This window comes from Amycolatopsis acidicola (genome assembly GCF_007713735.2).
In the GTDB taxonomy this organism is placed as follows: domain Bacteria; phylum Actinomycetota; class Actinomycetes; order Mycobacteriales; family Pseudonocardiaceae; genus Amycolatopsis_E; species Amycolatopsis_E acidicola.
The window spans coordinates 1-57671 of sequence record NZ_VMNW02000014.1; the positions used below are offsets into that span (position 1 = coordinate 1).

The following is a 57671-nucleotide window of genomic DNA, read 5'->3' on the forward strand; positions in this document are numbered from 1 at the left end:
CAGGCCCACATCACTTTGCCCTGGGCCCGCAACCCCTCTACACGACGCGCGCCCGACTGCACAAAGCTTGCGGGTCCAGGGGAAAGTGATAGCGCTTTCGCAGGCGACGGGATGAGCACCCACCTCTAGGGCGGATCGCCGGCGCGATCCGCCCTGAGGGAAAGGCCCGCCGGTGCCAGTGATCCGGTCCGCCTCTACTCACCCAACTGCACCAGGGCGAAGGACTCTCCACCCAGGTGCACGCCGTTCTCCCTCACCTTCGCGTCGCCCCAGGTCAGGACGGGCCTTTCTGACTTCATCGGGAGCGTCACGGGGTCAGTGCCGAGGTTGCACGCCAGGCGCAGAGAGCCCCGGTGGAGCACCAGCCACGAACCTTCCGCGTCGACCTCGAAGTGGTCACGGACCGGGTCCGCGAGCGCGGGGTGTGTCCGGCGCAGGGCGATCAGCGACCGGTACAAACCCAGCATCTCCCGATGCCCCGGGCGCTCCACCTCCGCCCAGTCCAGCCGCGAACGCTCCACCGTCGCCGGGTCGATCGGGTCCGGGACGTCGGCTTCACCCCACCCGTGCCGGGCGAACTCGCGCCGGCGGCCGGTGCGGACGGCGTCGGCGAGGTCGGGATCGGGGAACGAAGCGAAGAACTGCCAGGGAGTACGCGCCGCCCATTCTTCCCCCATGAAGATCATCGGAGTATAGGGCGAGCAGAACACAATCGCGGCCCCACACCCCAGTAGACCAGGGGAGACACTCGCGGAGAGCCTGTCGCCCGTGGCGCGGTTGCCGATCTGGTCGTGATTTTGCAGGTACGCCAGGAACCGGTGCGCGGGGATCTTCCCCGGCACCGGCCGCCCGTGCGTGCGGCCCCGGAAAGACGACCATGTCCCCGCGTGAAAGAACACGTCGCGCAGGGTGCGGGGGAGGGCGCCGGGCGCGGCGAAGTCCGTGTAGTAGCCGCTGGTCTCCCCGGTCAGCGCCACGTGCAGCGCATGGTGCAAGTCGTCCGACCACTGCGCGTGCAGGCCGTAGCCGTCCGCCTCCCGCGCGGTGACCAGGCGCGGATCGTTCAGGTCGGACTCGGCGATCAGCGTCAACGGCCGCCGGACCGCGGCGGAAAGCGCTTCCACCTCGACGGCCAGCTCCTCCAGCAGGTGCGTGGCACGCCTGTCGACGAGAGCGTGCACGGCGTCGAGGCGTAGCGCGTCCACGTGGAAATCGCGTAGCCAGCCCAGTGCGTTGTCGATGACATAACGACGCACTTCGTCCGAGCCCTCGCCGTCGAGGTTCAGCCCGGGACCCCAGTCGTTGCTGCCCGCGAAGTACGGGCCGAACCTGTCGAGGTACGCGCCGGAGGGGCCGAGGTGGTTGTAGACGACGTCCAGCACGACCGCGAGCCCGCGCCGGTGGCACGCGTCGACAAATCGCTTGAAGCCGTCGGGGCCGCCGTAGGGTTCGTGCACCGCGCCCCACAGCACGCCGTCGTAACCCCAGCCCGCCGTGCCGTCGAACGAGTTCACCGGCAGCACTTCGACGAACGTGACCCCCAGATCCGCCAGGTAGTCCAGTTTTTCGATCGCCGCGTCGAACGTGCCGCCCGCCGTGAACGTGCCGATGTGCAGTTCGTAGAGCACGCCGCCCGGCAGCGCCCGCCCCGTCCAGGACTGGTCGGTCCAGGCGAAAGCGCCGTGGTCGTACACCCGCGAGGGCCGGTGCACGCCATCGGGTTGCCAGAGCGAGCGCGGGTCCGGCAGCAGATCTTCCTTGTCCCCCACCAGAAAGCCGTAGTCGGACCCGGAAACGTCCGAAGACCACCACTCGCCTTCGCGCGCCATCTCGTGGTCCGTGCCGTCGACCCGCACCCGTACCCGTCCGGCGTGCGGGGCCCATACGCGGAAGCTCATCGATCTCCTCGTACCAGCAAAGCGACCGGATAACGACCGAGCATTGTGGACAGTGTGCCGTCCGTGACCTGACCGGTGAGCACATCGGTCCACTCGCCCGGCGGCAGCGGCAGCACCGTCTCCTGCCAGCCACCCGCCGCGGCGAGTCTCATCGGCAGCCGGGTGGCCACGGTGATCAACCCGTTGCGGGCAAACGAAACCACGTGCGAGGCGGCAGTGCCCTCCGCGTGCAGGGCGCGGTAGCCGTGGAAGAGGTCCGGCCGTTCCCGCCGCAGCGCCAGCGCCTTGTGCACCACGAGCAGCTTCGCCGCGCCGCTCTCGTCCACGGGAGGCAACTCGCCGCCCTCGATCCGGTCGAGGATCGCGCGCCGCACGCCGTAGTCCACCGGGCGCCGGTTGTCCGGATCCACCAGCGAGAGGTCCCACAGCTCGGTGCCCTGGTACACGTCCGGCACCCCGGGTGCGGTGAGCTGGATCAGCTTCTGCGACAAGGAGTTCGACCAGCCGGCGCCCTCGATCTTCGCGACGAAGGCCGCCACGTCCGGGTCCTCGACCACCTTGGCCGGCCACGCCGCGACCTCGGCCTCGAACTCCTCGTCGTGGTCGGTCCAGGTGGTGCGGATCTTCGCTTCCTTGGCGGCCTTGTCCAGATACCGCGCGAGCCGTTCGGCGCTGATCGGCCAAGCGCCGACCAGCGTCTGCCACGCGAGCAGGTTCAGCGTCGGCTCGCTGATCCCGTTGCGCGCGCTCCACTTCCGCACGCCCTCCGTGAACTCCTCCGGCACCTCGGACAACACGGCCAGCCGCGCCCGCACGTCCTCGGAACGCTTGGTGTCGTGCGTGGTCAGCGTGGTCATCGCCGCCGGGTACGCCGCTTCGCGCTTCGCCGCCAGCTCGTGGAATTCGTCCACAGTGGACCCGAACCGGGCAGGTGAACCGCCGACCTCGTTCAGCGCGGCGAAGCGCGTGTAGCGGTAGAACGTGGTGTCCTCGGTGCCCTTCGCGACGACCATGCCCGAAGTCTGCTGGATCCGCGTGGCCAGTTCGCCGTGCGGATCCGCGCGCACCTGACCGTCGATCGCGTGCGCCCCGGAACGGGAAACGGCGGTGGCCCAATGGTCTGAGCCCTCGGGCAGGTACGAGCGGTACACCGGGAAGTCGATCATCAGCCGGGCGACGTCGGCGGCCTCGGAACCCTTGGCCAGCGCGGCGATCCGGTGCATCTCCGCGACCAGGATACTGTCCGTGACGAGCTGCCGCGCCTCCCGCTCGATGGCGTGGTAGCCGGGATTCCCGGCCAGCTCGGTGAAAACGGCCTCGGCGGACGGGTCCACGAAGATCCCGCTGATCTCGCGCAGCGCGTCGTACCCCGTCGTGCCGTCGACCGGCCAGCTCTGCGGCAGATCCTCGCCGGGGTGCAGGATCTTCTCCACGACCAGCCACGCTTCCGGCGCCGCGGCCCGCAGGGCTCGCAGGTAGCCGCCCGGGTCGGCCAGCCCGTCGGGGTGGTCCACGCGCAGTCCGGTGACGCTGCCCTCGGCCACCCAGCGCAGCACTTCTCCGTGCGTGGCCTGGAAAACCTCGGGCAACTCCACGCGCACGGCGGCGAGCGTCGTGATGTCGAAGAAGCGCCGGTAGTTCAGTTCCGTGTTGCCACGCCGCCAGTGCACCAGCTCGTAGTGCTGCCGCGCGTGCACCTCGTCGGCGCTGCCCCCACCGGTGCCCGGCGCGATGGGGAACCGGTGGTCGTAGTAGGCGAGTTCGTCGCCGTCGACCTCCAGTTCGCCCTCGTCGCCCAGGATGGGCACCAGGATCCGGCCGCGGCCCCAGTCGATGTCGAAGTACTCCGCGTACTTCGATTCCCGTCCGTGGCGCAGCACGTCCCACCACCACGGGTTCGCCTTCGGCACCTCCACCGACATGTGGTTCGGCACGATGTCCACCACGAAACCGAGCCCCGCGTCGGAAAGCGCGTCCGCCAGCAGGCGCCGCGCCGGCTCGCCGCCCAGCTCCGGGCGCGCCTTCGTCGGGTCCACGACGTCGTAGCCGTGCGTGGAACCAGGCGTGGCATCGAGCACCGGCGACGCGTACAGCGCCCCCACGCCGAGCCGTCGCAGGTACTCCACCTGCTCGGTCGCGGCGTCGAAACCGAACTCCGGGCGGAGCTGCACGCGGTACGTCGAGCCCGGCGGGGTCACTGCGGCTCCACCCGCTGCAGCACCACGAGCGAGCGCGCGGGCATGGTGAACTTCCCGCCCGCCTTGATGTGCGGCTCGCCCGGCTCCTCGGCGATCTCACCGGTGGCGGTGTCGATCACGATCGTCCACTCCGGACCGTATTCCTCGCCCGGCGTGGTCGCGGCGATGTCCTCGTAGTGGGCGTTGAAGGCGATCAGGAACGAGTCGTCCAGCACCGGCATCCCGCGCTGGTCGAGATCCGGGATTCCCTTGCCGTTGAGGAAAACGACGATGGACTTGCCGAACCCGTCGTCCCAGTTCTGCTCCTTCATCTCCTCCGCGGACGGGGTGAACCAGGCGATGTCGTCGATCCCGTCGCTCTTGCGGATCGGCTTGCCCTGGAAGAACCGCCGCCGCCGGAACACCGGATGCTTGCGCCGGAACTCCGCGAGCCTGCCGACGAAGTCCACCAGGTCCGAGTTTTCGTCGGCCAGTGACCAGTCCACCCAGGACAGTTCGTTGTCCTGGCAGTAGGCGTTGTTGTTGCCCTGCTGGGTGCGCCCCATCTCGTCCCCGTGCAGCAGCATCGGCACGCCCTGGGACAACAGTGTGGTGGCGAGCAGGTTCCGGCGCTGCCGGGCCCGCAGCGCGAGCACCTCCTCGTCCTCGGTCGGGCCCTCGACGCCGCAGTTCCACGAGCGGTTGTCGTCCGCGCCGTCCCGGCCGTTCTCCCCGTTGGCGTCGTTGTGCTTTTCGTTGTAGGACACCAGGTCGTTGAGGGTGAACCCGTCGTGCGCGGTGACGAAGTTGATCGAGGCGAACGGGCGGCGGCCGTCGTCCTGGTACAGGTCCGAGGAACCCGTGATGCGCGAGGCGAACTCGCCCAGCGTCGCCGACTCGCCGCGCCAGAAGTCCCGCACGGTGTCACGGAACTGCCCGTTCCACTCCGTCCACAGTGGAGGGAAGTTGCCCACCTGGTATCCGCCGGGCCCGACGTCCCAAGGCTCGGCGATCAGCTTCACCCTGCTCACCGTCGGGTCCTGCTGCACGAGGTCGAAGAACGTGGACAGCCTGTCCACGTCGTAGAACTCGCGGGCCAGCGTGGCGGCGAGATCGAAGCGGAACCCGTCCACGTGCATCTCGGTGATCCAGTACCGCAGCGAGTCCATGATCAGCTGCAGCGTGTGCGGGTTGCGCACGTTGAGCGAGTTCCCGGTGCCCGTGTAATCCATGTAGTACTGGGGTTTGTCGTCCACCAGCCGGTAGTAGGCCTGGTTGTCGATCCCGCGCATGGACAGTGTCGGCCCGAGGTGGTTGCCCTCGGCGGTGTGGTTGTAGACCACGTCGAGGATCACCTCGATGTCCGCCTCGTGCAGGGCGCGCACCATGCCCTTGAACTCCTGCACCTGACCCGCCTGCTCGGGCAGCGCGGCGTAACCCTCGTGCGGCGCGAAGAAGCCGATCGTGTTGTAGCCCCAGTAGTTGCGCAGCCCCTTGTCGACGAGACCGTGGTCGGTGATGAACTGGTGCACCGGCATCAGCTCGATCGCGGTGACCCCGAGCTGCTTGAAATGCTCGATCACCGCGGGGTGCGCGAGCCCGGCGTACGTGCCGCGAAGCCGCGGCGGCACGGCGGGGTGGTTCATCGTGAGGCCGCGGACGTGCGCCTCGTAGATGACCGACTCGTTGTACGGCGTGCGCGGCGGGCGGTCGTCGGCCCAGTCGAAGAACGGGCTCACCACCAGGCTGTGCGGGACGTGCCCGGCGGAGTCGGTGTCGTTGCGCTTGTCCGGCGCGCCGAAGGGGTAGCCGAACAGCGACTCGTCCCAGTCGACGTTGCCCGCGATCGCCTTGGCGTACGGGTCGATCAGCAGCTTGTTCGGGTTGCAGCGCAGGCCTTTTTCCGGTTCGTACGGGCCGTGCACGCGGTAGCCGTAGCGCTGGCCGGCACCGACGCCGAGCAGGTAGCCGTGGTGCACGAACCCGTCGACCTCGGGCAGCCGGTAGCGCTCCTCGCCGCCGTCCTCGTCGATCAGGCACAGCTCGACGTACTCCGCCACTTCGGAGAAGAGCGCGAAATTGGTGCCGACGCCGTCGTAGCTGGCGCCCAGTGGATACGGGGTTCCTGGCCAGGTGGGCACTGGGTCTCCTAGCGGTTCAGCGGGCGGGCGGCCCGCAGGGTGGCGATCAGGCTGTGCACGCCAGTGGCGGCGAAGAACTCGTCCACGGTGACGGGCAAGGGTATCCGCCAGTTCGGGTACTGCTCGACGGTGCCCGGCAGGTTCGGCTGGCGCCGCTGGCCGGTGACGTCCGCGGGTGCCGTGAGCAGCAGCCGTGACGACGCCGAGGCCAGCAGCGCGTGCAGCGCGGCCACCGGGTCTTCACCGGGAATTCCTTGCTCGGCAAGGAAATCGATCAGCGCGGCGCGCTCCTCCCGTGCCGCTTCGTACTCTCGCCCTGGCTCGGTCAGCAGCCCCAGTTCCTCCCTGATCCGCACGTGTTCTTCGGTCAGCCAGCCCGTCACCGTGGGCAGGTCGTGCGTGGTGATACTGGCCATCGCCTCGGTGTCCCAGTCCCGCGGTGGCACGAACGGGTGGCCGGGGGAGTCGTAGTCGCGCTGGAACCACAGCACGGCGGAGGAGAGAACACCCCGTTCGTGCAAGGTTTCGGTGACTTCCTCCTCGACCGTGCCGAGATCCTCGCCGACGACGATGGCGCCCGCGCGGTGCGCTTCGAGCGCGAGGATGCCCATCATCGCCTCGGCGTCGTAATGCACGTACGTGCCGCGCGAAGGCGGCTCGCCCGGCGGGATCCACCACAGGCGCCACAAGCCCGCGACGTGGTCCACGCGGACGCCGTCTGCGAAGCGCAGAACTCCGCGAAGCACGTCTCGGAATGGCGCGTACCCGAGTTCGGCGAGTTTGTCCGGGCGCCAGGGCGGCAGGTTCCAATCCTGGCCCTGCTGGCTGAACGCGTCGGGCGGCGCGCCGACTGTGACACGTGCGGCGAAAGCGTCGCCCAGCGCCCAAGTGTCGGCCCCGCCCGGATGAACGCCGACTGGGAGGTCGTGCACGATCCCGACGGACATGCCCGCTTCACGCGCTTCGCGGCGGGCGTGGTCGAGCTGTTCGCGACACAGCTCTTGCAGCCAGGCGTGGAACGCGATCCGGTCGGCGAGCTCCTTGCGTGCCTGCTTCACCTCGGGGCTGTGCGGATCGCGCAACGCACTGGGCCATTCGCGCCAATCCGCACCGTGGATTTCCGCGAGCGCACAGAACGTGGCGAAATCACGGAGATCTTCGTCCGGTGGGGTGGTTTCCCGCGGCCACAACAGCTCCAGCGCCGCGACCTTCGACGTCCACACCGCGTCGTAGTCGATGAGCTCGGTGTGCGAGTCCGGGCGAAGGGCGAGAATCCGCTCGCGCGTCCCGGAATCCGCTTCGGCAAACGCTTTCGTGTCCGTGACGCGCAGGTAGAGCGGGTTCGCGTACCGACGGCTGGACGGCGAGTACGGCGAACGTTCCACCGGCACCGTCGGGCTGATCGCCTGCACCGGGTTCACCAGGACCACACCCGCGCCCAGTTCCGCCGCGGACCGGCGCGCGAACTCGGCGAGGTCGCCGTAGTCCCCCGCGCCCCAGGAATCCGCCGAACGGAGCGCGTACAGCTGCAGCATCCAGCCCCACGCCGGTGGCACTTCGGGCAGCTTCGCCGGGACCACCGCCAGCACGACCTCCCGCTCGCCGGTCACGATCTTGTGCCAGCCCAGCGGGAGATCACCGGGAACCGTCCGGCCGATCTCGCGGCGCGTGCCGTCCTCGAGGTGGACCACGGCGGGACTTCCGGCATCGTGCTCGGTACCCTCGCGCAGCACTAGGGTCGGTGGCAGCGTGGTTCGGTCGCGGACACGGCGGACCTCGGCGAGCTCACGTTCGACCGACCCCGGAGTCGACGCGTCGACGCCGAACTGCGCGAGCACCGCGATCACGACCTCGGTGTCGACGACGACTTCGCGCTGCTCGGCGTTTTCGTACCGGGTGGCGACACCGTAGGCGTCCGCGAGGGCACTGAGGTCCGGATCCACCCGTTCAGCATCGCCGCCCCCGCCGGACGGCGCTACCCAGGCCGATGAGATGAGGAGCACCCCCGATGACTCCGTGGGCCGAACACGCGATCTGGTGGCACGTCTACCCGCTCGGGTTCACCGGCGCGCCCGCGGCCGCGACGGCCGAACCGGCGCGGCACCGCTTGCGACAGCTGGAGAACTGGCTCGACTACGCGGTGGAACTGGGCTGTTCCGGGCTGATGCTCGGCCCGGTGTTCGCCGCCGAGACGCACGGCTACGACACGGTCGACCACTTCCGGATCGACCCGCGGCTCGGCGACGACTCGGACTTCGACCGGCTGGTCGCCGCGGCCCGCGGGCGCGGGCTGCGGATCGTGCTCGACGGCGTCTTCAACCACGTGGGCCGCGGATTCAAGCCGCTCGTCGAAGGACGCCGTTGGTTCCGCCGCCAGGGCACCGATTTCGAGGTCTTCGAAGGCCACCGGCACTTGGTGAAGCTGGACCACGAGGAGCCGGAGGTCGCGCAGTACGTGGGCGAGGTGCTCCACCACTGGCTCGAGCGCGGCGTGTCGGGCTGGCGTTTCGACGCGACGTACGCGATCCCGCCGGAGTTCTGGAGCCGCGTATTGCCTGCGGTACGGGAAAAACATCCCGAAGCGTGGTTCGTGGGCGAAGTACTCCATGGTGACTACGCCGCGTATGTCGAGCGAAGCGGGCTGGACACCGTCACGCAGTACGAGCTGTGGAAAGCGATCTGGAGTTCCCTCAACGACGCCAACTTCTTCGAGCTCTCCTGGGCCTTGAAGCGGCACGACGCGTTGCTGGAAACGTTTCCCCCGCAGACGTTCATCGGCAACCACGACGTCACCCGCCTGGCTTCCCGGCTCGATGACGAACGCCATTTCGGGCACGCGCTCGCGCTGCTGCTCACGGTCGGCGGCGTGCCGAGTGTGTATTACGGCGACGAACAGGCTTTCCGTGGTGTGAAGGAGGAACGCGAGGGCGGGGACGACGCCGTCCGGCCGGCCTTCCCTGGCACGCCGGGCGAGCTGGCGCCGTACGGCTGGCCGACGTACCGGCTCCACCAGCGGCTGATCGGGATGCGCAGGCGGCACCCGTGGCTGGTCCGCGCGCGTACCGAAGTCCTGCACCTGACCAACCGCGCGGTGGCCGTGCGCTCGTACGCGGGGGAGGACGAGGTGCTGACCCTGCTCAACGTGGGCGACGAGCCGTACCGCTTCCCCGTCGCCACCGGCGGGCTCACCGTGATCGGCGCGCCGGTGCATGCCGACGGCGGGGACCCGGCCGTGGTGCCGGGGCACAGCTGGGTGGTGCTCAGCCCGCGGTGACGGCGTTCTTGTGCGCGCGGCGCAGCATCATGCTGAACCAGATGGTGCCGATGCCGCGGAAGAGCAGCGTGATGCCGAGCCAGATGGCCAGGGTCAGGATGGTGATGCCCGGCCAGACCAGCGCGAGCAGCCCGATGATCACCGTGATGATGCCCAGCGCCAGGTACAGCCCCCACATCGGCAGCCCGCGGCGGCCGGTCACGGCGGCGGCGATCTGCATGACGCCGCCGATGATCAGGCCGATACCCACCAGGGTGGCCAGCGCCAGCAGGGTGATCCCGGGCCAGGCCAGCGCGACGACGCCGAAGACGATCCACACGACGCCGATCAGGTAGGCGGGCCAGCTCGGCGTCTGCCTGCCCGCGGTGAGCAGTTCGGTGAAGCCGTCGGCGAGCAGCGCGATGGCGACCAGCACGGCCAGCACCCCGACCGCGGTGGCCAGGTCCACCAGCAGGAGCAGGCCGAGCACGGCGGTGACCACGCCCAGGATCGCGGCGACCCACCAGCGTCCGGTCACCCGCTGGAGTTCCTCGGCGACCGGCATGGTGAACGGCGGGTACGACTCGTTGGCAGTCATGACCTGCTCCTTTCCCTCCCGAGAAGGTTAAGAGCCCGGGGGCGAACCCGCCACGCGTGTCACTCGCCTGGCCCCTCCAGGCGCTGGCGGAGGTGGCCGGGCACGAGTTCGAGGAGCTGGTCCGGGCGCAGCGGCAGATCGAGCAGGCTGAGTTTCACGCGGCTGCGGCTGGCGTGCGCGCCCGCGGCGAGGCGTACGACCTTGGCGGCGTCCTGGCGCAGGCGCGCGGTCAATACGCCGTCGTGCGCCAGCGTCTCCGACTCCACGCCGTCCACCTCGACGCCCACGGCCGCGCTGTCCCCGGCGACGTGGAGCCGGACTTCGTCGTTCGGGCCGAGCACCACCGAACGGCTGACCCCGGCCATCGGCGCCACCGGGGTCACCACCATCGCCGCTGCGGACGGGGAGATCACCGGCCCGCCGGCGGCGTAGTTGTACGCGGTCGAGCCCGTGGGCGTGGCCACCACCAGCGCGTCGCATTTGTAGTAGCCGAACTGCTGCCCGTTGACCGTCAGATCGACCGACACCGCGCCGCGGCCCAGCCGGGTGAGCACGAGGTCGTTGAACCCCGCGACGGCGCCCGGCACGTCGGTGCCCGCCACGAGGCAGCTGTGCGGCTCGATGGTGAACTCGTTGTGCACCAGCGCTTCCAGCGCCGCTTCGAGCTGGGTGGGAAAGACCTCGACGAGGAAGCCGAGGTTGCCGTGGTTCACCCCCAGCACCGGCACCGGGCGCTCCATCACCAGCCGCAGCGCGCCGAGCATCGTGCCGTCGCCGCCGAGGCTGATGACCCAGTCGACGGCGTCCGCGAACTCCGCGTCCGGCAGCGCCTCGAAGCCGGGCACCCGCGGCGCGTCGGCGGCGCGGACCACTATCCGCACCCCGTGCGTCCGCGCGTAGGCGGAGATGGTGCGGACAGAGGAGTCGACGGGTTTGCTCGGATGGACCACCAGGCCCAGCGTTTCGCCCACGATCACGAGCCTAGGGGCTGGCCGGTGGGGTGCGCAGGGCGGAAGCGCCGGCGGAAATACGCACATTGCTCCGCGGCGCGCGGAGAGCGAAACTGCGAATGATGACAATTCCGGCGGCCGCGTCTGGGATTTCGCGACCGCGGATGCGACAGTGCGTGGGGTGGGAGTGTCGCGCGGCGAGCACGATACGCCGATCATGCCAAGCCGTTCGCCCGGATGGAGGAGAGGCATGTCGCGAGGGCTGAGGGCGAAGCAAGGGGCCTTCCTCGTCGTCGCCGCGCTGCTCGCCCCGTTCTTCCCGACGTCCACAGTGGACACCGTCGTGGTGGGCGTGGACGGCGAGGTGGCGGCGCAACCCGAGCTGAGCCCCCAGGTACTCGCCGACGCCGCGAACCCGCCGGCGCTGAGCGCGGGGCTGCCCTCGTTCGCCGACGTCCCGATGGGCTCGATGCCCGCCACGCTGGCGGCGTCCGCGCTGGACGCCTACCACAAGGCCGCGGCGACGATGGCCCGGCTGGCGCCGGGGTGCCACCTCGACTGGTCGTTGCTGGCCGCGATCGGGCATGTGGAATCCGGTGGCAGTACGGCGTTCCCGATCCTCGGCCCGGTGCTCGACGGCAACGGCTACGCGGCCGTGCCCGACACCGACGGTGGGGCGCTGGACGGGAATGCCGTGTGGGACCGCGCGGTCGGTCCGATGCAGTTCATCCCGTCCTCGTGGGCGAAATGGGCGTCCGACGGCAACGGCGACGGCATCGAAAGCCCCCACGACCTCTACGACGCCGCGCTCGCCGCGGGCAGGTACCTGTGCGCGGGCGGCGGCGACCTACGTGACCCGAGGCAGGCCGCGCAGGCCGTTTTCCGTTACAACCACTCGGATTCCTACGTGCGCACCGTCCTGTTGTGGGCCGACGCCTACGCGCGCGGGACGGTGACGTTGCCGGACTCGGCCTTCCAGGACACGAGCTACGGTGCGGCGCCTCTGGCCGGTTCGGCGGGATTGCCTGCGCCGGCGGTGGTTCCGGCCGCGCCTCCGGTGGCCCCGGCGGTGGTGGTGCCGCCGGTGGTGGTCGCCACGCCTCCGGCCACCACTCCGCCGTCGAGTGCGCCGCCGTCTTCGAGTGCCACGCCGCCGCCTTCGACCACGACGACCACGCCGCCGCCGACGACGGAGCCACCGACCACGACTCTCGAGCCGCCACTGACTACCACGACGACGACAACCACCACCACCACGCCCGCGACGACGGCCGGTCCGTCCACAACGGACACGACCGCCAGCTGAGCGGCGTCAGGCGACGATGCGCAGCGGGTTCTCCAGTAGCGCGGTCAGTTGCTGCAGGAACACGGCACCGGTGGCGCCGTCGATCGCGCGGTGGTCGGCGGACAGCGTGAGCCGCAGGATTTTGCGTTCCGTCACCTCACCGTCGACGAGTTTCAGTTCCGGCGTGGCGGCACCGACGGCCAGGATCGCGGCCTCCGGCGGGTTGATGACGGCGGAGAACTGCTCGATGCCGAACATGCCGAGGTTCGACACGGTGAACGTGCCGCCGCTCATCTCGTCGGCGCGGAGTTTGCCGTCGCGGGCGCGTTCGGCCTTGTCCCGGGACTCCGCGGCGATCTCCGAGACCGCCTTGCGGTCGGTGTCACGGATGACGGGGACGACGAGGCCCGCGGGCACGGCCACCGCGACGCCGACGTGGACACCGTTGTGCCGCAACAGTTTGTCCCCGGCGAAGGAGACGTTCACGGCCGGGTTGGCGCGCAACGTGATCGCCACGGCGCGCAGCAGCAGGTCGTTCACGCTGACCTTCGCGCCGCCCGCCGACTGCACCGCGTTGTTGACAGTGCCGCGGAACGCGAGCAGTTCCGTCACGTCGACGGCTGAGGTCAGGTAGAAGTGGGGCGCGTCGCGCTTGCTCTCGGTCAGCCGCTTTGCCGCCACTCGCTGGATCGAGGTGAGCGGAACCTCCTCGTAGTCCCCGGAAACCTGGACCGGGGCGGACGCGGCCGGCGCGGGCGACGGCACGGCGGCCGCTTCGATGTCCTTGCGGATGATCCGGCCGCCGGGCCCCGTGCCGGTGACCTCGGCGAGATCCAAGCCCGCTTCCCGCGCGAGCTTGCGGGCCAGCGGGGAAGCCTTGGGGCGCGAGGACTTCTCCGCCACCACAGGCGCGGCGGCAGGCGCGGACCCGGCAGCAGGAGCCGGAGCGGCGGCAGGGGCAGGCGCGGCAGCGGGGGCAGCCGAAGCGGCGGCCCCACTCCCGTCACCCACGATGGCGATCGGGGCGCCGATCGCGACCCGCTCGCCTTCCTTCGCCAGGACGCGTTCCAGCACGCCCTCGTCGTAGGCCTCCAGCTCCATGATGGCCTTGTCGGTCTCGATCTCGGCGAGCACTTCGCCGTTTGCCACCTTGTCGCCCACCTGTTTGCGCCAGGCGACGATGACGCCCTCCTCCATGGTGTCGGAGAGCCGGGGCATGGTGATTTCGGGCATGTTCGGTCCTGGGTTTCTCTAGCGCCTGCCGACGGCGGCCAGTGTTTCGGTCACCGCGGTGTGCAGCGAATCGGCGGAGGGGAGTGCTGCCTGCTCGAGCGGTTTGGCGTACGGCAGCGGAACTTCGGCGGCCGCGACCCGGCGCACGGGCGCGTCGAGGTGGTCGAACGCACCGTCCGAAATGGACGCCGCGATCTCGGCGCCGATCCCGTAGGTGAGCCAGTCGTCCTCGGCCACGACGACGCAGCCGGTCTTGCGCGCCGACGCCACCAGCGTTTCGCGGTCCAGCGGGCGCAGGCTGCGCAGGTCGATCACCTCGGCCGACACGCCTTCACCGGCCAGCCGCTCGGCGACCTGCGTGGCCACCGCGGCCATCCGGGAGTAGCCGATGATCGTGATGTCGGTGCCCTCGCGGGTGACCGCCGCCTTGCCGATCTCGGCGGGCGGCAGGTCGTCGGGCACCTCGCCCTTGGTGTTGTACAGCGCGAGGTTTTCCAGGAACAGCACCGGGTCGTCGTCGTGGATGGCGGCCTTCAGCAGCGCCTTCGCGTCGGCCGGGGTGCTGGGGGCGACCACCTTGAGGCCGGGCACGAACGCGTAGTACAGCTCGATGTTCTGCGAGTGCGTGGCGCCCAGCTGCTGCCCGCCGCCGCCGGGCGTGCGGATCACCATCGGCACGCTGGTCTGGCCGCCGAACATGCCGTAGATCTTCGCCGCGTGGTTGACGATCTGGTCGAGCGCCACCAGCGAGAAGTTGATGGTCATGAGCTCCACGACCGGGCGCAGGCCCAGCATCGCCGCGCCGATCGCGGCGCCGACGAAACCCTCCTCGGCGATCGGGGTGTCGCGGACACGCTTCTCCCCGAATTCGGCGAGCAGCCCCGCGGTGATCTTGTAGGAGCCCTCGAAGACGCCGATCTCCTCCCCGATCAGGAAGACTTCGTCGTCGGCCAGCATTTCCTCGCGCAGGGTGCTGCGCAGTGCTTCGCGATAACTGATGACGGGCACAATTGTCCTTTGTGGTCAGAACACCGGGTCGGCCGGCAGCCTGCGGGAGTCGCCGGGCACCGGGGTGGCGTAGGTGTAGTCGAACAGCGTCGAGGGCTCGGGGTGCGGGCTGGCGTCGGCGAACGCGACCGCCTCGTCGGCGTCCGCCTTGGCGGCGCGTTCGAGCTCGGCCGCCGAGTCCTCGTCGAGCACGCCACTGTCCAGGAGCGTGTTCTTGAAGCGTGTCAACGGATCCGCGGCCTGCGCGGCGGCCACCTCGTCGGCGGTGCGGTACTTGGCCGGGTCGACGACGGAGTGGCCCTTGAGCCGCGGGCTCGTCGTCTCCAGCAGCGCGGGCTTGCCCTCGTGCCGGGCGCCTTCGATCAACCGCGCGGCGGTGTCGCGCACCGCGAGCAGGTCCGTGCCGTCCACGCGCTCGCCGATCATCCGGTACGCCGAGGCGCGTTTGAACAGCTCGGGTTCCGCGGACGAGCGCTCGACCGTGGTGCCCATGCCGAGGTTGTTGTTGATGACCACGAACAGCACCGGCAGCCGCCAGAGCGCGGCGATGTTGAGCGATTCGTGGAAGGCGCCGATGTTCGTGGTCCCGTCGCCCATCTGGCAGACCACCACGTCGTCCCCGCCGCGGTAGTCGATCGCCAGCGCGGCGCCGACCGCCAGCGGCAGCTGCCCGCCGACGATCCCGTACCCGCCGAGCAGCCGCGAACCGGTGTCGAACATGTGCATCGAACCGCCCCAGCCCTTGGAGGTGCCGGTGGTGCGGCCGTACAGCTCGGCCATCACGCGGCCGGGCTCGATGCCCTTCGCGATCGCGTAACCGTGCTCGCGGTAGTTGGTGAACAGGTAGTCGGTGGGGCGCATCGCCGAGAGCAGGCCGACGGCGGTGGCCTCCTCGCCGAGGTTCAGATGGCAGTAGCCGCCGATCTTCGCCTGCGTGTAGCCCTGCGCGGCGCGCTCCTCGAACCGGCGGATCAGGACCATCTGGCGGTAGTAGCCGCGCAGGGTTTCGACGTCCTCGCCCGCCGGAGTGGTTACTCGTTCGGCTGTAGCGGTCACGGTTTCTCCTTCAGCGCTTCGGCGGGACGTGCACGGGAAGGCCCAGCGCGGTCAGCGCGGCCTCCATGCCGGACTCGCCAAGGGTGGGGTGGGCGTGGATGGTGTCGGCGAGCTCGTCGAGCGTGGCTTCGAGCGAGATCGCCAGCGCGCCTTCGGTGATCAGGTCGCTGGCGGACGGGCCGAAGATGTGCACGCCCAGCACCTCGCCGTGGCGCTCGCCCGCGACGATCTTCACGAATCCTTCGGTGTCCCCGAAAGTGCGTGCGCGGCCGAGCGCGGAGAACGGGAACTTGGCCGCGACGATGTCGTGCCCGGCGTCGCGGGCGGCGGCTTCGCTGAGCCCGACGCTGGCGATCTCGGGGTGTGTGAAGGTGGCCGCGGGAACGACGGTGTAGTCGATGCGCGCGTCGTGCCCGGCGATCACGTCCGCTGCCGTGATTCCCTGGTGCGACGCCACATGGGCGAGCAGCGCCTTGCCGGTCACGTCGCCGATCGCGTGCACGCCCGCGACGTTCGTGCGCAGCTGGTCGTCCACGACGATGAACCCGCGCTCGTCGGTGGCCACCCCGGCCGCGTCGAGGCCGAGCGCCGCGGTGTTGGGCCTGCGGCCGACCCCGACCAGCACGACGTCGGCGTCCAGTTTCCGGTCGCCGACGTGTACCCGCAGGCCCTCGGTGATCTCGGTGACCGAAGCACCGGTGAGCACCGTGATCCCGCGCTGGGTGAAGGAACGGCCGAGCGCCTTGCCGATCTCCGCGTCCTCCGCGGGCACCAGCCGGTCCTGCATCTCGACGATCGTGACCTCGCTGCCGAACGCGTGGAACAGGCTCGCCCATTCCGCGCCGACCGCGCTGCCGCCGATGATCACGATCCGCTCCGGCACCTCGGTGAGCCCGAACGCGCCGTCGGAGGTGATCACTCCGGGCAGGTCACCGCCGGGCACGGGCAGCCGCGCCGGGGTGGAACCGGTGGCGATGACGAAGTTCCGCGCCGTCGCCTGGTCGATGCGGGCCGCGGGCTCCGCGGCGTACCGCGGCCCGTCCGGCGCGATGGGCGACGGCCCGGCCTCGTGAATGTCCACTGTGGCCGGTCCGGTGAAGGTGGCGTGGCCCTCGACGACGGTGACCCCGTTCGCCTTGAGCAGCCCGGCCACGCCGTCGGTCAGCGTCTTGACGATGCCGTCCTTGCGCTGTCTGATCGCGGGGTAGTCGAAGCCGACATTCTCCGCGTGCACGCCGTATTCGGCGGCCGCCTTGACGGTCTGGAACACCTCGGCGGAGCGCAGCATCGCCTTGGTGGGTATGCACCCCCAGTTCAGGCACACCCCGCCAGGGCGCTCTTTCTCCACGAGGCCCACCGAGAGCCCGCGTTGGGCAGCGCGGAGGGCCGCCACATAGCCCCCGGGCCCGCCGCCGAGCACCAGAAGATCGAATTCGCGCACGACGACGTGCTCCTCACCTTGGCCGGACTTGGTGGGCGCACAGGGTTTTCCCATGCGCCGACAGGTCGAGTCTGGTACCCGGCGCAGGTGTGGACCATGCCCAGCGGGCCCAACGTTGGACGAGACGGATTGGGCGCCGCGCCCAATCAGGGGAGGTCGAGCGCCGCCAGCGCGAGGGAGAGCTCGACGTGCGCGCGGTGCCCGTCGAGCGAGTGGCCGAGCAGCGTGGTGATGCGCTGGAGGCGGTTCAGCACCGTGTTCCGGTGGCAGTGCAGGCGGGTCGCGGCGTGCGCGGCGGAGCGGTTCTCCTCCAGCCACACGGCGAGCGTCCGCAGCAGGGTTTCGCGCTCGCGTTCGGGCAGCGCGAGCACCCCGCCCAGCGCGTGGTCGACGAGGTGGCGGGTCAGCTCGGGGGAGCGCACGAGGAGCGCCTCGGGATAGCGCTCGTCCAAGGACACCAACGCTTTCGCGTCCTCGGGCACGGTGCCCAGCGCGATCAGCGCGAACGCGTGGCCCTTGCCCGCCTCGGCGAGCCCGGACACGGCGGGGGAGGCGGCGGCCGCGCCGCGGACCAGCGTGCGCAGCCTGTCGAGCACCTCGGCCGGCGCGCGGTGCTCCAGCGCCACGAGGCCCACGACGTTGTCGATCCGGGTGTGCCACAGCGAGCGGATGCCGAACGCGTCGAGCGCCGTCTGCGGCCCGGCCAGCGCGGAAACGCCCTCGGCGGTCACCCGCGCGACGACGATCAGGTAGCTCCCTGACGAGGGCAGGTTCAGCTCGCGCGCGGCCCGCTCCGCGAAGCCCGCATCGCCCGCGCGGCTGCCCAGCAGGTCCTCCACCAGCGCCAGCCGCCGCTGCTCGTCACGGCGGACGCGGTCCAGTTCGCTGTTGCGATACGAGGTGGAGAGCGCGGAGGACAGCCCGTCGATCACCGTCCACATCGCCGTGCCCGCTTCGAGGACGGCGTCCGGCGGGATGCCCGTGGCCTGGGCCTGTTCGAGCAGCGCCTCCCAGACGATCCGGCCGCCGAGGCGGAAGGTGCGCAACATGACCTCGAGCGGCACGCCCTGCACCGCCCGGTGCCGCGCGATCGCCGCGACCACCTCGTCGTCCGGCGCCGGCCCCGCGACCTTGCCGCTGAGGACTTCGAGCACGCGGGTGAGGTAGGTGAGGCAGCCTTCGTGCAGATCGTCGCGCGGGACGCTCGCGTAGTCCGTCCACTCGGGATTGTCCGTGAAGATGGCCGCGAGCAGGCGCTGCGTCAAGACTTCGACGTCACTGAGCCACGCCTGGGCCAGCCGCCGCGTACTCGGCGACGACAACACGGGTACATCCACAGCACCCCAGGCTACCGCCGCCGATCCCCGGCTTCCTCGACCTCCAGCAGTCTGGTCAGCAGCTCGTCGCCCGCGCCGAACAGCCGCCGCTGGACCTCGATGGCCACCGGAAGTGCTTCGCGGAGCACGGCGACGCCGGTGGTGGTGACCCGGATTTCCTTGCTGCGCACGTCTTTCTCGCTCCGCGGCCGGGTGACCATGGCCTTGCCTTCGAGTGCCTTCAGCATGTGCGAGACCTGCATGGTGCTGATGTCGCCGTGCCGCGCGAGTGCGGCCTGCGTCACCGGCTCGCCGGAGCGGGCGAGCCACGCCGCCATCGTCAGCGTCGTGAACTGCAGGTGGGTCAGGTCGAGCGGGGCGAGCGCGTGGTCGATCTCGCGCACGTACCGGTGCAGCACCCGCCACAGCACGAAACCGACGGCCTTCTCCGGCGCACCCAGCGACGAGGTGGCGAACAGGTCGGTGAGCTCACGGGCTTCGGCGTTCATGAGGCGGAGTCTAGCGGAGAATCGTAAACGCGTTTATGGTAAGTCCATGCGAATCGGTTGTTACCCCTACGCCGTCGTCCGGCCGCTGTTCGACGGCACAGTGGGGATCGAAGGAACGGAAGCGGAGTTCTCCGGCACTGGCGGGCTGGTTTCGGACATCTTCGAAAAGATGGTGCGTGAGCAGGCGTTCGACGTCGCCGAGCTGGGGCTGTCGTTCTACCTGCGCACGCTGGACCTGGAGGACCCGCCGTTCGTGGCGATCCCGGTGTTCCCGGCGAGGCAGTTCCGGCAGTCGGCGATCTTCGTGCACACCGGCAGCGGGATCCGCGAGCCCGCCGACCTGGCAGGGAAGGTCATCGGCGAGTTCGCCATGTACGGCCACGACGCCGGCGTGGCCGCCAAGGGCGTGCTGTCCGACGAGTACGGCCTGCGGCCCGAAGAGAGTCGCTGGGTGATCGGCGGGTTCGACTGGCCGATGGGGCCGTTCGACTTCGTCCCGCAGATCCATCCCGAAGGTGTGGACGTTTCCCGCGCGCCGGAGGGGAAGGCGCTGGGCCCCATGCTCGACGCGGGTGAGATCGACGCGATGATCTCGGCCGACGTGCCGCGGTGTGTGCTGGAGGGGTCACCCCGCGTGGCGCGGCTGTTCCCGGACTACGGCGCTGTCGAGCGGGAGTACTACGGCCGCACCGGGATCTTCCCGATCATGCACACCATCGTGGTCCGCCGCGACCTCGCGCCGGACCTGGTCGCCGCCGTGTACCGGGCTTTTTGCGAGGCACGGGATGTCGCGATGGACCACTACCGGCGTCGGCGCGTCTTCACCAACCTGGAACTGAACGTGCCCTGGTTCGGCGAACTGCTCGACCGCGATCTCGAGCTGTTCCCCGAGGGGCTCTACCCCTACGGCGTGGCGGCGAACCGCGTGTCCATCGACGCCTTCCTGCGCTGGCATTTCGAGCAGGGCCTGTCCCGGCGCCGGCTCACCCCGGAGGACATCTTCGTGCCCGAGTTGCTGGGCACCTGAGAGGGCAGCTAGAGACTGTTTTCAATGTGGTTTGCGTGGCGGTGCGGGTAGGGGAACCTGAGGCGGCCGCTGACTGTGGGATCGCCTCCTCATGAATGCCCATTCACCACAGTCGGCGCTGTCCTCGCCAGCGACCACCTCAGAACCCCCGGCGGTGCAAGGTGACGGCCCACCGCAAGCGGCTCCGCCGCTTCCAAAACACTTCCTAGATCAGGGCTCCGGCCAAGTGCTCGTCGGCCACCGCGGCTACGGCCTCGCGCCAGTTGCCGACCATCGCCCGCACGACCGTCCGCGCCTGGCCCGTGTCCGGGTAGCGCACGCGGACCGACAAACCGGAAAACGTCCGGGCGACCCAGATCTGGACCCCGTCCGCCTCGGCCGCCGCGGACACGTGCTGCGGGCGCAGCCCGTCGATTCCAGCAGCGCCGGGCAACCGGCGATAGTCGACATAGGACACCATGAACACGTCGCGCCGATCCCAGCGCAGCGGACGGGAGAGCGACGACAACGCCTGGTCGAGCGGCAACGCCGCCAGCTGCCTCGCCCGCCGGAGGCTCGCGGCGGTCTCGGCGAGACTCGTGTCCGCCGTGACGGGAGCCGTTGTCGTGAACCAGCCGAGCGCGTGCTCGTCGCCCGGCCGGCGGGTCTGTACGGGCATCAACGCCGAGGTTGCGGCCGGGCCGCCGATCGCCTGCAGCGCCCGCGCGAGTGTGGTGAGCAACGCGCCGTTCGTGGTGCTCCCGGAGAGACGCGCGGCTTCGGCCAGCCGCAGGGTGGTGCCGGCGTCCGCGAGCCGGCCGAGTTCCGTGCCCGGTTCCGCCGTCGCGCCCGGTGCCAGTCCGAGCGGCAGCGGGAACTGCGGCAACCGGTAGCCGACCGACTCGAAGTGCGCCCGCCACAGCGCCGGGTGCGGGTCGCCGGCCGGCGGCGGCTCGCACCACTCCGCGACACGGGAGACGAAGCACCCGGCGGGCGGGAGTTCCTGGCCCCGGTACAGCCGCGACATGTCCCGCACGGCCAAGGCGATCGAATGCGCGTCGACGTGCAGATGGTCGAAGCCCAGCACGATGGTGGACACGTCGGGACGCGAGACCGCGGCCAGCGCGAAGGCCGGGTAGCCGAACGGCGCGCATTCGGTGTCGAGTAACGCGCGCACGAGTTCCGTGGTCTCCGTGGGCGACGACGTTTCCCTTGGCCAGCGCGGCAGGCACACCACCTGCGCGGGGTCGTAGCGGTCCGCGCGCGGCTCACCGTCCTCGTTCGTCACCTCGCACTGCAGGGTGCTGTGTCGCGAGATCAGCGCGTGGTAGGCGGCGGTCAGCTCGGTCGCCGAGATCGGGCCGGGCACCTCGAACGTGGCGGCCAGCCAGACGGTCCGCTCACCGGCGACCGCCGCGCGCAGGTGGTTGCGCTGGTTGACCGACAGCGGCACCGGCTCAGGGCGGACGGAGCGATCCAGCAACACGCGCCACGACAGGACCTGTCCCGGCGCGAGCTGCCACCGGTCGGCGGCGGTGATGCGCATTACGCGACCGGGACGGGCGAAACGGCTTGCCGGAACACCTGTCTGAGCTGCTCGTGATACTGCCGGACCGGCTCCGCGGCCGCGGCCGTGTCGGGTGTCTGCGCCAGCAGGTAGAGGTGGTCGGCGTCGCGGTTGATCCATAGCGAGGCGTTCGCCGTGCGGCCGCGGCTGGTGAAATGCACCCCGCGCTCGTCGGCGGGCCGCCCGGCGCCCGGCAGCCGCCGAAGGTCCAAATAGGACAGCAGCTGCGGGCTGCCGAGCTGCTCCGGGGTGCACACGCCCGAGGTGACCAAAGTTTCGAGTACGACGTTCACCGGCGCGGCCGCCAGGTCTTTCGCTCGCCTCAGCGCGTCCTGCGCCCGGGCGGTCAGCTCACCGAAGTCCGCGGCGCCGCCGACCTCGAACGCGATCGGGGCGAACGTGCAGAACCAGCCCTGCGACCGGGCGAATGGGCCCCGATGCCGGGTGCTCAGCACCGTCACGCCGAAGTAGTTTTCCTTGCCTGCCAGCAGGCGTTCGGTCTCGGCCACCGCAGCGAACACGCCGGCGGTGACCCCGGCGCCCGCTTCCCGGCAGACCCGTTCGAAGCGCTCGACCTCGTCGCCGTCGAGGAAGGTCAGCTCGCGGATGACCACCGGCGCCCGCTCTCCGTCGGCGAGACCCAGCGGCAGCGGGAAACGGGGCAGCCTGCCGCCGTTCTCCCGCACGATGCGGACCCATTCCCGCACTTCCGGCGAGTCCGGCCCGTGTTCTTCGGCGTCGCGGCGTTCGAGCGCGACGTACGAGCGGAAGTCACCGCGCTCCTCCGGCGTCGGCAGTGCACCGGGGACGAGTTCGGGCCCGCCGGGTTCGGCAAGCTCGGCGGCGTAGAGATCGGCGAGTTCGGAGCACAGGAGCAGCTGCGAAAGCCCGTCGGTGAAAGCGTGGTCGCAACCCCAGAACAGGCCGAACCGGTCCTGGTTTTCCACCACGCCCAGCGCGAAACCCGGCCAGCTGCCGGGGGTGCACTCGGCGTCGAACCGTGCCTCCAGGTGGTGCTGCAGCGCCGTGTCCCAAGCGCCGTCCAAGGCCGGTTCTTCGACGACCTCGAACTCGATCGCGTCCGCGGGCACCAGGTGCCGCACGGGTTCCCGGCCCGAGAGGTCGAACCAGGTGCGGAACCCGCCGTGTGCGCGGACGAGCCGCGCCAGCGCGCGCGTCATCGCCGCGCGGTCCAACGGACCGTCCACAGTGGTCGCGATGCCGGTCCAGGCGCGATGCGGTGTTCCGGTGCGCACGGCGTGCGCCCACGCACGGAGATGGTCCGCCTGCAGGATCGACGGCGGGCCGGGGTCGACCGGCGCGGCTTCGGCGGCGGAGCGCGCGGCATCCGTCGGCCGCCAGCGGACCAGCCGCCCCGGCGCCGCCTTCCACGTCGACATGTCCGACAGGATCACGCGCCCACCTCCAGTTCGACCTCCACCGCGACGGCCTCGCGCACCTGCGTGGCGAACCCGTCGATCAGTTCTTCGACCGCCGCGAGAGCGTGGTCCGACCGCGCGCACCGCGCCGAGACGCTGATTCCGTGCGCGGAATGCACCAGCCACAGGTAGACCTCGTCCCGGCTGGGTTCCGGGCTGCGCAACGCCCGTGCGTTCCACTCCGGCCACCGGGTGGCGCCCGGCACCCCGCGAACGTCCACATAGGACACGACGAACCGGGGCGTGTCTTCGATACCCAGGATGTCCGCGGTCCGGGAGAACGACGTCTTCGCGCAGCCACGTGCTCCGGACACCGCCGCGCGAGCCTGGGCGACGGCCCCGGCGAAGTCCGGCGCGGCGCCGAGTTCGATGGCCACCGGGCAAAGGCCCACGTACCAGCCGACGGCGTCGGCGTGCTCGCGCTCGTGCCTCGTGTGCATGGGCATGACGAACGGCAGGCGCGTGTCGCCGGTCAGCGAACGCGCCGCGAGTGCAAGCGCCGCCAGCGCGCCGGACTGGGTTCCCGTTCCCAGACCGCGGCACAGCCGTTCGAGTCGTTCCGCGTCCTCGGGGCCGATCGCCCAGCGGGACAACGAATGCTGTGGCATACCGGGATCCCCGGCCGATCCGGCGGCGGCCGGGTACCCGGGGAACCGGTAGTCCTCCGGGCCGGCCAGGAACTCGTGCCAGCGGCGGACGGCCGGGTCCTGCTCGTCGATCACCGCCGCCAGCGAACGGGCCGCCGCGCTGTGGTCGACGTGGCTGCCGACCTCGGCCGCCGCCAGCGCGGTGTCGTGCTCGCCGGACAGCGCGCGGCTGTAGAGCGAGTGGAACTCCTGGAACCACAACAACTGCGAGTACGCGTCCATCACGCTGTGGTCGGCGCCGAACGCGACAGTGAACGCTGCGCCGCCCGGCTCGGTCACTGTCGCGAACAGACAGTGCGGCCATGAACTCGGTGACACAGCGGCGAAATATTCGGTTAACACGTCATGGGCCGTGTTTGTTGTCACGTTGCCGCGCTCCTCGGCACGGACGTCCACTTCGGTGGCGGCCACCGAACGCCGTTGCCAGCCGGGGTTTTCGCCGCCGGTGCTCCGCACGGTCGTTCGCAACGCCTCGTGCCGCGCGATCCACGCGCGCAGGGCGCGGCGCACCGCGCCGGCGTCGTAGCGCAGCGGGATCCGCATGACCGAGCCGATCCACGCGCCGGGGACGGCGTCACGCAGGTGCGCCTCGTGGTCGTAGGAGATTCCTCGCTCGTCGTCGTGCCAGGAAGCTTTTTCGCAGACGGGCGCCCAGGTTGTGAGGGTCCCATCCGGCAACGGGTAGGCGGATAGTTCCGTGTACTCCATTCGTGCGGCCTCGCTGATCGCGTCGTTACTCGCCGTCGGGGAGCAGCAGACTATATGCGAATTCTTTTCATGACAGGAGGGGTCGGCGATGTGCTGATCGTCACCGGCTCCGGGGCTTCAACCGACCGGCCGAAGTGGACACAATCGGGACCACTCTCCGGGCCGGGACGTCGTCGTCCATCCGGCCCCAGCGTAGTTTTCCCCGTCCCCGCCTGGAAGGTGCCGTTGTCATTCGGGCAAGCCGGCTGATCCGTCTCGAGTTCGCGGATGACCTGTTCCTGCGCCGCCACCGTGGCGCGCGGACTCCCGCGATCAACCAGTTCGCGTGGCGGTTCGACCGGCCGCCGGGCGAGCAGGCGGTGCGCCGCTTCCACGAACGGCTGGCCGCCGGTGCGCTGACGCGCCGCGTCGAGCGGTCCAGGGTTCCCACTGCGCGGGATCGTTGGGTGCGCGGTGAAAGACCTCTGCCACCGCACGTCGAATCCTTGCCCGTCCCGGAGGACGGAATCATGACCTGGTTGCACTCCAGGGTTTCCGCCGGATTGGATCCGGCACGGGCGACGGCGTGGCAACTGTCCTACGCGCGAACCGGCGATGGTGGAGCGGTGCTGTCGCTGGTCGCCGCGCACGCGATCGCCGATGGCGCCGCGCTGCTCGACGCGCTGCGGCGCGCGGCCGCCGACGAGCCGCCGCTGCGGATCCCGGACAGGGCAAGCGTTTTGCGCACCCTGCTGTCCGATGTGGCCGACGGCGCCCGCCAGTCGCGGATCGTGGCGAAATGGCTGGCGGGCAGGCCGCGCCTGCCTCGCGCCGGCAAGAAGCCCCAGGGGAAACCGGCACCGGGAGAACCGGCACCGCATCCGGACTGGACCATGCCGCACGTCGTGGTCGAATGCGACAGCACGGAACTCGCCCACGCGGCAGAACACCACGGCGGCAGCGTCAACACGCTCTTCGCGGCCGCGCTCGCCCGTATCGCGCGAGCGGCAGCCGACAGGGAAGACGCGCCGGAGCCGGACAAGGTCGCCCTGCCGGTGAGCGGCAGGCTGGGCGCGGACGATCTCCGGGCCAACTCCACGAAGATCGCGATGGCGGTCTTCGGCTCGGAGGCCCTGCGCAAACGTGAGCTCGCTCCGCTCAAAGCCGCGTGCAAGAAGGCTTACGTCGCACTGGCCGCGGCGCCCGCGCCGCCCATCCCACTGGCGCTGATCCAGATGCTGCCCGACCGCGTACTGGACAGGCTGCCGCAACCCCCGGCGGCGTCGGTGCTCGCGTCCAACCTCGGCGAGCCGCCGCCTGCTTTCCGCGAACTCGGTGGCGTCACGGCGAAAAGTGTTTCCGCGACCGCCCACTATCCGGGAATCGACGCCGCCGAGGTGGCCACGATCGGGCGCGGAGTCGCGGGCTGGCTGATGATCACCGGCGAGCGCGCGACGGTTTCCGTGTGCGGGCTCGACCCTGGCGGCATCCCCGGCCAGGCGAGGCTCCTCGAGCTGATCGTCGGTGAGCTCGCGGAATGGGGAGTGGGTGCCCGCCCGTGGTGATCCCTTCAGACCGCGGCTTCCAGCCTGCCGGTGGCCGCCGACACGGCGTCGGCCACCGGGGTCATCCGTTCCGCGAACCGCTCTGCCCTGGCCCGGACCTCAGGGCGCGACATCGCCGCGACCGCGGCGGTCAGCGAAGCCGCGTCGAGCCGCGAGAACCGGACCGAAGTGCCGATACCGTGCCCGCGCAGGATCGCCGCCCACATCGGCTGATCGGCGCTGAACGGGCAGACCACGGAAGGCTTTCCGGCGCGCACGACCGCCGCGGTGGTCCCGGCTCCGCCGTGGTGCACCACAACCGAGCACTTCGGCAGGACCTCGGCGTGCTCGACCGCGGGCGTGACGAACAGCCGTGCGTCGGCGGGCCGCTCGAAACCACTCCAGCCCGCCACGACGAGCGCGCGCACCCCGAGTTCATCGCACATCCGGGTGACCGAATCCAGCACCGCGGCCGGATCCGGCACGGGCATGCTGCCGAATCCGACGTACACTGGCGGCGGCCCGCCGGCGAGCCAGGATTCCAGTTCCCCGTCGATGTTTTCGGCAGGCCGCGCCGACCAGGGCAGGTCGAGCGAGCCCACCAGCGGGCGCCGGTTTCCCCATTCCCCGGCCAGACCTGGGACCAGCGCGGCATCGTAAGCCTGCACCTCCGTGGCGCCCCTGTCCCGCAACCGGCTCGGGAGGTCGACGACGGCGGGCGGCAGGCCGAGCTCCTTCCGGTGCTCGTTCTCGGCCTTCCGGGTCAGCGCCCACCGCACGGCTTCGCCCGCGCGCCACGTGGAACTCCGCACGCGGGCGCTCTTCCCGCCGAAAGACACCAGCGGTACAACGGAATTCGCGCGCACCGGGCAGTAATGCAAGGCGGCGAAAGCGATTTCGCGCGCTTCGGCGACCGCCGCGCCCATCTCCTGGCCGAGCAACCCGGTCACGACGACATCGGCCTTCACCGACAGTCGCTCGATTCCCTCCCGCAGCTCGGTCCAGCCGTATGCCGCGACTTCGCGCAGCGCCCGCGCACGCCGCCGGGGATCCGCCGAGCGCATTTCCTTGCGCACCAACGACGAGGTCAGCAACTCCCGGCTGTCCACGCCGATCTCGATCGCGTCGAGGCCGAGCCGGCGCGCCATCGGCAGCAGGTTCGGCGCCACCCCGAGCTCCACCCGGTGCCCGCGCTCACGCAGTCCGGCCGCGACGGCAAGGCCCGGTTGCACGTCACCTCGGCTGCCCACCAGAGCGAGCGCGAACGTTCTCGTCTGCATAGCCGGAACTGTAAGGGATTTCGCCCATGACACAAGAGCCCGCCATCCGCGCGGAAGGACTGGTGAAGGCGTTCGGGTCGCACCGGGCCGTCGCCGGGATCGATCTCGAAGTGCCGCGGGGATCGGTGTTCGCGCTGCTCGGCCCGAACGGCGCGGGGAAGACCACGACAGTGCGTATGCTGGCCACGCTGCTGCGCCCGGACAGCGGACGCGCCACGGTTTTCGGCCACGACGTGGCGCGGGAACCGGCCGCGGTGCGGAAGCTGGTCTCCCTCACCGGGCAGTACGCGTCTGTCGACAACGCGCTCACGGCAACGGAAAACCTCGTGATCTTCGGGCGGCTGCGCGGCCTGTCCCGGCGGCGGTCCCGCGAGCGCGCCGCGGAACTGTTGCGGGACTTCGATCTGCCGGACGCCGCGCGACGCCCGGTTTCGGGCTTCTCCGGCGGGATGCGGCGGCGGCTCGACCTGGCGGCCAGTCTCGTCGTCCGCCCGGCACTGCTGTTCCTCGACGAACCCACCACGGGCCTGGACCCGCGGACCCGCAACGGGATGTGGTCGGCCGTACGGTCCCTTGTGGACGAAGGCACGACGGTGCTGCTGACCACGCAGTACCTCGAAGAGGCCGACCGGCTCGCCGACCGGATCGCGGTGATCGACCGCGGCCGGGTCGTGGCCTCGGGTACCGCGGCTTCGTTGAAGGATTCGCTCGGGCGGTCCTCGCTGCGGTTGAGGGTCGCCGTCCCCGCCCAGTTCGGCGCCGCGAAGGACGTGCTCACCGGCCTTTTCGGCGCGGGAGTGAACCCCGGCGATGACGCGAGCACGCTGACCGTCCCGGTCGAGGATCCTGGTGTCGTGGCCGATGTCGCGCTCGCCCTCCGGGCGCGGTCGGTGCGCATCGGGGAGATCGCGGTGGTCCGCCCTTCGCTCGACGAGGTCTTCCTGTCACTGACCGGACCGGGGCGCGAGTCATGACCGCGTTCGGCCAGTCGTGCACGCTCGCCTACCGGGGACTGCTGCGGATCCGGCACGATCCCCAGCGCCTGTTCGACGTCGTGGCGTTGCCGGTGGTGGTGACCGTGCTGTTCGCCGGTGTGTTCGGCGGGGCGGTTTCCGGTTCCGTCGGCGCGTACCTGCCGCGGCTGGTCCCCGGCGTGCTCGTGCAGATCGCCGTCACCGCGTCGGTGGTCACCGGCGTCCAGTTGCGCGACGACATGGACCGCGGGGTGTTCGACCGCTTCCGCTCGTTCCCGATCAGCCGGGTGGCGCCGCTCGCCGGGGCGCTGCTCGCGGACGTGGTGCGGTACGTGGTGGCGTCGGCGGTCACCGTGCTGGTCGGGCTGGCGCTGGGGTACCGCCCGCAGAGCTGGGCGGGGCTGCTCGCCGGCTGCGCGCTGGTCGTCGGCTGTGCCTTCGCGCTCAGCTGGATCTTCGCGTTCCTCGGCGTCGTGATGCGCAGCGCGTCGGCCGTGCAGGGTTCGTCGATGCTGGTGCTGATGCCGCTGTCGTTCATGTCCAACGCACTGGTACCGACCACCACGATGCCCGGCTGGATGCAGCGGGTCGCCGAGGTGAACCCGATCTCGCACCTGGTCTCCGCGGTGCGTCAACTGTCCGAAGTGGAGCCGGGAGCGGGCTCGGTGGGCTGGGCGGTGGCCGGTTCCGCCGCCGTGCTCGCGCTGATGGCTCCCCTCACCGTGCGGGCCTACGTCCGCCGCGACTGAAAGGACCGCCCGTGACCGACCGGCTGACCTACGACGACGACCTGTTCCTCCGGGCGGACCGCGTCCTCGGCATCCCCGTGGTGAACCAGAGCGTGTGGCGGTTCCCCGAACGGCTCGGCCCGGAGGCGGTCGACGAGCTCGCGCGGTCGCTCGCCGTCGGGCGCCTCGGCAGGCTGGTGGTGCGCAGCCGTGTGCCGGGCGCGCGTGACCGCTGGGTCCGGTGCGGCGCGGTGACGCCGGTCGTCCGGTCCGCCCCGGTCGAACCGGGCGACGTCCTCGGCTGGGCCGACGAACAGGCCGACGTCGAGCTCGACCCGGAACTCGGGCCACCGTGGCAGCTGGCGTCCGCGCCGACAACGGACGGTGGCGAGCTGCTGTCGCTGGCCGTCTCGCACGCGGTCGGCGACGGGGGAGCGCACATCGCGTCGATCGTCGAAGCGGGCCGGAATGTCCACATCGGACGGCAGACGCGCCTTCGTGACGACGTGCGCGACAGCGTTGCCCAGGTCGTGCGCGCCGCGCGGGGGATCAGGACGGCCGTTCAGGGGCGCGGGATGGTGTCCGTGCCGCCGGGTACGCAGTCCTCCAGCGTCCGCGAGGCCGAGCCCGGCGACGAGCCCTGCCGGCCGCCGCTGACCGTGCTCGACTGCGATGCCCGGGTCTGGGAGGACGCGGCGCTGGCGAACGGCGGTTCAGGAAACGCGCTGCTCGTCGCGATCGCCGTCGAGATACTGGTGGCCTCGGGCCGGGTCGGGCCGGACGCGCCGGTGAAGGTCTCGCTGCCGGTGAGCGCGCGCGGTGGGGACGACCTGCGGGCGAACGCGACGACCGGTGTCTCCGTCGCCGTCGATGTCGGTCCCGACGGGCACGTGGGCGACCTCGCGACGATCCGGGCGCGTAGCAAGACGGCGTTCGGCTCACTGCGTTCGGGCCGGGTGCCTCCGGTGCGCGCGCTCGAACCGCTGGTCCAGCTGCTGCCGGACGCCCTCGTCGCGCGGCTGGCACGCAGCTCGCCCGCGCCGCTGTGCCTGTGTTCGAACCTCGGCACGCTGCCGAAGGACTTCACGGCGCCGACCGGGGTGCCCGCGACATCGGTGATGATGCGCTCGATGACCCGGCTGGTGACGCGCTCCCTGCTGCGGCAGCGCGGCGGGGGCCTGAGCATCTGGTGGTCACGCACCGGGGACACGGCGACACTGGCCGTGCTGGGCCTGGACCCCGGGCACTTCCCCGACGAGCCCACGCTGCGGCGGCTGACCACCGGAGCGTTGGACCGCTGGGGGCTCCGCGCCACCTCGTGGTGAGCGCGTCAGAACTCGTCGGACTTGGACAGCTCGCGCTCGAACGAGTCCGCCGCGGCCGCGACCGAGCGCATCGGCTGCTCGAACTCGTCCCGGATGTCCAGCGAAAGCAGCGGCACGGTGTGCTTGATCAGCGCGACGCCGTCGACCACCGCGGCGCCCCCGACGCTGGACGAACCGGCCAGCTCCAGGAGGCGGCGCAGGTCGATCTTGTCCGCCCAGCCGACCGCGGAGGAGATCTCCGCCCATTCGGCGCCGTCCTTGTCGGGCAGGTGGTGGACCGTGACCTGCTGGGAGCGCCCGTCCTCGGTGCCGAGGCGGAAGCGCAGCCAGTTCTCGCGCTCCTCCAGCACCTCGTAGCGCACGCGCACGTAGCTGATTACTTCGGACCAGATGGTCACGTCGGCCCTGCCTCTCGTTCACGGCTTCCGGCGCCAGCTTAGTGTCAGCGCGCCGGGTTTGCGGCAGCATGGGCGGCATGGCTGACGCTTCGGCTAACCCGCGGTTCGCGAGGGCGTACGTGCGGATGAGCGAACTGGCTGACGAACGTGGCGGCGCCGAGCACCGGGAGCGCCTGCTGCGCGGGCTGAGCGGCCGGGTGCTGGAGGTCGGCGCGGGCAACGGGCGCAATTTCGCGCACTACCCGCGCACGGTGGACGAGGTGGTGGCCGTCGAGCCGGACGGCATCCTGCGCGCCCACGCCGAACGCGCCGCGGCAGTGGTACCGGTCCGCCTGGTCGACGGCGACGCGTCCCGGCTGCCCGCCGCGGACGGGGAGTTCGACGCCGTCGTGTACTCGCTGGTGCTTTGCTCGGTGCCCGACGTGGCTGCCGCGCTGGCCGAGGCGTGGCGAGCGCTGCGTCCTGGCGGCGAGGTCCGGTACTACGAGCATGTGCGGTCCGGCAGCGCGATCGCGGGGCGGCTGCAGGACCTGATCACCCCACTGTGGTCCCGCCTGGGCGGCGGCTGCCACCCGAACCGGGACACCGAGGGCTCCCTGCGCGCCGCGGGTTTCGAGGTGACCGGCGAGCGGTTCTCGTTCCGGCCGCAGCCCCTGATCCCCCCGACCGCCCACATTCTCGGTGTGGCAAGGAAGGTTTAGCGGGCTGTCGTGCCGGGCTCAACACGTCGCCAGCAGGAAATCCTCCCCGCTCGACGGGCGCAGGCCGTCCGCGCGCCCGGCGAAGTATCGCTCCGCCAGAGTGCTTCCGGGGACATGCCGCACCTCGGCGAAACCCGCGTCGCGGGCGAGCCCCAGCATCTCGTCCGGCGTGTAGAAGCTGACGAACGGCGTCCCCGAACTCCGCGCGCCTGCCTTGCTCGCCTCGAGCCCGGGGCGGTCGGCGTCGTCGAGGAGTTCCGGCGGCAGCAGGAAAGTCATGGCCAGCGTGGAGCCCGGAGCGAAGCCCGCGATCCGGCGCAGGGTGGCCGCCGTGGTGTCCTTCGACAGGTACATCGTGACGCCCGTCGAGGCGATCACCGCGGGCCGCGCCGGGTCGAAACCGGCGGTGACGAGTTGTCCCACCACGACTCGGTTTCGAAATCCACCGGCACCAGGTCCGGAACGTCGTAGCCGAGCTCGCGCAGGCGCTCCCGTTTCCACTGTGAAGTTCCCGGCTGATCGATCTCGAACACCCGGCCGGGGAAGTCGGGCCGCCGCTGGGCGAACGTGTCCAGCCCTGCCCCGAGTAGCACGTACTGACCGGCCTCCTCCGCGAGCACGAGGTCCTCGATGAACCGCGCCCGCGCCACGATCCCGGCCCGGAAACCCTTGGTGGCAACCGGATCCATGTCCGGCCGCTGCCGCCAGCCGTCGCCGGGCGCGGCCAGCCGGAGCCCGATCGCGTCCTCGAACACGGGCGGCGGCCCGTCGACCTCCAGGTGCAGCGCGCGCCAGAGCGCCGTCCGCACCGCTGTGCTGTCCGGCTCATCGGTCACGTGCCGGACACCCCTTCGATCCCGGTAGTCATTGCGACAATCTAGCCAGCCGCCACCGGAACCCGGCGACTTCCCGTGTCCCGTGCTGACCCCGAGCGCCCGATCGGCGACGATGTCGACCATGAGTGAACTCGAAGACACCCACTCCCCGGCGCATCGCCGGGTGCCGATGGCCGGCCGGGACCCTGGGGAGTCCGGCCGGGTGTCCTCACCGCTGGAACTGCTCTTCGACCTGACCTTCGTGGTCGCCGTCGGCACCGCGGCGTCGAACTTCGCCGAGATGTTCGCCGGCGGGCACGTCGGCGCCTCGATCACCGCGTTCGTGCTCGCGATGTTCGCGATCAGCATCGCGTGGATCAGCTTCAGCTGGTTCGCCTCCGCGTTCGCCACCGACGACTGGCTGTACCGCCTCCTCACGATGGTGCAGATGATCGGCGTCGTCATCTTCTCCCTCGGCCTGCCGGCGATGTTCCGGTCCGTCGAAGAGGGCGAGCACCTCGAGCTGCGGGCGATCGTCATCGGCTACGTCGTGATGCGCGTGGCGATGGTGCTGCAGTGGTGGCGCGCCGCGCGCGAGTCGCCCGAGTTCCGCCGCGTCGGCTTCGCCAACATCCGCTGGACGGTGATCGCCCAGATCGGCTGGGTCGTGGTCGGGTTCACGAGCCTGCCGCTGGCCGCCGTGTTCGTCGCGTTCGGGCTGCTCGCGGTCATGGAGGTCGCCCTCCCGCTGCTCGCGCAGGGCCACGCGGGCGGCACGCCGTGGCATCCGCATCACGTCGCCGAGCGGTACAGCCTGTTCGCGATCATCACTCTCGGCGAGGGCGTGGTCGGCACCGTCGCTTCTTCGGGTGACCTGCTCGGCGGCGAAGGCGGCACGCACTGGACGTTCGACGCGGTCGCCATCGTGATCGCCGGTGTCGGGCTCACCTTCGGCATGTGGTGGGTGTACTTCACGACCCCGTTCGGCGAGATCCTGGTGCACCGCCGCAGCCGCGGCTACCTGTTCGGCTACGGGCACATCCTGCTGTTCATCGGCGTCGCGGGCGCGGGCGCCGGCCTGCACGTGGCGGGCCTGCATCTGGAGCACCACACGGAACTCGGCGACGCGGCGGTGGTGCTCGCGCTGGCCGCACCGGTCGGGCTCTACCTGCTGATGGTGTACCTGCTGCACACCCTGCTGCTGTCCGCGAAGGACCCGTTCCACCTCTTGCTGATCGCGCTCACGCTCGTCGTGCTCGCCGTCGCGGTGGTGCTCTCCGCCGCCGGTGTCGCGATTTCGGTGTGCCTGCTCGTCGTGATGCTCGCCCCGTTCGTCACGGTCGTCGGCTACGAACTGGTCGGCTACCGGCACCAGCGGCGCATGCTCGGAGAGCTCGCGGCACGCCACCCAGAGGGCTGATCACAGCGGCCACCGCGTTTCGGTGCGAAGGTCCCCACTGCGGACGCAGCGCCCTCCGGGCCGGAGTGTGGAGCACGATAAGTCCACTGTGGACTCAAGACCCGCGCTTCGCCCGTTCCCGTTGCGGCACGACGGTGTACTTCGGGTCCCTCGCCGACTCCAGGCCCGCGTGGAAGATCCCCCAGCGGAGCGCCGCCGAGGCCCCGACCAGCGCGGCACCGGAAAGCCGCCGCAGGAAGCCGTTGCGCCGTGCCAGCAGCGAACCCGCCACTCCGGCGGCGGAAAGCGCCTCTGCCGCGCGGACGTATTTACCGCCGCGGCCGGTGCGGTAGGGCTCGGCGACCATGCCGAGCCGCCGCTCCATCAGCTTGAACGCCCCGTTTTCCAGCGTGGCGCCGAGAACAGCCAGCGTCCGCGCCGGGCCGGTCTCGGCCTCGGGCGCTGCGAGTAGCGCGAGCCCACCGGCCGCGGTGGCGGCGGAACCCACGAACACGTAAGGCATTTCGCGATAGCCGTCATGCCACGACGGGACCGCCGTGTCGGTGATCAGCGCGGCGGTGTAGGCGGCCACGGCGGGGCCGAACACCGTCGTGCCCGCCGTCGCGACTGTACCGATCCGGCGGAATTTGCCTGTCACAGCAGAGAAAGCGGCTGCGCCCGCCAGGGGCCCGTACGCGGTGAGCAGCCAGGAACCCACGCTCATCGGCGAAGTCACCTTAAGCACCCGCAGCATGTTCAGGAACCGCATGGGCCGCCCGAGATCGTTGACGAGCGCCACGAGCGAAAGGCTCACCGCGCCGAAAGCGCCGGTCTTGCTGATCGCCGCCATCGCGGGCCTGCCGGTGGCCTGCGCCCCCGCGCCCAGCAACGACGACGCCCCGGCGAGCCCGCCGAGGAACAGGTAACCCGGGACGTCCGGTGACGCCCAGACCGGCTCCTTGAGCACGGGTTTCCCGTAGTAGGAAGAGAACTCCGCGTCCGGCACCATCGGCTGCTCGCCGCGTTTGCGCCGCTTTCCGGGGTGGGTCATCGCCGCCTCCTTGAGCCGAGGAACGACGCGAGCGCGCCACCGGCGAGCGTGGCGGCGGCCGTCGCAACGTGCCGCCACATTGAGGGCAGATCCCGCGTGGTCACCACGGGGTCCGGCGGCAGCCCGTACACCTCCGGCTCGTCCAGCAGCAGGAAGAACGCGCCGTCCCCGCCGACGCCGTCGTTGGGGTCGTGCCCGTAGAGCCTCGCCTCGGGCACACCCGCTTCGTGCAGTTGCCCCACCCGCTCCCGTGCGCGTTCACGCAACTCGTCCAGCGGGCCGAACTGGATGGAATCGGTGGGACACGCCTTGGCGCAGGCCGGTTCCATGCCCTCGCCGAGCCGGTCGTAGCAGAGCGTGCACTTCCAGGCCCTGCCGTCCTCCTCGCGTCGCCCGATGACGCCGTAGGGGCAGGCGGGAATGCAGTAGCCGCAGCCGTTGCAGATGTCCTGCTGGACCACGACCGTGCCGAACTCGGTGCGGAACAACGAACCCGTCGGGCACACGTCGAGGCAGGCCGCCTCCGTGCAGTGCTTGCACACGTCCGACGACATCAGCCACCGGAAGTCCGAACTCTCCTCCTGGGTGCCCTGTTCGGCCATCGAGAGCACGTCGAGACCGTCGTGCAGCCCGGGGGCCTCGCGCGCGAGCGGCTTGCTCTGTTCGATGAACGCGACGTGTCGCCAGGTGCTTCCGCCGAGCCCCACCGTGTTGTCGTAGGACATCCCGGTCAGCTCGATGCCGTCCTCGGGGATCGCGTTCCACTCCTTGCACGCCACCTCGCACGCCTTGCAGCCGATGCACACGCTGGTGTCGGTGAAGAAACCCATGCGGGGTGGGTGGTCGTGGTAGCCGGTCGCGGAGGCGGGATCGACGGCGGTCATGTCACAGCTCCATTCCGGTGTCCTCGGTGATCCCGGCCCGCCGGTGGTATTCGCGGACCAGCTCCAGCCGCGCCGGCCCGCGCGGGCGCCTGCCGGGCCGGATGTCGCACGCCAGCGCCTTGCTCTCCTGGATGTGGCTGTTCGGCTCGAGGCTGATCGAGCCGAGGTCGTTCGCCGAGTCGCCGGTGACCAGCCCGCTGGAGCCCCAGTGATAGGGCACGCCGACCTGGTGCAGCACCTTTCCCTGCACCCGCAACGGCGTCATCCGCTCGGTGACCAGCACCCGTGCCTCGATCGCGGCGCGCGCGGTGATGATCGTGGCCCAGCCCGCGTGCTCGAGCCCGCGCTCTTCAGCCAGCTCGGGGGAGATCTCGCAGAACATCTCGGGCTGCAGCTCGGCGAGGTACGGCTGCCAGCGGCTCATCCCGCCCGCGGTGTGGTGCTCGGTGAGGCGGTACGTGGTGAGCACGAACGGGAACACGTCCGCGCCCGGTTGCGCGCCGCTGGGCTGGAGCCGGTTTTGCTTGTGCGGCAGGAGTTGCCGCACCGGGTTGTGCTGCTGGCCGTACAACAGGTTGGGGAACGGCGACTCCTGCGGCTCGTAGTGCACCGGCATCGGGCCGTCGGTCAGCCCGGCAGGCGCGAAGAGCCAGGCCTTCCCGTCTGCCTGCATGATGAACGCGTCCTGGCCGCTCAGCGCGTCCGGCCCCGTCGCGCCTTCCTCCGGCTGGAAGTCCGGCGCCTTCGTGGCCTTGAAGTCGGCGATGTCGTGCCCCGTCCACTTCTGCTGGGCGGCATCCCACCAAACCAGTGCTTTCCTTTCGCTCCAAGGCTTTCCGTCCGGATCCGCGGAGGCGCGGTTGTAGAGCACGCGGCGGTTCATCGGCCACGCCCAGCCCCATTCGGGCGCGACCCAGCTCTGCTCGGTGCCCGGTTTGCGCCGTGCGGACTGGTTCACGCCGTCGGCGTAGACGCCGCAGTAGATCCAGCAGCCACAGGTGGTCGAGCCGTCGTCGCGGAGCTGTTCGTAGCCGGACAACGGTTCGCCGTCGGCGTTCCAGCCGTTGACCTCGGCGAGCACGGCCTCGGCGTCGGGGTCGTCGAACTCGCCCTTGGTGGGGTAGTCCCACGTCAGGTCCAGCACCGGCCGGTCCCGCTCTTCGTCCGAAGTGGACAGTTTCTCCCTGATGATGCGCCCGAGGTGGTAGGTGAACCACAGATCGCTGCGCGCGTCGCCGGGCGGCTCCACGGCCTGGTGGTGCCATTGCAGCATCCGCTGGGTGTTGGTGAAACTGCCGTCCTTTTCGGTGTGCGCGGCGGCGGGCAGGAAGAACACCTCGGTGGCGATGTCCTCGGTGCGCAGCTCACCGCTTTCGATCTCCGGCCCGTCCTGCCACCAGCTCGCGCTTTCGATCAGCGAGAAGTCCCGCACCACCAGCCAGTCCAGGCTGGCCAAGCCAAGCCGCTGCATCCGCCCGTTCGACGAACCGACCGCGGGGTTCTCGCCGTAGAGGAAGTACCCCTTGCAGGTGCCTTCCAACTGGGCCAGCACGGTTTCGTACGTGCTGTGGCTGCCGGTCAGTCTTGGCAGGTAGTCGAAGCAGAAGTCGTTGTCCGGCCGGGCCGCCGGGCCCCAGTAGGCCTTGAGCAGGCTCACCAGGTACTTCCGCATGTTGCCCCAGTAACCCTTGCGCGTGCTCTCCGCCTCGATGAACGTGTCGAGGTTTTCGTTGGTGTGCGCGTGCGGCATCGGGATGTAGCCGGGCAGCAGGTTGAACAGCGTCGGGATGTCCGTCGACCCCTGGATCGACGCGTGCCCGCGCAGTGCGAGGATCCCGCCGCCAGGGCGGCCGATGTTGCCCAGCAGCGTCTGCAGGATCGACGCCGTGCGGATGTACTGCACGCCGACGCTGTGCTGGGTCCAGCCGACCGCGTAGCAGAAGGCGCTCGTCCGGTCGCGGCCCGAGTTCTCAGTCAGGAGGTCGCAGATCTGCCGGAACTTTTCCGTTGGCACGCCACAGATCTGTTCGACCACTTCCGGCGTGTAGCGCGCGTAATGCCGTTTGAGGAGCTGGAACACGCATCGCGGGTGCTGCAGCGTCGGATCGGTCTTCGGCTCGGCGCCGACCTCCGCGCCGCCGGAACCGTGCGCCTCTCCGCGCGCCGCTTCGCTCACGGCCGCGCCGCCGCGGGTCCGTGCGTCCCACTGCTGGTCGCGTTCGCCGGAAGCGGCCTGCATCTCCGCGCCGTCGTACTGCCAGGTCTCCGTGTCGTAGCTGCGGTTTTCCTTGTCCAGCCCGGAAAAGAGCCCGTCCAGATCCTCGGTGTCGGCGAACTCCGCACCGATGATCGTGGCCGCGTTCGTGTAGGCCAGTACGTACTCGCGGAAGTCCTTGCCCTCGGTCAGCACGTGGTTGACGATCCCGCCGAGGAACGCGATGTCGGTGCCCGCGCGCAGCGGCACGTGGATGTCGGCGAGCGCGCTGGTGCGGGTGAACCGCGGGTCGACGTGGATGACCTTGGCGCCGCGGGCCTTCGCTTCCATCACCCACTGGAAGCCGACCGGATGGCATTCGGCCATGTTCGAGCCCTCGATGACGATGCAGTCGGCGTTGGCGAGGTCCTGCTGGAACGTCGTGGCGCCCCCACGACCGAAGGAGGTCCCCAGACCGGGAACCGTGGAGGAGTGTCAAATGCGAGCTTGGTTCTCGATCTGGATCGCGCCGAGTGCGGTGAAGAGCTTCTTGATCAGGTAGTTCTCTTCGTTGTCCAGTGTCGCGCCGCCGAGGCTCGCGATGCCCACCGTCCGCCGCACCGGCGTGCCGTCGGCCTCCCACTGCCACCCGTGCTCGCGGGCGGCGATGGTCCGGTCGGCGATCATGTCCATGGCCGTGTCGAGGTCGAGTTGCTCCCACTCGGTGCCGTAGGGCCGGCGGTAGAGCACCCTGTGCTCGCGTGCGGGGCCGGTGGTGAGCTGCAGGCTCGCGGATCCCTTGGGGCACAACCGGCCGCGGCTGACGGGGGAGTCGGGGTCGCCCTCGATCTGGGTGACCTCGCCGTCCTCGACGTACACGTTCTGGCCGCATCCGACGGCGCAGTACGGGCAGACGGACTTGACCACCTTGTCGGCGGTGCTGACGCGGGGAGTGAGTTCGAGGGAGATGCGGCTCCGCGCGGCCGCGCCGCGCCCTGTGACGTCACCCTGCGTGAACTGCCGGTACACCGGCCAGTCCCGCAGCCATCGCGCCAGGCCCATGGCCACCTCCGTCCCGCTGTCGGTTGCAGCGGTACCCACTCGCCCGGCGCGTCAATCCTGCCGATCGCGCCGAGGGCGATGATGGCGCGAACCGGCCAGTCTTTCGCGGGCGCCGAGGTTAGTTTCGCGGCATGTCGAGCCTCAAAACCGTCCAGGAAGCCTGGAAAGCCTTCGCCACCCACGACGCCGAGCAGATCGCCCCGGTGTTCACCGAAGACGCCGAATGGCTCGCCCCGCCGGGCAACGCGACCGCCCAGTTCCTCGGCGGCTCGCATCACATGATCGGCAGGGCCGCGATCGCGCGATTCCTCGCCGACGACTTCCCCCGCCTGTTCGCCCGCGACGTCTCCGTCGATTTCCACGCCTTCCACGCCGACGGCGATCGCGTGATCGTCGAGGAAACCATGACGGCCACCCTCGCCGACGGCCACCACTACGAGAACGACTACTGCCTGATCTTCGAGTTGCGGGACGGGCTGATCCACCGGGTGCGGGAGTACATGGACACGGCGCGGGGGCAGGCGATGGTTTTCGGAGTCAGTCCTCGTTGAGGAAATAGCCGTAGGGTTCGGCCGCGTCCCAGAGCGAAGGCTCGGCGAAAACCGCGTGGAGCTCCGGAGTCATCCACGTCTTCCATTCGCCGACCTTGCCCCGCCGGACCATCCGGCCTGGTTCACCCGATCGGCCCTGCCTGGCGAGCACCTGATCCTCGTGCGCGCGCATGGCCTCGAAGGAGCTCAGGTCCATCGCCTGTCGCACCGCGGAACCCTCGACGGGTATCTCGAAGGTGGACAGGGCTCGGCTCATCGTCCCGACCGGATCGGACTTGAGATCCTCGAACCGGGTGACCACACACCGGGCGACGCTCCCGCCGATTTCGGGCCAACCTTCGAAATGGTAGGTCCACAGGTCGATCGGGCAAAGTCCGCCGAGATGGGGGATCCGCAGCCAGTCGGCGAACGAGTGGGCCGATGCCACTTCCTCGTGCCACACGTCCTTCACATAGCGGTAGTCGGAATACAGCAGGTCCCGGGGATCCCGCACCAGTATCCAGATTCCGAATACGGGGAGTTCCGCCAGTTCGGCCAGCGTCGAATAGGTCTTGAAGAAGCAGATCGAGTCGAGATCGACGCGGGAGACGCCGGCGGAGTTTTGTTCCAGATACGAATTCAGGCGTTGCCGGTAGTCGGTGTGCTTGGCCAGCGGCAGCACCGCTCCGTCGTCCTGCAGCGCTTCGGTGAAAGCGTCGACGTAGTTGAGGCCCAGCGCGTGGAGGGCGTTGGCGACGATCGTCTTGCCCGCCCCGCCGAGTGTGTTGATCGGCACCGCACGCGAGTCGAGTTTTCGTTCATTGTCGTTGTACACCTTGCCCAACTGTGCGCGAAGAATCTCCCCGGTGGCGTCTTCTTGCGACATCGCTGCGCTCCCTCGGCGGTCGAAGGCGTTTGACGCTAGCCCTGTGGTGCGGCGCCGGCTGTACGGCTTGCGCACGTCTTCGGCTGTTTCGCGCACGAGTTCGTCGGCCGTGCCGGTGGTGACCAGGTCAGCTTGATCGCGCTTTCCGGCTACCACGTGGTCTACCGGCTCGCGGCCAACCTGGAGCACCTCCACGCCGCGCGTGGCGTCCGACCCAGCGGACATGAATCGGCCCCTACCGCAAATCTGCTGGTAGGGGCCGGTTTTCGCATTTCGAGAAGGGTGCCCTCGGCAGGATTCGAACCTGCGACACCTGCCTCCGGAGGGCAGTGCTCTATCCCCTGAGCTACGAGGGCCCGTTGCCGGGCAACGCAGTGAAGCTTAGCGCATGGCCCGGCCGTCTCCCGCACAGGCCACCCCCTCCCGCGGGGCGGTCTCGGATTGGGTAATCGGCTCGGAGGGGGTAGGTTCCAGCGCAAGTAAGGCTTACCTGTATTGCATACATGCGCATCTGACTATATGTTGGCCCTGACGAGGAGGCACGTGATGGGACACGGCCATGGGCACGGCACGGCGAGTGCCTCGGGCAGGCACCTGCCCCGGCTCGTCGCGGCCCTGTGCATCGGCATCGTCTTCCTGATCCTCGAGATCGCCGTCGGCGCCCTCACCGGCTCGCTGGCGCTGATCTCCGACGCCGCCCACATGCTCACCGACGTCTTCGGCCTCGGGATGGCGCTCGTGGCGATCGTGCTGGCCCGGCGCAGCGGGCCGACCTATCGCCGCACCTACGGGCTTTACCGCGCGGAAGTCCTTGCGGCACTGGGGAACGCTGTACTCCTCTTCGGCGTCGCCGGCTACGTGCTCGCCGAGGCGATCGGGCGCATCACCGACCCACCCGAGGTGCCGGGGCTACCGGTCCTGCTCACGGCTGTCGCGGGCCTGCTCGCGAACCTCGTGTCGTTCGCGCTCCTGCGGGCCGGCTCGAAGGAAAGCCTGAACGTCCGCGGCGCGTACCTCGAAGTCCTCGCGGACCTGGTCGGCTCCGTCGGCGTGCTCGTCAGCGGCGCGATCACGCTCACCACGGGCTGGCGCTACGCCGACCCGATCATCGGTGTCGCGATCGGACTGTTCGTCCTCCCGCGCACGGTCACCCTCGCCCGCCGGGCGCTGCGCATCCTGTTCCAGCACGCGCCCCGTGAGGTCGACGTCGAGCGCATCGCCACCGAACTCACCGGCCTCGACGGCGTCCGCGACGTGCACGACCTGCACGTGTGGACACTCACCTCGGGCATGGACGTGGCCTCCGCGCACCTGGCCGTCGAACAGCACGCCGAACCGGCTCAAGTGCTTGTGGCGGCGCAAACCCTGCTCGCGGACAACCACGACATCAAGCACGCCACCCTGCAGGTCGAACCCTGCGAATCGGCCAAGCGGTGCGAGGAACTGACCTGGTAGCTCAGAGCGGCTGAGCGCCCCGCGCGGCCAGCATCTGCTTCATCAGCACCATCTCGGCGCCCTGCGAGTCCAGGATGCTCTGCGTCAGCGTCTTCACCGCGTCCACCGACGTGTGATCGTGCGCGTACTGCGCCATCCCGGTGCCGCCCTGGTGGTGCCGCAACATCAACTGCAGGAAGTACACGTCCAGCTCCTGGCCGGACAGCGACCGCAGCTTCGCCAGCTCCGCGTTGGTCGCCATGCCCGGCATCGGCGCGTCGGCCGACGTGCCGCTCGTGCTCATCCCCGCCATGTCGTGCCCGCCCGAGGACATCCACGACATGTACGCGCCGGTGGTCTGCTCCGGCTGGCCCCACAGCATGAGCCAGCCCTTCATCCGGCCGACCTGCTCCAGCTGCGTGCTCTGGATATCGAACGCGAGCTGCTTGACCTGCGGATCCGTGCTGTGATCGCGTGCCCAGTTGGCCATCGTGACGGCCTGCAGGTGGTGCACTGACATGTCCTGCGCGAACCCGACCTCCACCGAACCGGCACCAGGGGTGGCCTGTTCGCCGGAGTTCAGCGCCCGCTGCGTGAGGAACATCCCGATCACCGCGCCCACGAGGAGCACGGCGATGACGCTGGCGGCGATCACCACCGGCCGCGAGCGGGGCGTTCGATCCGGCTCTGCTTCGGCTACTTCTTCTTGGTCCATGAGGAAAAGATCACTGGCTCGCGGAGGTCGGGGCGGCAGGCGCGGTCGACATGCCGCCGGTGGTGTCCTGCTGGGCACCCGTGGAACCCTGGTAGTTCATCGGCTTGGCGTCCGGCCCCGGCGGGCTCGGGTCGAAGGCCGGCGGGTTGTCCGGGTCGAACTGGCCGGGCCCGAGCGCGTCACAGGACGCGCCGACCTCGGGATAGGTGTTCTGGTTGGTGCGCAACGCCGTGATGAACTCGTCGATCCGCTCGTCGTCGGCGTTGTCGACCTTCAGCTGGTGGCCCCAGGACTGCAGCGAGATCGGCTTGTCGAGGCCGGGGTACGGCGACATCATCGTGTAGGGCTTGCCCTCGACCTTGGCCTTGAGCTTGTTCAGCGCGTCCCCGCTGACCTGGTCGGGGTTGTAGGCGATCCACACCGTGCCGTGCTCGAGCGAGTGCACCATGTTCTCGGTGCGCACGGCGTTCGGGTACACGATCCCGTTGCACGCCGCCCAGTACCCGTCGTGCGGTCCGCCGAACGGCGGCGAGTGGTCGTAGGCCACGCGCTCCGTCGGCAGGATGTGCACGCTGCCCTGGTACTGCACGGTCACGATGCCCGGGATCTTCAGCGACGGGTCCGGGTTGTCCGCGCTCGGCGTCCACTGTGCCAGCGCGCGTTTCGGGGCGGACTGGACCAGGTAGTACGTGACCACGACGGCGGCCAGCGCCACCACGGCGACCACGGCGATGACCGTGCCCCACGGGAAGCCCCGCCGGGCGACGACCGAACCCCGGGCCGCCCTCACAGCGTTCTTCGAGCTGCGCTTCTTCTTCGTGCCGCTGGCCATGGCTCCCGCATTCGAGGTGAGGTGGATTTGCCCAGGGTGGAGTCTAGAGACCGGCCGTCTGGTCGCTGTCAACGGCCGAGCTCGGGCCACTTACACTCGCGTGGTGACTCCCGCCGTGCTTGCCGACCTCGTCCGCTCGTCCGCAGTCCAGGTGCTTTCCGCGCGTGGCCTCGATCAGGCCGTGCTGCCGGAAACCGTGACGATCGAGCGACCCCGCAATCCCGAGCACGGAGACTACGCCACCAACGTCGCGCTGCAGGTCGCCAAGAAGGCCGGCATGGCGCCGCGTGACTTCGCGCAGGCGCTCGCCGACGAGGTCGCCAAGGACGAAGGCATCGCCAGCGCCGAGGTGGCGGGCCCGGGCTTCCTGAACTTCCGGCTCGCCGCCGCCGCGCAGGGCGAGCAGATCCGCCAGGTGCTCGCCGCGGGCGCGGCCTACGGCACCGCCGACACCCTCGCGGGCCAGAACATCAACCTGGAGTTCGTGTCCGCGAACCCGACCGGTCCGATCCACCTCGGCGGCACCCGCTGGGCCGCGGTGGGCGACGCGCTGGGCCGCGTTCTCGCGTCGCAGGGCGCGAAGGTCACGCGTGAGTACTACTTCAACGACGCGGGCGCGCAGATCGACCGCTTCGTGCGCTCGCTGATCGCCGCCGCCAAGGGCGAGTCCGCCCCCGAGGACGGGTACGCGGGCGCGTACATCAGCGACATCGCCGCCGAGGTGCTGCGCCAGCAGCCGAGCGCGCTGTCGCTGCCGGAGCAGGAGCGGCACGAGACGTTCCGCAGCATCGGCATCGAGCTGATGTTCAGCGAGATCAAGAAGTCCCTGCACGATTTCGGCACCGACTTCGACGTCTACTTCCAGGAAGACTCCCTGCACAAGAGCGGCGAGGTGGCGCGCTCGGTCGAGGCGCTGAAGGAGTCCGGGAGCCTCTACGAGGCCGACGGCGCCTGGTGGCTGCGCTCCACGGAGTTCGGCGACGACAAGGACCGCGTGGTCATCAAGAGCGACGGCACCCCGGCGTACATCGCGGGCGACATCGCGTACCTGCAGGACAAGATCGGCCGCGGCTTCACCCTCTGCTTCTACATGCTCGGCGCGGACCACCACGGCTACATCGCCCGGCTCAAGGCGGCCGCGGCGGCGCTGGGCCACGACCCGGCGGTGGTCGAGGTCCTCATCGGCCAGATGGTGAACCTCGTCAGCGACGGCAAGCCGGTGCGGATGAGCAAGCGCGCGGGCACCGTGATCACGATGGAGGACCTCGTCGAGGCCGTCGGCGTGGACGCGGCCCGCTACGAGCTCACGCGGTACTCGGTCGACTCCACCCTGGACGTCGACCTGGACCTGCTTCGCAAGCACAGCAACGACAATCCGGTCTACTACGTGCAGTACGCCCACGCCCGTCTCGCGTCGTTGCAGCGCAACGCGGACGAGCTGGGCCTGAAGTCGGACGGCGAGGCGGACCTGAGCCTGCTGACGCATCCGCGCGAGGGCGACCTGATCCGTACCATCGGCGAGTTCGGCAAGACCCTGGAGAAGGCGGCCGAACTGCGCGAGCCGCACCGCGTCGCGCGGTACCTCGAAAGCCTGGCCAGCGCGTACCACAAGTTCTACGACGTGGCGCGCGTGCTGCCGCAGGGTGACGAGGAAGCCACCCCGCTCACCTTCGCGCGGCTCGCGCTGTGCGAGGCGGCACGCCAGGTGCTCGCCAACGGTCTGTCCTTGCTCGGTGTCTCCGCCCCGGAACGGATGTAACTCGCCATGGCCCACCCCGCAGGTCCGCTGCACGCCGAAGTCCACCCGCACGCCGACAGCTCGGGCTTCCCGCCGTCCACGGCGGACGAACTGGATCGCCTGTACCCCAAGGTGTGGCCCCGCAACACGTTCCGCGGCGCGGACGGCGTGGTGCGGATAGCGGGGGTCGACGTGCGCGAGCTGGCCGCCACCTACGGCACGCCGCTGTTCGTCGTGGACGAAGCCGACTTCAAGTCCCGCTGCGCGGAGTACGCCGAGGCGTTCGACGACCCGGCGCTGGTGCACTACGCCGCGAAGGCGTTCCTGTCCACGGAGATCGCGCGCTGGGTCGCCGGGCAGGGCCTGAGCATGGACGTCGCCAGCGGGGGAGAGCTGGCGGTCGCGCTGCGCGCCGGTTTCCCCGCCGAGCGGATCACGTTCCACGGCAACAACAAATCGGTCGCCGAGCTGGAGCAGGCGCTCGACGCCGGTGTCGGCACGGTGGTGCTGGACTCGTTCTACGAGATCGCCAGGCTCGCCGACGTCGCCGCCCGCCGCGACGTGGTGCAGGACGTGCTGGTGCGCGTCACGGTCGGCGTCGAGGCGCACACCCACGAGTTCATCGCGACCGCGCACGAGGACCAGAAGTTCGGGTTCTCGCTCGCGGCGGGTGACGCGGCGGAAGCGGTGCGCCGGGTGCTGAACGCGGCTTCGCTGAAGCTCGTCGGCCTGCACAGCCACATCGGCTCGCAGATCTTCGACGCCGACGGGTTCGAGGTCGCCGCGCGCCGCGTCGTCGGGCTGCTCGCGGAGCTCGCCAAGGAACACGGGGAAGCGTTGCTGGAGCAGCTTTCCCTGGTCGACCTCGGCGGCGGGTTCGGCATCGCGTACACCGACAAGGACAACCCGCCGCCGCCCGCGCAGCTGGTCACGCAGATCCGCGAGATCGTGCGCAAGGAGTGCGAGTTCGCCGGGCTGCCGGTGCCGCGGATAGCCGGCGAGCCGGGCCGCGCGATCGCGGGCCCGGGCACGGTGACGCTGTACGAGGTGGGCACCATCAAGGACGTTTCCTTGGGGGACAACGAATCCCGCCGCTACGTCAGCATCGACGGCGGGATGAGCGACAACATCCGCACCGCGCTCTACGACGCGCTCTACGACTGCCGGCTGGTCTCCCGCTCCGCCGACGACGGCAGCGGCTCGGTCGGCGCCGCGCTCTCCCGCGTGGTCGGCAAGCACTGCGAGTCCGGCGACATCGTGGTCCGGGACTGCTGGCTGCCCGAAACCCTCGCGCCCGGCGACCTGCTCGCGCTCGCCGCCACCGGCGCGTACTGCTACTCGATGGCCAGCAACTACAACCGGCAGCCGCGTCCCGCGGTCGTCGCGGTCCGCAACGGCAGCGCACGGCTGCTGCTGCGCCGCGAGACCGTCGAGGACATGCTGCATCTGGAGGTGTCGTGAGCTCACTGTCTACATCGGACGGCAAGCCGGTGCGCGTCGCCCTGCTGGGCTGCGGCACGGTGGGGACCGAGGTGGTCCGCCTGCTCACCGACCAGGCCGGCGAGCTCGCCGCCCGCGCCGGCGCGCCGATCGAACTCGCCGGGATCGCGGTGCGCCGCCCCGACAAGCACCCCGAGCTCCCGCAGCACCTGCTGACCGCCGACGCCGCCGCGCTGGTGGAGTCCGATGTGGACGTCGTGGTGGAGCTGATCGGGGGCATCGAGCCCGTCCGCAGCTGGCTGCTCACCGCGCTGCGCAAGGGAAAGTCGGTCGTCACGGCGAACAAGGCGCTGCTCGCCGAGTACTCCGCCGAACTGTCCGAAGCCGCCGACTCGGCGGGCGCGGACCTGTACTACGAGGCCGCGGTGGCCGGCGCGATCCCGTTGCTGCGCCCGATCCGCGAGTCGCTCGCCGGTGACCGGATCACCAAGGTGATGGGGATCGTCAACGGCACCACCAACTTCATTCTGTCCGCAATGGACTCAACGGGCGCGGGCTACGCCGAGACCCTCGACGAGGCGAGCCGGCTCGGGTACGCGGAGGCGGACCCGACGGCCGACGTCGACGGGTACGACGCGGCGTCCAAGGCGGCGATCCTCGCGTCGCTCGCGTTCCACAGCCGCGTGACCGCGTCGGACGTGCACCGCGAGGGCATCTCGTCGGTCGGCGCGTCGGACATCGCGGCCGCGAAAGCCTTGGGGCGCACCGTAAAGCTGCTCTCGATCTGCGAACGGGTCACGGCCGACGACGGCACCGAATCGGTGTCCGCGCGGGTGCACCCGGTGATGCTGCCGCGCAGCCACCCGCTGGCCGGGGTCGGCGGCGCGTTCAACGCGGTGTTCGTCGAGGCCGACGCCGCGGGCGAGCTGATGTTCTACGGCCAGGGCGCCGGTGGCGCGCCGACGGCGAGCGCGGTGCTCGGCGATCTCGTCGCCGTGGCGCGGAATCTCGTGGCCGGCGGCCGCGGCCCGCGCGAGTCCGCGCACGCCGCTTTGCCGGTGCGGCCGATGGGCCACACCCCGACGCGCTACCACATCAGCCTCGACGTGGCCGACAAACCGGGTGTGCTGGCCCAGGTGGCGCAGGAGTTCGCGGAAAACGGCGTGAGCATCGCGGCCGTGCGCCAGCGGGACAAGCTGTCCACCGCGAGCCTGGTCATCGTGACGCACCTCGCACCGGACGCGGCCCTGGACGCCACGGTGACCGCGATCGGGAAAATGGACGTAGTACACGAAGTCGTCAGCGTGATGCGTGTGGAAGGCGAGGACTGAAAACATGGCTACGCCTGGTTGGCCGGGAATCATCGAGGCCTATGCCGACCGGGTGCCAGTCCCGGCCGGCGCGAAGGTCATCACGCTCGGCGAGGGCAACACCCCGCTGATGCCGGCCCCGCACCTGTCCGAGCTGACGGGCAGCACCGTCTACCTCAAGGTCGAGGGCGCGAACCCGACGGGATCCTTCAAGGACCGCGGGATGACGGTGGCGATCACGCACGCGCTCGCGAGCGGGCTGCAGGCGGTCATCTGCGCCTCCACGGGCAACACCTCCGCCTCGGCCGCCGCGTACGCCGCACGCGCCGGGCTCACCTGCGCCGTCCTTGTCCCGCAAGGAAAGATCGCGATGGGCAAGCTCGCCCAGGCCGTCCTGCACGGCGCGCGCATCCTCCAGGTCGAGGGCAACTTCGACGACTGCCTCGAACTGGCCCGCAAGACCGCGATCGACCATCCGGTGACACTGGTCAACTCGGTGAACCCGGTACGGATCGCGGGGCAGAAGACCGCCGCCTTCGAGATCTGCGACGTGCTGGGCAAGGCGCCCGACATCCACTGCCTCCCGGTCGGGAACGCGGGCAACATCACCGCTTACTGGGCCGGCTACAGCGAATACGCGGCCGACCGTGTGGTCGAAACCACACCGCGGATGTTCGGCTTCCAGGCCGCGGGCGCCGCTCCGCTGGTCCTCGGCGAGCCGGTGAAGGACCCGGACACGATCGCCACCGCGATCCGCATCGGCAGCCCCGCGTCGTGGCAGGCCGCGGTCAAGGCGCGCGACTCCTCGGGCGGGCTCTTCGACAAGGCCACCGACGAGCAGATCCTTGCCGCGTACCGGCTTTTGGCCAGCAAGGAAGGCGTGTTCGTCGAGCCCGCGTCGGCCACGAGCGTCGCCGGGCTGCTGATCACCGCCGCGGACGGGCGGATCCCCAAGGGGTCCACTGTGGTCTGCACGGTGACCGGGCACGGGCTGAAGGACCCCGCGACGGCACTGGAGGGCAACGTCGAGGTCGAGCCGCTCGCGGTGGATCCGCGGGCCGTGGCGGCGGCGCTGGAGCTGTCGTGACCTCGTTCAAGGTGACCGTGCCGGCGTCTTCGGCGAACCTCGGCCCCGGCTTCGACGCGCTGGGCCTCGCGCTGGGGTTGTACGACGTCGTCGAGGTGCAGGTCATCGAGTCGGGGCTGAAGGTCGAGGTGCTCGACAATGGCGCGGGCGGGGTCGCCGACGTGCCGACGGACGAGACGCACCTCGTGGTGCGCGCGATCCGCCGCACCTGCGAACGCCTCGGCGTGCACCTTCCCGGCCTGCATCTGCGCTGCAGCAACGCGATTCCGCACGCGCGGGGCCTCGGTTCCTCGGCCGCCGCGGTGGTCTCCGGCGTCGCCGCGGGCTACGCGATCGCGGGCAGGCCAAGGGACAACGGCGCCGTGCAGCTCGCCGCCGAGTTCGAGGGACACGCCGACAACGCGGCGGCTTCGCTGTTCGGCGGCCTCGTGATCGCGTGGTGCGACGGAGGCGAGTTCCACGCCCGGCGGCTCACCACGCACGAGAGCCTGCGGCCGGTGGTCGCGGTGCCCGAACTGCGTTCCGCGACGGCGACCACGCGCGGCCTGCTGCCCGCCGAGGTGCCGCACCACGACGCGGCCTTTACCGCGGGGCGCGCCGCGCTCGCCGTGCACGCCCTGACCAGCGATCCGAGCCTGCTGCTCGCGGCCACGGAAGACAAGCTGCACCAGCACTACCGGGCGCCGGCGTACCCGGACACCACCCGGCTGATCGCGGACCTGCGGGCGGCGGGGGTCGCCGCCACCGTCTCCGGCGCCGGTCCGACGGTGCTGGCACTGACCACGGACGGAATAATCCCGGCGGCCGTGGACGTTTCCGGTTTCGAGGTCATGGAACTGCCGGTCGACCTGGCAGGAGTCCAGGTCACGGCGGGATAGCGAGGATGCGGCTGATTCGCGCCACTCCGGGGGTGGTTGTTGCACCCGCACCCCGGTCGGTCTACCCTCGGGGGCGTTCGATCACCGTGCGTTTTCCGCACCTGGTGTCGGTTCCGGGGGGTTTCCCGGATCGCATCTATCGTTTGGGCCGATAATTCCGCAGAGATTTGGTGCTAGGGATTGACCTCAGGCGGGTTTCCGGTAGCCGCGGTGGCGAATTCAGTGTGTCCCGCGTGGGGCATGCAACCCTCCGTGTGGCGGCTCCGCCGCTGTGACCTGCGGTGTCAAGCCGGAAAAGCCGCATCCGGAGGTACGAAACACCGCTGCGCGATCAGACGCGGGCGGTAGTCCGCTGATCCACCTGGAGGCGTGGATCGGTCAGGAAGGACATGTGTGAGCAACACCGATCTTTTGAGCGGTGACCTGGATGCCCAGGCCGCTCCGGTCGCGGAGTCGGCGACCCAGTCGAACGGCACCACCGCCAAGCGCCGCAGTGGCGGCCTGTCCGGCATGGTGATCGCTGACCTGCGGGAACTCGCGGCGGAACTGGGCGTCGGGGACACCAAGGGCATGCGCAAGGGCGATCTGATCGCCGCGATCCGCGAGCGTCAGGGCAAGAGCCCCCGCAAGCGCGCGGCGGCACCGTCCGGCGACACGCTCCCGTTCGACGGCGTCGCTCCGGCGCCGGAGAAGAAGGCCGCCGCGCCCGCCGAGAAGCGGGAGAAGGCCGTGGAGAAGCCTGCCGAGCAGCCGGCCGCGCGCCCGGCCGAAAAGGCGCCGCAGGCCGAGACGGCCGAGCGCCAGGCCGAAGACACGCCGCAGGGTGGTGAAGAGGGAGGTCGCCGTGAAGGGGGCAGCCGTCGTCGCCGCAGCTCCAGCCGTTCCGCGGGCAGCCCGGACGGCGGCCAGCAGCAGGGCCAGCAGCAGCGTGACGGTGGCCAGCGCGAGAGCGGCCAGCAGCGTGAGGGCGGCCAGCGCGACGGCGGTCGTGACGGTGGCCAGCGTGACGGTGGCGAGCAGCGTGAAGGGCGGCGCCAGCAGGGCGGCGGCAACCAGTCGCAGAACCAGCAGCGCAACAACGGCGGGAACAACAACCCCCGCAACAACAACGATGACGACGACGAGGGCGGCCGTCGCGGCCGCCGGTTCCGGGACCGCCGCCGTCGCGGTGGCCGCGGCGAGGGTGGCGGTGGCGGCACCGACACCGAGATCCGCGAGGACGACGTCCTGCTCCCGGTCGCCGGCATCCTCGACGTGCTGGACAACTACGCGTTCGTCCGCACCTCGGGCTACCTCGCCGGGCCGAACGACGTGTACGTCTCGCTGTCGCTGGTGCGCAAGTACAACCTTCGGCGCGGGGACGCCATCACCGGCGTCGTCAAGCAGCCGCGCGAAGGCGAGCAGCAGCGGCAGAAGTTCAACCCGCTGGTGCGGGTGGACACGATCAACGGCCTCGAGCCGGACGCGGCGAAGAAGCGGCCCGAGTTCACCAAGCTGACCCCGCTCTACCCCAACGAGCGGCTCCGCCTGGAGACCGAGTCCCACAAGCTGACCACCCGCGTGATCGACCTGGTGATGCCGGTCGGCAAGGGGCAGCGCGCGCTGATCGTGTCGCCGCCCAAGGCCGGTAAGACCACGATCATGCAGGACGTCGCGAACGCGATCACCACGAACAACCCCGAGTGCCACCTGATGGTCGTGCTCGTGGACGAGCGGCCGGAAGAGGTCACCGACATGCAGCGGTCGGTGAAGGGCGAGGTCATCGCCTCCACCTTCGACCGCCCGCCGTCGGACCACACCTCGGTCGCCGAACTGTCCATCGAGCGGGCCAAGCGGCTCGTGGAGATGGGCATGGACGTGGTGGTCCTGCTCGACTCGATCACCCGCCTCGGCCGCGCGTACAACCTCGCGGCCCCGGCGTCCGGCCGGATCCTCTCCGGTGGTGTCGACTCGACGGCGCTGTTCCCGCCGAAGCGTTTCCTCGGCGCGGCACGCAACATCGAGAACGGCGGCTCGCTGACCATCTTCGCCACGGCGATGGTGGAGACCGGGTCCACCGGTGACACGGTGATCTTCGAGGAGTTCAAGGGCACCGGTAACGCGGAGCTCAAGCTGGACCGCAAGATCGCCGAGCGCCGGGTGTTCCCGGCCGTGGACATCAACCCCTCCGGCACCCGTAAGGAAGAGCTGCTGCTCTCGCCGGACGAGCTGGCGATCCACCACCGGCTGCACCGCGTCCTCTCGGCGCTGGACTCCCAGCAGGCGATCGACCTGCTGCTGTCCCGGCTCCGCAAGACGAAGACCAACATCGAATTCCTCATGCAGATGTCGAAGACGACGTTGGGCCAAGAGGAAGACTGACGTGCGGATGCGGCTGCGCCCTGCTCGCGCAGGGCGCTTCGCCGCAGCCCCGACGCCAGGTGTTTTCTGGGGGTCCAACCCCCAGACCCCGGCCGGGGGCACGCCCCGGACCCCCACCGGCAGGTACCCCGGCCCCGGAATACCCGGTGGCCGGGGTGCGTTGTCGCGAGTGTCAGTCGATCTGGCAGAATCGATCCGCTGAAGTCCGGCTCCGGTTCACCTCAGACGAGGACCCGGCGGCCAAGAGAGAGGACCCCATGAAGAGCGGTATTCACCCCGAGTACGTCGAGACCACGGTCACCTGTGGTTGCGGCAACACTTTCACCACGCACAGCACCAAGGCCGACGGCCAGATCCACGTGGAGATCTGCTCCAACTGCCACCCGTTCTACACGGGCAAGCAGAAGATCCTGGACACCGGTGGCCGGGTCGCGCGCTTCGAGGCGCGCTACGGCAAGCGGCAGAAGAAGGCCGACGCCAAGTAGCTTGCTCGACGGCGCCCGCATCCCACCCGGGGAGCGGGCGCCGCTTTTTTTGCCGGTCCGGCCGAAAGCAGGCGGATACGGGCTGCGGCCGACCTGCTCGCAGGAACCCGTTCCGCCGTGGCTGCCGTCGGATTGGCAATCAACGACAGTGTGTCCAGGTTTTCTCGAAACGGGAGCAACAGGGTGGATTCGTCGTCACTGCACGGACTGCTCGACGAGTACGCCGGGCTGGAGCGCCAGCTCGCGGACCCGGCGGTGCACGCCGATCAGGGCCGCGCGCGCAAACTCGGCCGGCGGTACGCCGAGCTGACCCCGGTGGTGAAGGCGATCGGTGAGCTCGACTCAGCCCGCGAAGACCTTGCCGCGGCACAGGAACTCGCGCACGAGGACGCGGCTTTCGCCGCCGAGGCACAGGAAATCGGTGCCCGCATCCCCGCGCTCGAGGCCAAGCTCACCGAACTGCTGCTCCCGCGCGACCCGTACGACGGCTCGGACGTCGTGATGGAAATCAAGTCGGGGGAGGGCGGCGAGGAGTCGGCGCTGTTCGCCGGTGACCTCCTGCGCATGTACCTGCGTTACGCCGAGCGGCACGGCTGGAAGGCCGAAGTGCTCGACTCGGTCGATTCGGACCTTGGCGGCTACAAGGACGTCACGGTGTCGGTGAAGAGCAAGAGCAGCGACCCCGAAGGCGTGTGGGCCCGGCTCAAGTTCGAGGGCGGTGTGCACCGCGTGCAGCGCGTGCCCGCCACGGAGTCGCAGGGCCGTATCCACACCTCCGCCGCGGGCGTGCTGATCTATCCCGAGCCGGAGGAGGTCGAGGTCGAGATCGACCCGAACGACCTGCGCATCGACGTGTTCCGGTCGTCCGGTCCAGGCGGGCAGAGCGTGAACACCACCGACTCGGCGGTGCGCATCACGCACCTGCCCACGGGGATCGTGGTGTCCTGCCAGAACGAGAAGTCGCAGATCCAGAACCGTGCCCGCGCGATCCAGGTGCTGCAGGCGCGGTTGCAGGCGATGGCGGAGGAAGAGGCGGCGAGCAAGGCCGCCGACGCCCGTCGTTCGCAGGTCCGCACCGTGGACAGGTCCGAGCGGGTGCGCACCTACAACTTCCCGGAGAACCGGATCTCCGACCACCGGGTGAACTACAAGGCCTACAACCTCGACCAGGTCCTCGACGGCGACCTCGACGGGGTGCTCGACGCGCTCGTCAACGCCGACCGCGAGGAACGGCTCGCCGAGGCCGGTGCCAGCTGACCGAATCCGTGTTTGCCGCTCCCGTCGGCGAATTTGCCCTTCCCGTCGGCGTGTTTGCCGCTCCCGTTGGTGTGTTGGCCGCGCGTGTCCGGTTCGCGGGAAAAACCCGCGGCGCGAGTGCGTCCAAAGGAGACTCGCGGTGCGGTTGCGGCATACGTCCCCACGATGTAATGGCCCCTGTGCCAGAGTTAGCAGAGTGAAGCGGCAACCCTTGCGCCTGGCCATCCTCGAGGCGACCAGGATCCTGGACGAAGCCGGCGTCGCGTCGCCAAGGACCGACGCCGAGCTGCTTGCCGCCCATGTACTGGGCGTGGAGCGCGGCAGGCTGCCGCTGATCCCGCTCGTCGACCCGCCGGTGGTCGAGGCCATCGGGCAGCTCGTGTCCCAGCGCGCGAAACGCGTTCCGCTCCAGCATCTGACGGGCTGGGCCGCGCTCGGCGACATCACCGTGAACGTCGGGCCCGGCGTGTTCATCCCGCGCCCGGAGACGGAACTGCTCCTCGAATGGGGCGTTCAGCTGCTCAAGGGCCGCGAGTACCCGGTGGTCGTGGACCTGTGCACCGGCTCGGGCGCGCTCGCGCTGGCCATCGCGCACGCGGTGCCGGACGCGGTGGTCTACGCCGTGGACATCGACGCGAACGCGCTGGCGTGGGCCCGGCACAACGCCGACGCCCGCGCCGCGGCGGGGGACACACCGATCAGGCTGTACTCCGGTGACGTCGGCGACGGCACGATCTTCGCCGAGCTGGATGGCTTGGTGGATCTGGTCGTCTGCAACCCGCCGTACGTCCCGCCGGGCGGGGAGCTGCCGCCCGAGGTGATCGACTACGACCCGGCGCAGGCGGTGTTCGCCGCCGAGGCGGGCCTCGCCGTCATCCGCCAGGCGGTGGCCACGGCGGCGCGGTTGCTCAAGCCGGGCGGCGGGATGGCGATCGAGCACGACGATTCCCACGGCGCCGCCGCGCCCGCGGTCGTCGCGTCGCGCAAGGTGCTGACCGACGTCCGCGACCACAAGGACCTGGCAGGGCGTCCCCGGTTCGTCACCGCGCGCCGGACCTGATCGCAAGGGGAAAGCCGTTTCGTCCCTTGCTTCGCGCCGTGTCCGGGAGGGCACATAGGGCGCCGAAACGCCGGGCGGCGTCGGCGATAAGCTCGCGGGCATGAGTGCGGTGTACGACTGCAGCCGCCCGGATTCGCGGGCGGACGGGCTGGCGGCGGCCGCCGGAGCGGTGCGTTCCAGCCGCCTGGTCGTGTTGCCGACCGACACGGTGTACGGCATCGGCGCGGACGCGTTCGACGCCGGGGCGGTGCGCGCGCTGCTGCGCGCGAAGAACCGCGGCCCGGACATGCCGGTCGGCGTCCTCGTCGGTTCCTGGTCCACAGTGGACGGTCTGGTGCTCGGGACACCGCCGCAGGCGAGAGCCCTGATCGAAGCCTTCTGGCCGGGCGACCTGTCCATCGTGCTGCCGCACGCGCCGAGCCTCCAGTGGGATCTCGGCACCACGCGCGGCACCGTGATGCTGCGGATGCCGCTGCACCCGGTGGCGCTGGAGCTGCTGCGCGAGGTCGGCCCGATGGCCGTCTCCAGCGCGAACGTCTCCGGGAAACCGCCGGCGGCCAACGCGCGGGACGCGCAGGAGCAGCTCGGCGAGTCCGTGTCGGTGTACCTCGACGGCGGTCCGATCGAGAACGCGCGGCCCTCCAGCATCGTGGACCTCACGGCGAGCGAACCCGTGCTGTTGCGCGAAGGCGCGGTCAGCGCGGGGGAGATCTCCGAAGTACTCGGCGTACCGGTGACAGCCCCTTCCTGATGACTCCGATCACGACTGCCGGTCTCCCGATCAGGGAGTACATCCTCGTCGGGCTCATCTCGGCGACCCTGACCTACCTGCTCACCGGTCTCGTGCGGCGCTTCGCCATCCGCGCGGGCGCGATCGCCAACCCCCGTGCCCGCGACGTGCACGTCATCCCGATCCCGCGGATGGGCGGCATCGCGATGTACCTCGGCGTCGCGGGCGGGATGGCGATGGCGCACCAGCTGCCCGTGCTGCGCCGCGCGTTCGAGTACTCGCTCGACCCGGTCGGCGTGCTCATCGGCGGTTTGGTGATCGTGCTCATCGGCGCGGTCGACGACCGGTTCGAGATCGACGCGTGGACCAAGCTCGCCGGCCAGGTGCTGTGCGCGGGGCTGCTGGTGATCTTCGGCGTGCAGTGGAACGTGTTCTGGGTGCCGTGGAGCGGTAACGGGGACGCGCTCGGCTCGGTCGTCATCCTGGACAGCAACCAGGGCAGCCTGCTCGTGGTGCTGCTGGTGGTGCTGCTGGTCAACGGGATGAACTTCGTCGACGGGCTGGACGGGCTCGCGGCCGGGCTGGGCTTCATCGCCGCGGCCGCCACGTGCGCGTTCTCCCTCGGCCTGCTCAACTCCTCCGGCGGCGACGTCGGCGCGTACCCGCCCGCGCTGATCGCCGCGACGCTCGCCGGGGCCTGTCTCGGCTTCCTGCCGCACAACTTCCAGCCCGCGAAGATCTTCATGGGCGACTCCGGGTCGATGCTGATCGGCCTGATGCTGGCCGGGGCCACCACCTCCGCCTCGGGCAAGATCTCCTACGTCCGCTTCGGCGGTTCGGACGCGCTGGCGCTGCTGTCCCCGCTGCTGGTCGTCGTCGCGGTGCTGTTCCTCCCGATGCTGGACCTCGTGATGGCGGTCATCCGCCGCACCCGCCGCGGCGAGAGCCCGTTCGCGGCGGACAAGATGCACCTGCACCACCGGTTGCTGGAGATCGGGCATTCGCAGCGGCGGGCCGTGCTGCTCATTTATCTGTGGGCCGGGCTGCTCGGTTTCGGCGCCGTTTCACTCACGCTGTTCGATACGGCGGCGGTGCTCTGGGTGATCGGGCTCGGACTGGTGCTCGCGGCTCTCGTTTCGGTCATCCCTAGACTGAGGTCGAGGAACCAGCAGGGAGTGTCGTGAGGACTGCTTGCAGGTCCGAACAATCGAGCACCATGCCTGCCGACGCGGAAACGCTGCCGCGGCTCGCCGTGTCCGACAAGGAGGCCGCATGACCGAGCAGACCGAAAACCCCCACGCCCAGTCCGTGCTGCGGCTGGCCGACGCCATGTTCCGGTTCGCGCTGTGGCCGGGAGTCGCGACGGTCGTCGTCGGCGCGGTCGTTTCGTGGTTCTGGGTCGGCGTGCCCGGGCTGCTGGGCGCGATCGCCGGCGGCATCGTGGCGTTCGCCTCATCGCTGGCCACGCTGTGGATGATGCGCAAGACCTCCGCGATGGAGCCGATGGCCGTCATGGCCGTCGCGCTCGGCGGCTACATCTTCAAGGTCCTCGTGTTGCTCGGCGTGATGATGTTGTTGCGTGGCGTGCACTTCTTCCACCCGAAAGCGCTTGCGCTGACGATGCTGGCGGTCATTCTCGTGTGGGCCGCGGCGGAGTTCACGGCCTTCAAGAAGACCAAGATCCCGACCATCATTCCCTCCGCGGACTAGGGGGCATCGATACCGGAACCGGTTAAGGAGTACGGCCGTACGGTGTCGAAAAACCGGCTGGTATCGTCCGCGATGTGGAGGCGGAATATCGGCCGCGCTCCCGATGGCGGAACCCCGACCAGCACTGTGGCGATCGAGACGAGGAGCCACGGGGCAGTGGTCGGCCGGACCGTTCTCGGAGATCTAACGCCGAATTTCCCCGTGGCTGAGTGTTCACCCCTGGTTCACCCTGGGGAGCCGCTTCCAACTGCCCGAAACGTATCGGGTACGTTAAGTCCAGATCGTGACGATTCCCCCGGCGGAGTGAACGCCGGCCGGGAGAACCGGAAGGAGCCCAGTTGGGCGCGCTGCTAGTAGCCGAGGGTGACACTTTCACGCCCCCTGGCGCCGCAGATTTCGACCTGCCGCCGATCTTCGGCTTTGTCACCAAGCCGATGATCCTGGTCGTCTTGTCGGTCATCATCGTCGCCGCGTTCTTCCTGATCAGCTCGCGCAAGCTGAGCATCGTGCCGGGCAGGTGGCAGTTCGCCGCCGAGTCCGTCTACGACTTCGGGCGCAACAACATCGCGCGCGAGCAGATCGGTTCGAAGGACTTCAAACCCTTCATCCCGCTGGTCCTGTCGCTGTTCACCTTCATACTGGTGAACAACCT

At 70.1% G+C, this 57671-nt stretch carries 48 protein-coding genes, 1 tRNA gene and 1 pseudogene (1 of these 50 running past the window's edge); 24 read left to right on the top strand and 26 right to left on the bottom strand.

Annotated elements, in window-relative coordinates:
* Positions 1–194: 194 nt before the first annotated feature.
* From treZ to malQ, 4 genes are read right to left on the bottom strand one after another with little or no spacing between them, the layout of a single operon-like run.
* Positions 195–1898, bottom strand: coding sequence for a malto-oligosyltrehalose trehalohydrolase (gene treZ, locus FPZ12_RS12235; protein ID WP_144749622.1), 1704 nt, complete (start codon positions 1896–1898; stop codon positions 195–197).
* Positions 1895–4096, bottom strand: a complete 2202-nt coding sequence (treY, locus tag FPZ12_RS12240) for a malto-oligosyltrehalose synthase (RefSeq protein WP_144749620.1) — start codon at positions 4094–4096, stop codon at positions 1895–1897. Before treY ends, treZ begins: the two co-directional genes overlap by 4 nt.
* Positions 4093–6216 carry a glycogen debranching protein GlgX gene (glgX, locus tag FPZ12_RS12245; protein ID WP_144749617.1) on the bottom strand — a complete coding sequence of 708 codons (2124 nt, stop codon included), beginning with the start codon at positions 6214–6216 and terminating at the stop codon, positions 4093–4095. Before glgX ends, treY begins: the two co-directional genes overlap by 4 nt.
* A gap of 8 nt (positions 6217–6224) precedes the next feature.
* Positions 6225–8159: a 4-alpha-glucanotransferase gene (malQ, locus tag FPZ12_RS12250; RefSeq protein WP_144749615.1), complete on the bottom strand. Its 1935-nt coding sequence runs from the start codon at positions 8157–8159 to the stop codon at positions 6225–6227.
* A gap of 65 nt (positions 8160–8224) precedes the next feature.
* Between malQ and FPZ12_RS12255 the strand changes: the two genes are divergently transcribed.
* On the top strand, positions 8225–9490 hold the full coding sequence (locus FPZ12_RS12255; protein WP_144749613.1) for an alpha-amylase family glycosyl hydrolase: 1266 nt from the start codon (positions 8225–8227) through the stop codon (positions 9488–9490).
* On the opposite strand, the gene FPZ12_RS12260 is transcribed toward FPZ12_RS12255, so the two are convergent.
* Positions 9477–10067, bottom strand: a complete 591-nt coding sequence (locus FPZ12_RS12260; RefSeq protein ID WP_144749611.1) for an HdeD family acid-resistance protein — start codon at positions 10065–10067, stop codon at positions 9477–9479. The two genes, FPZ12_RS12255 and FPZ12_RS12260, sit on opposite strands and share 14 nt — an antisense overlap.
* A 59-nt stretch (positions 10068–10126) precedes the next feature.
* Entirely contained in the window at positions 10127–11038 is a 912-nt protein-coding gene (locus FPZ12_RS12265) for an NAD(+)/NADH kinase (RefSeq protein WP_243769809.1), read from the bottom strand.
* A gap of 229 nt (positions 11039–11267) precedes the next feature.
* Here FPZ12_RS12265 and FPZ12_RS12270 point away from each other — a divergent pair, with 229 nt between their 5' ends.
* Positions 11268–12323 carry a lytic transglycosylase domain-containing protein gene (locus FPZ12_RS12270; RefSeq protein ID WP_144749607.1) on the top strand — a complete coding sequence of 352 codons (1056 nt, stop codon included), beginning with the start codon at positions 11268–11270 and terminating at the stop codon, positions 12321–12323.
* Positions 12324–12329: 6 nt separating this feature from the next.
* Here FPZ12_RS12270 and FPZ12_RS12275 read toward each other — a convergent pair whose 3' ends face one another.
* The 6 genes from FPZ12_RS12275 to FPZ12_RS12300 all read right to left on the bottom strand — a co-directional run bounded on the left by FPZ12_RS12275 (position 12330) and on the right by FPZ12_RS12300 (position 18865).
* Positions 12330–13535 carry a dihydrolipoamide acetyltransferase family protein gene (locus FPZ12_RS12275; protein WP_208025833.1) on the bottom strand — a complete coding sequence of 402 codons (1206 nt, stop codon included), beginning with the start codon at positions 13533–13535 and terminating at the stop codon, positions 12330–12332.
* Between the two features lie 18 nt (positions 13536–13553).
* Positions 13554–14543, bottom strand: coding sequence for an alpha-ketoacid dehydrogenase subunit beta (locus FPZ12_RS12280; protein ID WP_144749605.1), 990 nt, complete (start codon positions 14541–14543; stop codon positions 13554–13556).
* A gap of 15 nt (positions 14544–14558) precedes the next feature.
* Positions 14559–15599 carry a pyruvate dehydrogenase (acetyl-transferring) E1 component subunit alpha gene (gene pdhA / locus FPZ12_RS12285; RefSeq protein WP_144749603.1) on the bottom strand — a complete coding sequence of 347 codons (1041 nt, stop codon included), beginning with the start codon at positions 15597–15599 and terminating at the stop codon, positions 14559–14561.
* Between the two features lie 10 nt (positions 15600–15609).
* Entirely contained in the window at positions 15610–17040 is a 1431-nt protein-coding gene (gene lpdA / locus FPZ12_RS12290) for a dihydrolipoyl dehydrogenase (protein ID WP_144749601.1), read from the bottom strand.
* A 146-nt stretch (positions 17041–17186) separates the two neighbouring features.
* A complete protein-coding gene (locus FPZ12_RS12295) occupies positions 17187–18377 on the bottom strand; it encodes a PucR family transcriptional regulator (protein ID WP_144749599.1) in 1191 nt (396 codons plus the stop codon).
* An 11-nt stretch (positions 18378–18388) separates the two neighbouring features.
* Positions 18389–18865, bottom strand: a complete 477-nt coding sequence (locus tag FPZ12_RS12300) for a MarR family winged helix-turn-helix transcriptional regulator (protein ID WP_144749597.1) — start codon at positions 18863–18865, stop codon at positions 18389–18391.
* A gap of 46 nt (positions 18866–18911) precedes the next feature.
* Between FPZ12_RS12300 and FPZ12_RS12305 the strand changes: the two genes are divergently transcribed.
* Positions 18912–19892, top strand: a complete 981-nt coding sequence (locus FPZ12_RS12305; protein ID WP_150980295.1) for a substrate-binding domain-containing protein — start codon at positions 18912–18914, stop codon at positions 19890–19892.
* Between the two features lie 205 nt (positions 19893–20097).
* Here FPZ12_RS12305 and FPZ12_RS12310 read toward each other — a convergent pair whose 3' ends face one another.
* From FPZ12_RS12310 to FPZ12_RS12325, 4 genes are read right to left on the bottom strand one after another with little or no spacing between them, the layout of a single operon-like run.
* Positions 20098–21417: a condensation domain-containing protein gene (locus tag FPZ12_RS12310; RefSeq protein ID WP_166462707.1), complete on the bottom strand. Its 1320-nt coding sequence runs from the start codon at positions 21415–21417 to the stop codon at positions 20098–20100.
* Entirely contained in the window at positions 21417–22853 is a 1437-nt protein-coding gene (locus FPZ12_RS12315) for a condensation domain-containing protein (RefSeq protein ID WP_144749594.1), read from the bottom strand. The genes FPZ12_RS12310 and FPZ12_RS12315 overlap by 1 nt, the downstream gene beginning before the upstream one ends.
* Positions 22850–24232, bottom strand: coding sequence for a condensation domain-containing protein (locus FPZ12_RS12320; RefSeq protein ID WP_144749592.1), 1383 nt, complete (start codon positions 24230–24232; stop codon positions 22850–22852). Before FPZ12_RS12320 ends, FPZ12_RS12315 begins: the two co-directional genes overlap by 4 nt.
* Before the next feature lie 50 nt (positions 24233–24282).
* Positions 24283–24708, bottom strand: a complete 426-nt coding sequence (locus FPZ12_RS12325; protein ID WP_144749590.1) for a hypothetical protein — start codon at positions 24706–24708, stop codon at positions 24283–24285.
* Between the two features lie 33 nt (positions 24709–24741).
* Between FPZ12_RS12325 and FPZ12_RS12330 the strand changes: the two genes are divergently transcribed.
* Entirely contained in the window at positions 24742–25776 is a 1035-nt protein-coding gene (locus tag FPZ12_RS12330; protein WP_144749588.1) for a hypothetical protein, read from the top strand.
* Between the two features lie 5 nt (positions 25777–25781).
* Here FPZ12_RS12330 and FPZ12_RS12335 read toward each other — a convergent pair whose 3' ends face one another.
* Positions 25782–27035 carry a glycosyltransferase gene (locus FPZ12_RS12335; protein WP_144749586.1) on the bottom strand — a complete coding sequence of 418 codons (1254 nt, stop codon included), beginning with the start codon at positions 27033–27035 and terminating at the stop codon, positions 25782–25784.
* A 26-nt stretch (positions 27036–27061) separates the two neighbouring features.
* Between FPZ12_RS12335 and FPZ12_RS12340 the strand changes: the two genes are divergently transcribed.
* From FPZ12_RS12340 to FPZ12_RS12350, 3 genes are read left to right on the top strand one after another with little or no spacing between them, the layout of a single operon-like run.
* Complete coding sequence (locus tag FPZ12_RS12340) at positions 27062–28009, top strand: ATP-binding cassette domain-containing protein (protein WP_144749584.1); 948 nt, start codon at positions 27062–27064, stop codon at positions 28007–28009.
* Positions 28006–28758, top strand: coding sequence for an ABC transporter permease (locus tag FPZ12_RS12345; RefSeq protein WP_144749582.1), 753 nt, complete (start codon positions 28006–28008; stop codon positions 28756–28758). The genes FPZ12_RS12340 and FPZ12_RS12345 overlap by 4 nt, the downstream gene beginning before the upstream one ends.
* 11 nt (positions 28759–28769) lie before the next feature.
* Positions 28770–30062, top strand: coding sequence for a hypothetical protein (locus tag FPZ12_RS12350; protein ID WP_144749580.1), 1293 nt, complete (start codon positions 28770–28772; stop codon positions 30060–30062).
* A gap of 5 nt (positions 30063–30067) precedes the next feature.
* Here FPZ12_RS12350 and FPZ12_RS12355 read toward each other — a convergent pair whose 3' ends face one another.
* Positions 30068–30460, bottom strand: a complete 393-nt coding sequence (locus tag FPZ12_RS12355) for a YbjN domain-containing protein (protein WP_144749578.1) — start codon at positions 30458–30460, stop codon at positions 30068–30070.
* Between the two features lie 77 nt (positions 30461–30537).
* On the opposite strand from FPZ12_RS12355, the gene FPZ12_RS12360 reads away from it, so the two are divergent.
* Positions 30538–31161: a class I SAM-dependent methyltransferase gene (locus FPZ12_RS12360; protein WP_144749576.1), complete on the top strand. Its 624-nt coding sequence runs from the start codon at positions 30538–30540 to the stop codon at positions 31159–31161.
* A gap of 18 nt (positions 31162–31179) precedes the next feature.
* On the opposite strand, the pseudogene FPZ12_RS47090 reads toward FPZ12_RS12360, so the two are convergent.
* Positions 31180–32120: pseudogene (locus FPZ12_RS47090) on the bottom strand (class I SAM-dependent methyltransferase).
* Between FPZ12_RS47090 and FPZ12_RS12370 the strand changes: the two are divergent.
* Positions 32119–33396 (top strand): low temperature requirement protein A, encoded by a 1278-nt coding sequence (locus FPZ12_RS12370; protein ID WP_243769810.1) that lies wholly within the window; start codon positions 32119–32121, stop codon positions 33394–33396. The pseudogene FPZ12_RS47090 and the gene FPZ12_RS12370 sit on opposite strands and share 2 nt — an antisense overlap.
* Positions 33397–33490: 94 nt before the next feature.
* On the opposite strand, the gene nrfD is transcribed toward FPZ12_RS12370, so the two are convergent.
* Genes nrfD through fdh form a run of 3 tightly spaced genes read right to left on the bottom strand, consistent with a single transcriptional unit; the run spans position 33491 to position 38566 of the window.
* Positions 33491–34426, bottom strand: a complete 936-nt coding sequence (gene nrfD, locus FPZ12_RS12375) for an NrfD/PsrC family molybdoenzyme membrane anchor subunit (RefSeq protein ID WP_144749574.1) — start codon at positions 34424–34426, stop codon at positions 33491–33493.
* Positions 34423–35310 carry a 4Fe-4S dicluster domain-containing protein gene (locus FPZ12_RS12380; RefSeq protein ID WP_144749572.1) on the bottom strand — a complete coding sequence of 296 codons (888 nt, stop codon included), beginning with the start codon at positions 35308–35310 and terminating at the stop codon, positions 34423–34425. Before FPZ12_RS12380 ends, nrfD begins: the two co-directional genes overlap by 4 nt.
* A 1-nt stretch (position 35311) precedes the next feature.
* The gene (gene fdh, locus FPZ12_RS12385) at positions 35312–38566 is read right to left on the bottom strand and encodes a formate dehydrogenase (protein ID WP_150980298.1); all 3255 of its coding nucleotides are present in this window, start codon (positions 38564–38566) and stop codon (positions 35312–35314) included.
* 131 nt (positions 38567–38697) lie between these two features.
* Between fdh and FPZ12_RS12390 the strand changes: the two genes are divergently transcribed.
* Positions 38698–39117 (top strand): nuclear transport factor 2 family protein, encoded by a 420-nt coding sequence (locus FPZ12_RS12390; protein WP_144749566.1) that lies wholly within the window; start codon positions 38698–38700, stop codon positions 39115–39117.
* Here FPZ12_RS12390 and FPZ12_RS12395 read toward each other — a convergent pair.
* Both FPZ12_RS12395 and FPZ12_RS12400 read right to left on the bottom strand, forming a co-directional pair.
* Complete coding sequence (locus tag FPZ12_RS12395; RefSeq protein WP_144749564.1) at positions 39104–40207, bottom strand: sulfotransferase domain-containing protein; 1104 nt, start codon at positions 40205–40207, stop codon at positions 39104–39106. The two genes, FPZ12_RS12390 and FPZ12_RS12395, sit on opposite strands and share 14 nt — an antisense overlap.
* A gap of 58 nt (positions 40208–40265) precedes the next feature.
* A tRNA-Arg gene (locus FPZ12_RS12400) sits at positions 40266–40338 on the bottom strand.
* 190 nt (positions 40339–40528) lie between these two features.
* On the opposite strand from FPZ12_RS12400, the gene FPZ12_RS12405 reads away from it, so the two are divergent.
* Positions 40529–41437 (top strand): cation diffusion facilitator family transporter, encoded by a 909-nt coding sequence (locus tag FPZ12_RS12405; protein ID WP_144749562.1) that lies wholly within the window; start codon positions 40529–40531, stop codon positions 41435–41437.
* 1 nt (position 41438) lies between these two features.
* Here FPZ12_RS12405 and FPZ12_RS12410 read toward each other — a convergent pair whose 3' ends face one another.
* Positions 41439–42131: a DUF305 domain-containing protein gene (locus tag FPZ12_RS12410; protein WP_144749560.1), complete on the bottom strand. Its 693-nt coding sequence runs from the start codon at positions 42129–42131 to the stop codon at positions 41439–41441.
* A gap of 10 nt (positions 42132–42141) precedes the next feature.
* Entirely contained in the window at positions 42142–42963 is an 822-nt protein-coding gene (locus tag FPZ12_RS12415) for a DUF3105 domain-containing protein (RefSeq protein ID WP_144749558.1), read from the bottom strand.
* 103 nt (positions 42964–43066) lie between these two features.
* Between FPZ12_RS12415 and argS the strand changes: the two genes are divergently transcribed.
* From argS to atpB, 13 genes are all read left to right on the top strand, one after another.
* The gene (argS, locus tag FPZ12_RS12420) at positions 43067–44722 is read left to right on the top strand and encodes an arginine--tRNA ligase (protein WP_144749557.1); all 1656 of its coding nucleotides are present in this window, start codon (positions 43067–43069) and stop codon (positions 44720–44722) included.
* Between the two features lie 6 nt (positions 44723–44728).
* A complete protein-coding gene (gene lysA, locus FPZ12_RS12425; protein WP_144749555.1) occupies positions 44729–46162 on the top strand; it encodes a diaminopimelate decarboxylase in 1434 nt (477 codons plus the stop codon).
* Between the two features lie 5 nt (positions 46163–46167).
* Positions 46168–47472 (top strand): homoserine dehydrogenase, encoded by a 1305-nt coding sequence (locus FPZ12_RS12430; protein ID WP_144749626.1) that lies wholly within the window; start codon positions 46168–46170, stop codon positions 47470–47472.
* A gap of 4 nt (positions 47473–47476) precedes the next feature.
* Positions 47477–48538, top strand: a complete 1062-nt coding sequence (gene thrC / locus FPZ12_RS12435) for a threonine synthase (RefSeq protein ID WP_144749553.1) — start codon at positions 47477–47479, stop codon at positions 48536–48538.
* Positions 48535–49416 carry a homoserine kinase gene (thrB, locus tag FPZ12_RS12440; protein WP_144749551.1) on the top strand — a complete coding sequence of 294 codons (882 nt, stop codon included), beginning with the start codon at positions 48535–48537 and terminating at the stop codon, positions 49414–49416. The genes thrC and thrB overlap by 4 nt, the downstream gene beginning before the upstream one ends.
* 393 nt (positions 49417–49809) lie before the next feature.
* Positions 49810–51777 carry a transcription termination factor Rho gene (gene rho, locus FPZ12_RS12445; protein WP_208025834.1) on the top strand — a complete coding sequence of 656 codons (1968 nt, stop codon included), beginning with the start codon at positions 49810–49812 and terminating at the stop codon, positions 51775–51777.
* A 257-nt stretch (positions 51778–52034) separates the two neighbouring features.
* A complete protein-coding gene (rpmE, locus tag FPZ12_RS12450) occupies positions 52035–52262 on the top strand; it encodes a 50S ribosomal protein L31 (protein ID WP_144747289.1) in 228 nt (75 codons plus the stop codon).
* A 183-nt stretch (positions 52263–52445) separates the two neighbouring features.
* Positions 52446–53519 carry a peptide chain release factor 1 gene (prfA, locus tag FPZ12_RS12455; RefSeq protein ID WP_144747288.1) on the top strand — a complete coding sequence of 358 codons (1074 nt, stop codon included), beginning with the start codon at positions 52446–52448 and terminating at the stop codon, positions 53517–53519.
* A 196-nt stretch (positions 53520–53715) separates the two neighbouring features.
* Positions 53716–54579: a peptide chain release factor N(5)-glutamine methyltransferase gene (prmC, locus tag FPZ12_RS12460; RefSeq protein ID WP_144747286.1), complete on the top strand. Its 864-nt coding sequence runs from the start codon at positions 53716–53718 to the stop codon at positions 54577–54579.
* 100 nt (positions 54580–54679) lie between these two features.
* Positions 54680–55330 carry an L-threonylcarbamoyladenylate synthase gene (locus FPZ12_RS12465; protein ID WP_144747285.1) on the top strand — a complete coding sequence of 217 codons (651 nt, stop codon included), beginning with the start codon at positions 54680–54682 and terminating at the stop codon, positions 55328–55330.
* On the top strand, positions 55330–56493 hold the full coding sequence (locus FPZ12_RS12470) for a glycosyltransferase family 4 protein (RefSeq protein WP_144747284.1): 1164 nt from the start codon (positions 55330–55332) through the stop codon (positions 56491–56493). Before FPZ12_RS12465 ends, FPZ12_RS12470 begins: the two co-directional genes overlap by 1 nt.
* A gap of 88 nt (positions 56494–56581) precedes the next feature.
* The gene (locus FPZ12_RS12475) at positions 56582–57019 is read left to right on the top strand and encodes a Cg1360 family ATP-synthase-associated protein (RefSeq protein WP_144747282.1); all 438 of its coding nucleotides are present in this window, start codon (positions 56582–56584) and stop codon (positions 57017–57019) included.
* Positions 57020–57357: 338 nt separating this feature from the next.
* Positions 57358–57671, top strand: the 5' portion of a protein-coding gene (gene atpB, locus FPZ12_RS12480; protein WP_144747280.1) for a F0F1 ATP synthase subunit A. Its footprint extends 469 nt past the window's final position; the window shows 314 of its 783 coding nt (coding positions 1–314); it begins with the start codon at positions 57358–57360; its stop codon lies beyond the right edge, outside the window.

Excerpts from the sequence above, each read along its gene's own strand:
- FPZ12_RS12270 (WP_144749607.1), top strand. The coding sequence starts at position 11,268 with ATGTCGCGAGGGCTGAGGGCGAAGCAAGGGGCCTTCCTCGTCGTCGCC.
- FPZ12_RS12345 (WP_144749582.1), top strand. The coding sequence starts at position 28,006 with ATGACCGCGTTCGGCCAGTCGTGCACGCTCGCCTACCGGGGACTGCTG.
- FPZ12_RS12260 (WP_144749611.1), bottom strand. The coding sequence starts at position 10,067 with ATGACTGCCAACGAGTCGTACCCGCCGTTCACCATGCCGGTCGCCGAG.
- nrfD (WP_144749574.1), bottom strand. The coding sequence starts at position 34,426 with ATGACCCACCCCGGAAAGCGGCGCAAACGCGGCGAGCAGCCGATGGTG.
- FPZ12_RS12320 (WP_144749592.1), bottom strand. The coding sequence starts at position 24,232 with ATGGAGTACACGGAACTATCCGCCTACCCGTTGCCGGATGGGACCCTC.
- FPZ12_RS12335 (WP_144749586.1), bottom strand. The coding sequence starts at position 27,035 with ATGCAGACGAGAACGTTCGCGCTCGCTCTGGTGGGCAGCCGAGGTGAC.
- FPZ12_RS12475 (WP_144747282.1), top strand. The coding sequence starts at position 56,582 with ATGACCGAGCAGACCGAAAACCCCCACGCCCAGTCCGTGCTGCGGCTG.
- FPZ12_RS12395 (WP_144749564.1), bottom strand. The coding sequence starts at position 40,207 with ATGTCCGCTGGGTCGGACGCCACGCGCGGCGTGGAGGTGCTCCAGGTT.
- FPZ12_RS12370 (WP_243769810.1), top strand. The coding sequence starts at position 32,119 with ATGAGTGAACTCGAAGACACCCACTCCCCGGCGCATCGCCGGGTGCCG.
- FPZ12_RS12255 (WP_144749613.1), top strand. The coding sequence starts at position 8,225 with ATGACTCCGTGGGCCGAACACGCGATCTGGTGGCACGTCTACCCGCTC.
- FPZ12_RS12310 (WP_166462707.1), bottom strand. The coding sequence starts at position 21,417 with ATGCGCATCACCGCCGCCGACCGGTGGCAGCTCGCGCCGGGACAGGTC.
- FPZ12_RS12275 (WP_208025833.1), bottom strand. The coding sequence starts at position 13,535 with ATGCCCGAAATCACCATGCCCCGGCTCTCCGACACCATGGAGGAGGGC.
- FPZ12_RS12415 (WP_144749558.1), bottom strand. The coding sequence starts at position 42,963 with ATGGCCAGCGGCACGAAGAAGAAGCGCAGCTCGAAGAACGCTGTGAGG.
- FPZ12_RS12380 (WP_144749572.1), bottom strand. The coding sequence starts at position 35,310 with ATGACCGCCGTCGATCCCGCCTCCGCGACCGGCTACCACGACCACCCA.
- FPZ12_RS12390 (WP_144749566.1), top strand. The coding sequence starts at position 38,698 with ATGTCGAGCCTCAAAACCGTCCAGGAAGCCTGGAAAGCCTTCGCCACC.
- FPZ12_RS12360 (WP_144749576.1), top strand. The coding sequence starts at position 30,538 with ATGGCTGACGCTTCGGCTAACCCGCGGTTCGCGAGGGCGTACGTGCGG.
- FPZ12_RS12340 (WP_144749584.1), top strand. The coding sequence starts at position 27,062 with ATGACACAAGAGCCCGCCATCCGCGCGGAAGGACTGGTGAAGGCGTTC.
- lysA (WP_144749555.1), top strand. The coding sequence starts at position 44,729 with ATGGCCCACCCCGCAGGTCCGCTGCACGCCGAAGTCCACCCGCACGCC.
- FPZ12_RS12330 (WP_144749588.1), top strand. The coding sequence starts at position 24,742 with ATGACCTGGTTGCACTCCAGGGTTTCCGCCGGATTGGATCCGGCACGG.
- treZ (WP_144749622.1), bottom strand. The coding sequence starts at position 1,898 with ATGAGCTTCCGCGTATGGGCCCCGCACGCCGGACGGGTACGGGTGCGG.
- FPZ12_RS12465 (WP_144747285.1), top strand. The coding sequence starts at position 54,680 with ATGAGTGCGGTGTACGACTGCAGCCGCCCGGATTCGCGGGCGGACGGG.
- FPZ12_RS12410 (WP_144749560.1), bottom strand. The coding sequence starts at position 42,131 with ATGGACCAAGAAGAAGTAGCCGAAGCAGAGCCGGATCGAACGCCCCGC.
- FPZ12_RS12300 (WP_144749597.1), bottom strand. The coding sequence starts at position 18,865 with ATGAACGCCGAAGCCCGTGAGCTCACCGACCTGTTCGCCACCTCGTCG.
- FPZ12_RS12470 (WP_144747284.1), top strand. The coding sequence starts at position 55,330 with ATGACTCCGATCACGACTGCCGGTCTCCCGATCAGGGAGTACATCCTC.
- thrC (WP_144749553.1), top strand. The coding sequence starts at position 47,477 with ATGGCTACGCCTGGTTGGCCGGGAATCATCGAGGCCTATGCCGACCGG.
- FPZ12_RS12405 (WP_144749562.1), top strand. The coding sequence starts at position 40,529 with ATGGGACACGGCCATGGGCACGGCACGGCGAGTGCCTCGGGCAGGCAC.
- rpmE (WP_144747289.1), top strand. The coding sequence starts at position 52,035 with ATGAAGAGCGGTATTCACCCCGAGTACGTCGAGACCACGGTCACCTGT.
- FPZ12_RS12305 (WP_150980295.1), top strand. The coding sequence starts at position 18,912 with ATGCGAATCGGTTGTTACCCCTACGCCGTCGTCCGGCCGCTGTTCGAC.